This is a genomic window from Cupriavidus mimosae (genome assembly GCF_023952485.1).
Classification (GTDB): Bacteria; Pseudomonadota; Gammaproteobacteria; order Burkholderiales; family Burkholderiaceae; genus Cupriavidus; species Cupriavidus taiwanensis_C.
Window position 1 is genome coordinate 226,723 of the sequence record NZ_JALHRY010000009.1, and the last position, 55,103, is coordinate 281,825.

At 68.8% G+C, this 55,103-nt stretch carries 53 protein-coding genes (2 of these 53 only partly in view); 15 read left to right on the forward strand and 38 right to left on the reverse strand.

Going from position 1 to position 55,103, the window contains the following annotated elements:
• Positions 1–351: the 5' portion of a tyrosine-type recombinase/integrase gene (locus tag MKD50_RS18420; protein WP_252668111.1), read on the reverse strand. The gene continues 684 nt to the left of window position 1, outside the view; the window shows 351 of its 1,035 coding nt (coding positions 1–351); the start codon lies at positions 349–351; the stop codon falls past the left edge of the window.
• A 205-nt stretch (positions 352–556) separates the two neighbouring features.
• Here MKD50_RS18420 and MKD50_RS18425 point away from each other — a divergent pair, with 205 nt between their 5' ends.
• Both MKD50_RS18425 and MKD50_RS18430 read left to right on the forward strand, forming a co-directional pair.
• Positions 557–988 carry a nuclear transport factor 2 family protein gene (locus tag MKD50_RS18425; protein ID WP_240071463.1) on the forward strand — a complete coding sequence of 144 codons (432 nt, stop codon included), beginning with the start codon at positions 557–559 and terminating at the stop codon, positions 986–988.
• Between the two features lie 70 nt (positions 989–1,058).
• Positions 1,059–2,054, forward strand: a complete 996-nt coding sequence (locus MKD50_RS18430; protein WP_252668112.1) for an NAD(P)H-dependent flavin oxidoreductase — start codon at positions 1,059–1,061, stop codon at positions 2,052–2,054.
• 18 nt (positions 2,055–2,072) lie between these two features.
• Here the strand turns inward: MKD50_RS18430 and MKD50_RS18435 are convergent, their stop codons facing one another.
• Entirely contained in the window at positions 2,073–2,618 is a 546-nt protein-coding gene (locus MKD50_RS18435) for a PadR family transcriptional regulator (RefSeq protein WP_111521515.1), read from the reverse strand.
• A 314-nt stretch (positions 2,619–2,932) separates the two neighbouring features.
• On the opposite strand from MKD50_RS18435, the gene MKD50_RS18440 reads away from it, so the two are divergent.
• On the forward strand, positions 2,933–3,154 hold the full coding sequence (locus MKD50_RS18440; protein ID WP_018004733.1) for a hypothetical protein: 222 nt from the start codon (positions 2,933–2,935) through the stop codon (positions 3,152–3,154).
• A gap of 118 nt (positions 3,155–3,272) precedes the next feature.
• Here the strand turns inward: MKD50_RS18440 and MKD50_RS18445 are convergent, their stop codons facing one another.
• Together MKD50_RS18445 and MKD50_RS18450 are read right to left on the reverse strand one after the other, a co-directional pair.
• Complete coding sequence (locus MKD50_RS18445) at positions 3,273–4,412, reverse strand: hypothetical protein (RefSeq protein ID WP_115699488.1); 1,140 nt, start codon at positions 4,410–4,412, stop codon at positions 3,273–3,275.
• 84 nt (positions 4,413–4,496) lie between these two features.
• Positions 4,497–5,042 carry a GNAT family N-acetyltransferase gene (locus tag MKD50_RS18450; RefSeq protein ID WP_252668113.1) on the reverse strand — a complete coding sequence of 182 codons (546 nt, stop codon included), beginning with the start codon at positions 5,040–5,042 and terminating at the stop codon, positions 4,497–4,499.
• 206 nt (positions 5,043–5,248) lie between these two features.
• On the opposite strand from MKD50_RS18450, the gene MKD50_RS18455 reads away from it, so the two are divergent.
• Positions 5,249–5,485, forward strand: coding sequence for a hypothetical protein (locus tag MKD50_RS18455; RefSeq protein WP_018004736.1), 237 nt, complete (start codon positions 5,249–5,251; stop codon positions 5,483–5,485).
• A gap of 9 nt (positions 5,486–5,494) precedes the next feature.
• Here MKD50_RS18455 and MKD50_RS18460 read toward each other — a convergent pair whose 3' ends face one another.
• Together MKD50_RS18460 and MKD50_RS18465 are read right to left on the reverse strand one after the other, a co-directional pair.
• A complete protein-coding gene (locus MKD50_RS18460) occupies positions 5,495–6,859 on the reverse strand; it encodes an MFS transporter (RefSeq protein WP_305882076.1) in 1,365 nt (454 codons plus the stop codon).
• 82 nt (positions 6,860–6,941) lie between these two features.
• Positions 6,942–8,687, reverse strand: a complete 1,746-nt coding sequence (locus MKD50_RS18465; protein WP_252668114.1) for an IlvD/Edd family dehydratase — start codon at positions 8,685–8,687, stop codon at positions 6,942–6,944.
• A 200-nt stretch (positions 8,688–8,887) separates the two neighbouring features.
• On the opposite strand from MKD50_RS18465, the gene MKD50_RS18470 reads away from it, so the two are divergent.
• The gene (locus MKD50_RS18470) at positions 8,888–9,868 is read left to right on the forward strand and encodes a LysR substrate-binding domain-containing protein (protein WP_252668115.1); all 981 of its coding nucleotides are present in this window, start codon (positions 8,888–8,890) and stop codon (positions 9,866–9,868) included.
• Between the two features lie 13 nt (positions 9,869–9,881).
• Here the strand turns inward: MKD50_RS18470 and MKD50_RS18475 are convergent, their stop codons facing one another.
• The 5 genes from MKD50_RS18475 to MKD50_RS18495 all read right to left on the reverse strand — a co-directional run bounded on the left by MKD50_RS18475 (position 9,882) and on the right by MKD50_RS18495 (position 14,892).
• A complete protein-coding gene (locus MKD50_RS18475) occupies positions 9,882–10,418 on the reverse strand; it encodes a DUF3016 domain-containing protein (protein WP_252668116.1) in 537 nt (178 codons plus the stop codon).
• A 138-nt stretch (positions 10,419–10,556) separates the two neighbouring features.
• A complete protein-coding gene (locus tag MKD50_RS18480; RefSeq protein ID WP_115699485.1) occupies positions 10,557–11,732 on the reverse strand; it encodes an L-rhamnonate dehydratase in 1,176 nt (391 codons plus the stop codon).
• Positions 11,733–11,822: 90 nt separating this feature from the next.
• The gene (locus MKD50_RS18485; RefSeq protein ID WP_252668118.1) at positions 11,823–12,845 is read right to left on the reverse strand and encodes a 4-hydroxythreonine-4-phosphate dehydrogenase PdxA; all 1,023 of its coding nucleotides are present in this window, start codon (positions 12,843–12,845) and stop codon (positions 11,823–11,825) included.
• Positions 12,846–12,861: 16 nt separating this feature from the next.
• Positions 12,862–13,827 carry a Bug family tripartite tricarboxylate transporter substrate binding protein gene (locus MKD50_RS18490; RefSeq protein WP_252668120.1) on the reverse strand — a complete coding sequence of 322 codons (966 nt, stop codon included), beginning with the start codon at positions 13,825–13,827 and terminating at the stop codon, positions 12,862–12,864.
• Between the two features lie 108 nt (positions 13,828–13,935).
• A complete protein-coding gene (locus tag MKD50_RS18495) occupies positions 13,936–14,892 on the reverse strand; it encodes a LysR substrate-binding domain-containing protein (RefSeq protein ID WP_252668121.1) in 957 nt (318 codons plus the stop codon).
• Positions 14,893–15,007: 115 nt separating this feature from the next.
• Between MKD50_RS18495 and MKD50_RS18500 the strand changes: the two genes are divergently transcribed.
• Entirely contained in the window at positions 15,008–15,940 is a 933-nt protein-coding gene (locus MKD50_RS18500) for a dihydrodipicolinate synthase family protein (RefSeq protein ID WP_252668122.1), read from the forward strand.
• Between the two features lie 243 nt (positions 15,941–16,183).
• Complete coding sequence (locus tag MKD50_RS18505) at positions 16,184–17,767, forward strand: aldehyde dehydrogenase (NADP(+)) (RefSeq protein WP_252668123.1); 1,584 nt, start codon at positions 16,184–16,186, stop codon at positions 17,765–17,767.
• An 11-nt stretch (positions 17,768–17,778) separates the two neighbouring features.
• Here the strand turns inward: MKD50_RS18505 and MKD50_RS18510 are convergent, their stop codons facing one another.
• Positions 17,779–18,705 (reverse strand): LysR family transcriptional regulator, encoded by a 927-nt coding sequence (locus MKD50_RS18510; protein ID WP_252668124.1) that lies wholly within the window; start codon positions 18,703–18,705, stop codon positions 17,779–17,781.
• A gap of 210 nt (positions 18,706–18,915) precedes the next feature.
• Between MKD50_RS18510 and MKD50_RS18515 the strand changes: the two genes are divergently transcribed.
• The 3 genes from MKD50_RS18515 to MKD50_RS18525 all read left to right on the forward strand — a co-directional run bounded on the left by MKD50_RS18515 (position 18,916) and on the right by MKD50_RS18525 (position 21,793).
• A complete protein-coding gene (locus tag MKD50_RS18515) occupies positions 18,916–19,572 on the forward strand; it encodes a dienelactone hydrolase family protein (RefSeq protein WP_252668125.1) in 657 nt (218 codons plus the stop codon).
• A 155-nt stretch (positions 19,573–19,727) separates the two neighbouring features.
• Positions 19,728–20,573, forward strand: coding sequence for a TauD/TfdA dioxygenase family protein (locus MKD50_RS18520; RefSeq protein WP_252668126.1), 846 nt, complete (start codon positions 19,728–19,730; stop codon positions 20,571–20,573).
• Positions 20,574–20,761: 188 nt separating this feature from the next.
• Positions 20,762–21,793, forward strand: coding sequence for an AraC family transcriptional regulator (locus MKD50_RS18525; RefSeq protein ID WP_115699477.1), 1,032 nt, complete (start codon positions 20,762–20,764; stop codon positions 21,791–21,793).
• 34 nt (positions 21,794–21,827) lie between these two features.
• On the opposite strand, the gene MKD50_RS18530 is transcribed toward MKD50_RS18525, so the two are convergent.
• Both MKD50_RS18530 and MKD50_RS18535 read right to left on the reverse strand, forming a co-directional pair.
• Positions 21,828–22,823 (reverse strand): Bug family tripartite tricarboxylate transporter substrate binding protein, encoded by a 996-nt coding sequence (locus MKD50_RS18530; RefSeq protein WP_252668128.1) that lies wholly within the window; start codon positions 22,821–22,823, stop codon positions 21,828–21,830.
• Between the two features lie 112 nt (positions 22,824–22,935).
• Positions 22,936–23,997 carry a beta-keto acid cleavage family enzyme gene (locus tag MKD50_RS18535; RefSeq protein ID WP_252668130.1) on the reverse strand — a complete coding sequence of 354 codons (1,062 nt, stop codon included), beginning with the start codon at positions 23,995–23,997 and terminating at the stop codon, positions 22,936–22,938.
• A gap of 218 nt (positions 23,998–24,215) precedes the next feature.
• Between MKD50_RS18535 and MKD50_RS18540 the strand changes: the two genes are divergently transcribed.
• On the forward strand, positions 24,216–25,262 hold the full coding sequence (locus MKD50_RS18540) for a phytoene/squalene synthase family protein (protein WP_252668131.1): 1,047 nt from the start codon (positions 24,216–24,218) through the stop codon (positions 25,260–25,262).
• Positions 25,263–25,298: 36 nt separating this feature from the next.
• Here MKD50_RS18540 and MKD50_RS18545 read toward each other — a convergent pair whose 3' ends face one another.
• The 8 genes from MKD50_RS18545 to MKD50_RS18580 form a co-directional block, all read right to left on the reverse strand.
• The gene (locus MKD50_RS18545) at positions 25,299–25,955 is read right to left on the reverse strand and encodes a DUF799 domain-containing protein (protein ID WP_240071446.1); all 657 of its coding nucleotides are present in this window, start codon (positions 25,953–25,955) and stop codon (positions 25,299–25,301) included.
• On the reverse strand, positions 25,952–26,386 hold the full coding sequence (locus MKD50_RS18550; protein WP_252668132.1) for a DUF4810 domain-containing protein: 435 nt from the start codon (positions 26,384–26,386) through the stop codon (positions 25,952–25,954). The genes MKD50_RS18545 and MKD50_RS18550 overlap by 4 nt, the downstream gene beginning before the upstream one ends.
• Positions 26,387–26,428: 42 nt before the next feature.
• Complete coding sequence (locus MKD50_RS18555; RefSeq protein WP_252668169.1) at positions 26,429–27,100, reverse strand: CsgG/HfaB family protein; 672 nt, start codon at positions 27,098–27,100, stop codon at positions 26,429–26,431.
• 286 nt (positions 27,101–27,386) lie between these two features.
• Positions 27,387–28,394: a Bug family tripartite tricarboxylate transporter substrate binding protein gene (locus MKD50_RS18560; protein WP_092316187.1), complete on the reverse strand. Its 1,008-nt coding sequence runs from the start codon at positions 28,392–28,394 to the stop codon at positions 27,387–27,389.
• 198 nt (positions 28,395–28,592) lie between these two features.
• Positions 28,593–29,324 carry an SDR family NAD(P)-dependent oxidoreductase gene (locus tag MKD50_RS18565; protein WP_252668133.1) on the reverse strand — a complete coding sequence of 244 codons (732 nt, stop codon included), beginning with the start codon at positions 29,322–29,324 and terminating at the stop codon, positions 28,593–28,595.
• A gap of 192 nt (positions 29,325–29,516) precedes the next feature.
• Complete coding sequence (gene pcaF, locus MKD50_RS18570; protein ID WP_115711979.1) at positions 29,517–30,719, reverse strand: 3-oxoadipyl-CoA thiolase; 1,203 nt, start codon at positions 30,717–30,719, stop codon at positions 29,517–29,519.
• Positions 30,720–30,761: 42 nt separating this feature from the next.
• Positions 30,762–31,400, reverse strand: coding sequence for a CoA transferase subunit B (locus MKD50_RS18575; protein ID WP_240071444.1), 639 nt, complete (start codon positions 31,398–31,400; stop codon positions 30,762–30,764).
• Between the two features lie 22 nt (positions 31,401–31,422).
• Positions 31,423–32,085 carry a 3-oxoacid CoA-transferase subunit A gene (locus tag MKD50_RS18580; RefSeq protein WP_092316195.1) on the reverse strand — a complete coding sequence of 221 codons (663 nt, stop codon included), beginning with the start codon at positions 32,083–32,085 and terminating at the stop codon, positions 31,423–31,425.
• A 526-nt stretch (positions 32,086–32,611) separates the two neighbouring features.
• Between MKD50_RS18580 and MKD50_RS18585 the strand changes: the two genes are divergently transcribed.
• Entirely contained in the window at positions 32,612–32,860 is a 249-nt protein-coding gene (locus MKD50_RS18585; protein WP_115699468.1) for a hypothetical protein, read from the forward strand.
• 16 nt (positions 32,861–32,876) lie between these two features.
• On the opposite strand, the gene MKD50_RS18590 is transcribed toward MKD50_RS18585, so the two are convergent.
• A complete protein-coding gene (locus tag MKD50_RS18590; RefSeq protein ID WP_115699467.1) occupies positions 32,877–35,939 on the reverse strand; it encodes an AAA family ATPase in 3,063 nt (1,020 codons plus the stop codon).
• Entirely contained in the window at positions 35,936–37,084 is a 1,149-nt protein-coding gene (locus MKD50_RS18595) for an exonuclease SbcCD subunit D (protein WP_252668134.1), read from the reverse strand. Before MKD50_RS18595 ends, MKD50_RS18590 begins: the two co-directional genes overlap by 4 nt.
• Before the next feature lie 135 nt (positions 37,085–37,219).
• Between MKD50_RS18595 and MKD50_RS18600 the strand changes: the two genes are divergently transcribed.
• Entirely contained in the window at positions 37,220–37,576 is a 357-nt protein-coding gene (locus MKD50_RS18600) for a YgiW/YdeI family stress tolerance OB fold protein (protein WP_111521495.1), read from the forward strand.
• A gap of 12 nt (positions 37,577–37,588) precedes the next feature.
• On the opposite strand, the gene MKD50_RS18605 is transcribed toward MKD50_RS18600, so the two are convergent.
• From MKD50_RS18605 to MKD50_RS18670, 14 genes are all read right to left on the reverse strand, one after another.
• Positions 37,589–38,953 (reverse strand): sigma 54-interacting transcriptional regulator, encoded by a 1,365-nt coding sequence (locus MKD50_RS18605; RefSeq protein ID WP_115699465.1) that lies wholly within the window; start codon positions 38,951–38,953, stop codon positions 37,589–37,591.
• Positions 38,954–38,991: 38 nt separating this feature from the next.
• Positions 38,992–40,680, reverse strand: coding sequence for a TadG family pilus assembly protein (locus MKD50_RS18610; protein ID WP_252668135.1), 1,689 nt, complete (start codon positions 40,678–40,680; stop codon positions 38,992–38,994).
• Positions 40,677–41,042, reverse strand: a complete 366-nt coding sequence (locus MKD50_RS18615; RefSeq protein ID WP_115699463.1) for a DUF3613 domain-containing protein — start codon at positions 41,040–41,042, stop codon at positions 40,677–40,679. Before MKD50_RS18615 ends, MKD50_RS18610 begins: the two co-directional genes overlap by 4 nt.
• Positions 41,039–41,884 (reverse strand): tetratricopeptide repeat protein, encoded by an 846-nt coding sequence (locus MKD50_RS18620; RefSeq protein ID WP_240071439.1) that lies wholly within the window; start codon positions 41,882–41,884, stop codon positions 41,039–41,041. Before MKD50_RS18620 ends, MKD50_RS18615 begins: the two co-directional genes overlap by 4 nt.
• The gene (locus tag MKD50_RS18625; RefSeq protein ID WP_240071438.1) at positions 41,881–42,945 is read right to left on the reverse strand and encodes a type II secretion system F family protein; all 1,065 of its coding nucleotides are present in this window, start codon (positions 42,943–42,945) and stop codon (positions 41,881–41,883) included. The genes MKD50_RS18620 and MKD50_RS18625 overlap by 4 nt, the downstream gene beginning before the upstream one ends.
• 22 nt (positions 42,946–42,967) lie before the next feature.
• The gene (locus MKD50_RS18630; protein WP_115699460.1) at positions 42,968–43,894 is read right to left on the reverse strand and encodes a type II secretion system F family protein; all 927 of its coding nucleotides are present in this window, start codon (positions 43,892–43,894) and stop codon (positions 42,968–42,970) included.
• On the reverse strand, positions 43,887–45,203 hold the full coding sequence (locus tag MKD50_RS18635) for a TadA family conjugal transfer-associated ATPase (protein WP_115699459.1): 1,317 nt from the start codon (positions 45,201–45,203) through the stop codon (positions 43,887–43,889). The genes MKD50_RS18630 and MKD50_RS18635 overlap by 8 nt, the downstream gene beginning before the upstream one ends.
• A 1-nt stretch (position 45,204) precedes the next feature.
• Positions 45,205–46,464 carry a pilus assembly protein gene (locus MKD50_RS18640; RefSeq protein ID WP_240071436.1) on the reverse strand — a complete coding sequence of 420 codons (1,260 nt, stop codon included), beginning with the start codon at positions 46,462–46,464 and terminating at the stop codon, positions 45,205–45,207.
• A gap of 47 nt (positions 46,465–46,511) precedes the next feature.
• Entirely contained in the window at positions 46,512–47,924 is a 1,413-nt protein-coding gene (locus MKD50_RS18645) for a type II and III secretion system protein family protein (protein ID WP_252668136.1), read from the reverse strand.
• Between the two features lie 19 nt (positions 47,925–47,943).
• Entirely contained in the window at positions 47,944–48,894 is a 951-nt protein-coding gene (gene cpaB / locus MKD50_RS18650; protein ID WP_252668138.1) for a Flp pilus assembly protein CpaB, read from the reverse strand.
• 43 nt (positions 48,895–48,937) lie between these two features.
• On the reverse strand, positions 48,938–49,414 hold the full coding sequence (locus tag MKD50_RS18655; RefSeq protein ID WP_252668140.1) for a TadE/TadG family type IV pilus assembly protein: 477 nt from the start codon (positions 49,412–49,414) through the stop codon (positions 48,938–48,940).
• A gap of 72 nt (positions 49,415–49,486) precedes the next feature.
• Entirely contained in the window at positions 49,487–49,960 is a 474-nt protein-coding gene (locus MKD50_RS18660) for an A24 family peptidase (protein WP_115699454.1), read from the reverse strand.
• Positions 49,961–49,968: 8 nt separating this feature from the next.
• Positions 49,969–50,157: a Flp family type IVb pilin gene (locus tag MKD50_RS18665; RefSeq protein ID WP_115699453.1), complete on the reverse strand. Its 189-nt coding sequence runs from the start codon at positions 50,155–50,157 to the stop codon at positions 49,969–49,971.
• A 364-nt stretch (positions 50,158–50,521) separates the two neighbouring features.
• A complete protein-coding gene (locus MKD50_RS18670; protein ID WP_252668142.1) occupies positions 50,522–51,646 on the reverse strand; it encodes a collagen-like triple helix repeat-containing protein in 1,125 nt (374 codons plus the stop codon).
• A 689-nt stretch (positions 51,647–52,335) separates the two neighbouring features.
• Between MKD50_RS18670 and MKD50_RS18675 the strand changes: the two genes are divergently transcribed.
• A complete protein-coding gene (locus MKD50_RS18675) occupies positions 52,336–53,742 on the forward strand; it encodes a collagen-like triple helix repeat-containing protein (RefSeq protein WP_252668145.1) in 1,407 nt (468 codons plus the stop codon).
• A gap of 188 nt (positions 53,743–53,930) precedes the next feature.
• A protein-coding gene (locus tag MKD50_RS18680) for a ShlB/FhaC/HecB family hemolysin secretion/activation protein (RefSeq protein ID WP_252668147.1) crosses the window boundary here: on the forward strand, positions 53,931–55,103 show its 5' portion. It continues 495 nt past the right edge of the window; the window shows 1,173 of its 1,668 coding nt (coding positions 1–1,173); its start codon is at positions 53,931–53,933; its stop codon lies off the right edge, out of view.

The following is a 55,103-nucleotide window of genomic DNA, read 5'->3' on the forward strand; positions in this document are numbered from 1 at the left end:
CACCGCCTGGCTGCCGGGGTTGTGCATGCCCTCGCGCAAGCGGGACAGGTGGTGGAACACGCGTTCGATCAGCCGCGCATAACGGTAGCGGTGCGACTTGTGCAACTGCTGCGCGTCCAGGAACTCGCCAATCTGCTCGGCGGACCAGCTCAGCGGCGGCAAGCCGCGCTCGGCCGACCAGCGCAGCAGCTTGCCCCACATGGCGCGGTAGACCACGCTGGTGCCGTGGCGAAAACCGTGCTGCGCCAGCCAACCGTCGAACGCGCGCTCGGGGTGGTCGCGCCAGGCGGCCAGGTCGGCATCGAACAAGGCCGCCTGCTCGAGCTGGGCGGCGCTGGGCTTGGTGGTCACGGACTCTCCTGCTTGCCGCATCAGGCCGGCGGCCGGCGGACGATCCCGACTATTGTAGACAACGCGTCACTGCGCGCCGCCAGACGCGTGCCGAGCTTGCAGCGGCCCACGCGGCGTGCTACCTTTCGATCCACTATGCAACTGGTTGCATAAATCCGCAAAGAGATCGCAGCAAACCTACAGCGCCCCGCCAGGAGACCTCCCCGTGACCACTGCCCTGCTCCCCGCCGCCCAGGCTTCGCTAGACGCCTGGCACCAGATGATCGCCACCCATTCCATGGCCGGGCTCGATGCCATCGTCGCCGACGACGTGGTGTTCCGCTCGCCGGTCGCGCACACGCCGTATCCCGGCCGGGCCGCCATCGCGCTGGTGCTGACCACGGTGAACCAGGTGTTCCGGGACTTCCGCTACCACCGCAGCTTTGTCAGCGACGACGGCCACAGCGTGGTGCTGGAGTTCAGCGCCAGCGTGGACGGCAAGGCGCTCAAGGGCATCGACATGATCCGCTTCGACGACGCCGGCCGCATTGCCGAATTCGAAGTCATGGTGCGCCCGCGCTCCGGCCTCGAGGCGCTCGCCGCCGCCATGGCCGCGCGCCTGGCGAGCCAGAAAAATGTGCTCACCGGTGCCGCCTGACGCGCGCCAGCCGACAGCGCCACCGCATCACTTCACCGCATCCATCGGCATTACCCAGGAGACTTTCCCCATGGCCCTTCCCGCCCAGTTGCAGAACCGGCTTTCGCTGCCGGTGGTCTGCTCGCCGCTGTTCATCATCTCCAACCCGGACCTGGTCATCGCCCAGTGCAAGGCCGGCGTGGTCGGATCCTTTCCCGCGCTGAACGCGCGCCCCGCGCCCACGCTGGAGGAATGGCTGGACCGCATCACCACCGAACTGGCGGAACACGACGCGAAGCACCCCGAACGCCCGGCGGCGCCGTTCGCCGTCAACCAGATCGTGCACAAGTCCAACGACCGGCTCGAGCATGACCTGGAACTATGCGTGCGCTACAAGGTGCCGATCGTGATCACCTCGCTAGGCGCGCGCAAGGAAGTCAACGACGCGGTCCACTCGTACGGCGGCATCGTGCTGCATGACGTGATCAACAACGCCTTCGCGCGCAAGGCGATCGAGAAAGGCGCGGACGGCCTGGTGGCGGTGGCCGCCGGGGCCGGCGGCCATGCCGGCACGCTGTCGCCGTTCGCGCTGCTGCACGAGATCCGCGAATGGTTCGACGGCCCGCTGCTGCTGTCGGGCGCGATCTCCAGCGGCGACGCCATCCTGGCCGCGCAGGCCGCCGGCGCCGACCTGGCCTATATCGGCTCGGCCTTCATCGCCACGCAGGAGGCCAACGCGCAGGACGGCTACAAGCAGATGATCGTCGACAGCAGCGCCAACGACATCGTCTATTCCAACCTGTTCACCGGCGTGCACGGCAACTACCTGCGCGGCAGCATCGAGCGCGCCGGGCTGGACCCGAACGCGCTGCCGCAATCGGACCCGTCGAAGATGAATTTCGGCTCGACCAGCGTGAAGGCGTGGAAGGACATCTGGGGCGCCGGCCAGGGCGTCGGCGCGATCAAGCGCGTGGTGCCGGCCGCCGAACTGGTGCGCCGTTTCGCCGAAGAGTACGCGCTGGCGCGCCGCCGACTGGGACTGGGCGAAACCAGCCCGGCCGGCGCGCGCGCCGTCGACCTGGCCTGAGCACGCGAGCCTGCTGCGCTACAGCAGTGGCAGCAGGGCCTCGCCCCAGGCCACCCAGTCGGTCTCGAAGCGGATCCCGCGCTGCAGCAGCGCATAGCGCAGTTGCTGCGCGCGGTCCATGTCCGGCGCCGAGAAATCGCGCCGCTCGATTGCCAGGTAAGTCTCGAGGCGGGCGCGGTGCAGCGCGATCAGCCGCCGCATCTCGTCGCCCAGGCCGAGCGGGCCGATCACCGCATCGGCGCGCAGCTTGACCAGGATCTCCTCGCGCTGGTCCAGCCCCGCCCCGGGCGCCAGCACCCAGCGCGCCAGTTCTTCGCGGCCCGCGGGCAACACCCGGTAGACCTTCTTGCGGTTGCGCCGATCGGCGTTGCCCTCGCCTTCCGCCGCGTCGCTTTCATCGGCGGCAATCCAGCCGCTGTCCGCCATCCGGCCCAGTTCGCGATAGATCTGCTGGTGCGTGGCATGCCAGAAATAACCGATGGAGCGGTCGAAGCGCCGCGCCAGGTCGTAGCCGGACGAGGGTTTTTCGATCAGGGAGATCAACAAGGCGTGCTGGGTCGACATGCGTCTGCTGGGCGCGGGGATGATCGGAGTGGATTCAGGCAGCACAGCGTGCCGGCAGGCGCGCCGGTCACCGCACTTTCAAAAACTGGCGCTATGGTAGCGCAATGCCGGGCCAGTGCCCGAAGGGCGCCCGGAAATATGGCGGGACCCGATATATTCGTCGATTTTGTCAGTTAAGAAATTTCCTACCAGACAGAATTAAAAAATGCTGAATGGCATTTCCGGCCGCTGTGCCATACATTCCATACATTGAAGCTGTGCGAGCAAAAACTATCCACCCCCGGCCGCACCATGCAGAACTTTGGAGTGTGTCCATGACCGGAAGAATCCTGCTTGCCGAAGACCGCGACGTGCCCTGGGAGGCCGACGCGCGCCCGCTCGGCCTGCTGGCGCCAGTGCACGACAAGGCGCCAGTTTATTACCGGCTGCCCGATACGCCTGACGGGCACCATATCAAGGAATATCCCAGCGGCCTGCGCCAGCTGGTGCGTTTTGTCGGCGTCGAGGAACAGGTCGTCAAATACAACCTGAGCTGAACCCGCGCCACCGTTTTCCCTGTGGTTGTCTCCTCCAGCCCGATCCTGCGGGCAGGGACTTGAACCCGCGAGCTTCGCGGGTTTTTTCTTGCCTTGACGGTAGCTGCGCGTGCCTGCCTCAGAGCTGCGGCGCACGGCAAACGGCGCCGCCGGCATTGTCCGCCTCGGGCATGCCGAACACGGCCCGCGCCCCGCACTGCGACCCGAACATGCGCGCCTGGTCGTGCCCCACGCCCACCACTTCATACGCCTGGTGGCGCATGGCCAGGCCCGGGCCGGCGAGGTAGCGCTCATAGCGCAGGTAGCCGCGCGCACGCTGCAGCCGCGTGGGGCCCTCGGCCTCGGCGCCGCACGATTTGTCGAGCACGCGATGGTTGGGATCGTTGTCCTCGGTGCCAGCCAGATACGTCACCTGGCGTCCGGCATAGCGCCGGTACAGCGCCATGCCATCGGCGCCTTTGGCATATGGGACCATGTCCTGCATGCCATAGCGGTATTTGTCGTAGTCCGGACAACGGGCCTGGTCATACGGCGCGAACGACTTGCCATCGGCGCCAGCCGGCCGCACCGGCGTGAAATACAGATACGACGAGGGATTGGCCACGACGTAGCGCAGGTCGATGCCGCCCGCGCGGATGCGTTCGTCGACACGGTTCAGCACCGCGTAGCGGTGCACGATCTGCCCGCCGCCGGAATGGCCGGCCACCGTCACCTTGCGCACCAGCGGCAGCCGCGCCTTGTCGGTGAAGAGCGCGAGCAGGTCGTCCAGCACCTGCAAGGAACTGACGCGGGCCGGGCCCTCGAGCGCGTCCTCGCCGCTGAGCCAGCCCTGCACCGACCAGTGCGGCATGCGGGTAAAGCCCTTGTCCCGGTCAGGCGTGCCGGGGAAATTCGGCGCGACCAGCAACACCTCGTCCGGATTGCGCCCGCTGGCCTTCAGCAGTGCCGCGCCGGCGGCAAAGTAGTCGTCGCCGTTGCGCTGCAGGCCATGCTGGACCAGCACCACTTCGCGAATGCGCGACAGGTCGCCGTCGAGCCGGTGATTGGCATAGACCGGGAAGTCATAGCCGGCGCCCGCGCCGAGATGCACGCGCTGCCAGTGCGGCGCGGCAGCCGTGGGGCCGGCGGGGTTGCCGGCGGCAGGCGGCACGGCCGGCGTGCCGGCGCAACCCGCCAATACCGCGAGGCTGGCGGCAGCAAGGGCGCGTGCCAGATGCCAACGGGCGGACTGCGGCAGGCGAGCGATCGATGGCGTCATGGCGGGTGGTCTCCGGTTGGCATGCCGGCGATGGTAGGGCAGTGGCGCGGGGCATGGCAACGCCTGCCGCGCCGCCATGCAGTGCTACGCCAGCCGCCTGGCCAGCGCCGCCACGTCTGGCCACGTCACGCGTCGCACCATCACGCGCAGGTCGGGCCCATGGAAATCGTCCTCGAACGGCTCAGAGGCCTCGCCGCCCAGCCGCTGGTAGAACTCGCACGCCTGCGTATTGGCCTCGAGCACATAGAGGAACAGCGGCTGCCCTGGCCAGCCCTGCATGACACGTTGCGCGCAATGGGCCAGCAGCCGCTTGCCCAGCCCCTGGCCATGGAAAGCGGGCAGGACATGCAGGTTGTCAAGGTAGATGCCGAAGCGCGGGTCGGCCTGCGGCAACAGGCAGGCAAAGCCGGCGGCCTCGCCGTCGACCAGCGCCAGCGTGACCTCGGCCGGGCCATCGGCGCCGTCGTGCATGCGCGCGCGCCAGGCCGCCAGGCGTTCGGGGTAGGCCTGCTCGCGCAGGTACCCGTCCGGCAGCATGCCGGGATAGGTGTGCTGCCAGCTGGCGGCATGCATGGCGCCAAGCCGGTCGGCATCGGCGGCGGTGGCAGGTATCAGCGCAAGTTCGGGCATGGGACGAGACGAAAAAGGCACAGAGGTGCAGGCGCATGCGGCAAGCGCCCATTGTGCCCGCGTCGTGCCAAAGCTTGCAAAAGGCGGAGGAAGGGTTTGCAATCGTGGGCCCCGGCACATCCGGCCTTCCCTTGCGCGCCGCCACGGCAGCGGGAACGAAGGTTGCAGCAACCCGGTCACCACCCGCGCAAGCAAAAGGAAGCCTTATGTACATGGTCTACTGGTCCGAAGCCCTCGGCACGGGACTGACGCCGCATGCGCAGTCGTTCCCCAGCGACGCGATGCGCGAGGCGCTGCGCTTTACCGAAGCACTGCGCCAGCGCCAGCACGCGGGCGAGGCGGTCAGCTTTGTCACGCTGTGCTCGGAAAATCCCGACTCGGTCGGTCGCGCCGGCGCGGCCGATCCGCCGCCCGACTACGAGTGGAAGAAGCGGCGGCCATGACGCCCGCGGTCAGGTAGCGGCCTGTTGCGCCGCACCGGCCCGCGCCGCCGGCCGCAGCGCGGCGCGCACCACGAACGCCATCACCACCGCGAACACCAGCATCGCCGACAGGAAGTACAGCCCCGCCGCCAGGCTGCCGGTGGCGTCCTTGATCACGCCGATGCCATACGGCCCGAAGTAGCCGCCGAGGTTCGCCAGCGAGTTGATGGTGGCAATCCCCACCGCGGCGCTGGCGCCGGTCAGGAATTCGCCCGGCAGCGCCCATACCACCGCCTGGATCGAATAGATCGAGAACGCGGTCAGGCAGATAAACAGGAACTGCAGCACCGGCGACTGCACCCAGGCGCTCAGCGCCATGGTGACCGCTGCCATCCCCGACACCACCACGATATGGCCGTAGCGCTCGCCCTTGCGGTCCGAGTGGCGCGGCACCAGGTACAGGCCGACCACGGCGAACAGGTAGGGCACCGCCGACAGCAGGCCGGTCATCGCATCGGTCACGCCGAACTGCTTGATGATGGTCGGCAGCCACAGCGACAGCCCGTAGATGCTCAGCGGAAACGGCAGGAACAGCAGCGACAGCAGCAGCACGCGCTTGTCCCTGAGCGCCTGCAGCGGGTTGCCGTGCGGCTTGAGCGCATAGGCGGCCTGGTCGGCGGCGAGCTCGCGCTCGATCCAGGCGCGCTCGGCCGGTGCCAGCCATGCTGCACTGGCGGGCGATTCCGGCAGGATGCGCAGCGTCGGCAGGCACAGCACCACCGCCGGCAGGCCGCTCAGCACGAACAGTGTCTGCCAGTTGGACATGCCGAACAGCCCTTGCGTCGACAGCACCAGGCCGGCAATCGGTCCGGTGATGATCAGCGCGATCGGCTGCGCCAGCACCAGCAGTCCGATGATGCGCGCGCGATGCCGCATCGGGAACCACTTCGTCAGGAAGTACAGGATGCCCGGATACAGGCCGGCCTCGGCCGCGCCCAGCAGGAAGCGCAGCACGTAGAAGCTGTGCGCGCCCTGCGTGAACGCCATCGCCATGGTGATCAGGCCCCAGGTCAGCAGGATGCGCGCGAACCAGCGGCGCGCGCCGAAGCGTTCCAGCGCCAGGTTGCTCGGCACCTCGCACAGGAAATACCCGATGAAGAACAAGCCCGCGCCCAGGCCATAGGCCGCGTCGCTGATGCCGATCGCCGCGTTCATGTGCAGCTTGGCAAAGCCGACCACCGAGCGGTCGATATACGCCACCACGTAGATCAGCGCCAGGAACGGGATCAGCCGGCGCACCAGCATGCCGACGATGCGGGTCTCTTCCTGCGCTTGTGCGCCGGTTTCCGGTCCTGGGACGGCGCGCTCCAGCGGCGCGGTCTGTGTGCCTTGCATGGCTAGTCTCCTCTGTTCTTGTAAGGGGTCGTGCGCGCCGCCGGGGCCGCGCGCATTCGATGTAACGGGATGGATCAGTGCATCAGTGCGAGTGGCGCGGCACCTCGCGTCCGCGGCAACCGACCAGGAAGTCGAGGTCGCAGCCCTCGTCCGCCTGCAGCACGTGGTTGACGTAGAGCTTGCGATAGCCGCCATCGGCGGGCGCCTGCAGCGGCTGCACATCGGCCATGCGGCGTTCGAACTCGGCGGGATCGATATCCAGGTGCAGGCGCCCGGCCTCGCAGTCCAGCTCGATCCAGTCGCCGTCGCGCACGATCGCCAGCGGCCCGCCGGCCGCGGCCTCGGGCGCGACGTGCAGCACCACGGTGCCGTAGGCGGTGCCGCTCATGCGCGCATCGGAAATGCGCACCATGTCCTTGATGCCCTGGCGCAGCAGCTTGGGCGGCAGGCCCATGTTGCCGACCTCGGCCATGCCGGGATAGCCGCGCGGGCCGCAGCACTTGAGTACGAGCACCGAATTCTCGTCGACGTCGAGCGACTCGTCGACGATGCGCGCCTTGTAGTGCTCCAGGTTCTCGAACACCACCGCGCGGCCGCGGTGGCGCAGCAGCTTCGGCGTCGCCGCCGAGGGCTTGAGCACCGCGCCGCGCGGCGACAGGTTGCCGCGCAGGATGCGGATGCTGCCGTCGCGGATCAGTGGCTGGTCGAGCGGGCGGATGACTTCGTCGTCGGTGATCGGCGCGTCTTTGACGTTGTCCCAGATCGCCTTGCCGTTGACGGTCAGCGCGCCCGGATGCGGCAGCAGGCCGGCCTCGCCCATGCGGCGCAGCACCGCGGGCAGGCCGCCGGCGTAGTAGAACTCCTCCATCAGGAAGCGGCCCGACGGCATCAGGTCGACGATGGTCGGCGTGTCGCGCCCCACGTTGCTCCAGTCCTCCAGCTCCAGCGGCACGCCGATGCGGCCGGCGATCGCCTTCAGGTGGATCACGGCGTTGGTAGAGCCGCCGATCGCGGCATTGACGCGGATCGCGTTCTCGAACGCCTCGCGCGTCAGGATCTTCGACAGCGTCAGGTCCTCGCGCGCCATCTCGACGATGCGGATGCCGGACATGTGGGCCAGCACGTAGCGGCGCGAATCGACCGCCGGGATCGCCGCGTTGTGCGGCAGCGAAGTGCCCAGCGCCTCGGCCATGCAGGCCATGGTCGAGGCGGTCCCCATGGTGTTGCAGGTGCCGGCCGAGCGCGACATGCCGGCTTCGGCCGACAGGAACTGGTGCAGGTTGATCTCGCCCGCCTTCAGCGATTCATGCAGCTGCCACACCGCGGTGCCCGAACCGATGTCCTTGCCGTCGAGCTTGCCGTTGAGCATCGGCCCGCCGGTGACGACGATAGCCGGCACGTCACAGCTGGCCGCGCCCATCAGCAGCGCCGGCGTGGTCTTGTCGCAGCCGGTCAGCAGCACCACCGCATCGATGGGATTGCCGCGGATCGCTTCCTCGACATCCATCGCGGCCAGGTTGCGGGTCAGCATGGCGGTCGGACGCAGGTTCGATTCGCCGCTGGAAAACACCGGGAATTCCACCGGGAAGCCGCCGGCCTCGTACACGCCGCGCTTGACGTGCTCGGCCAGCTTGCGGAAATGCGCGTTGCAGGGGGTGAGTTCCGACCACGTATTGCAGATGCCGATCACCGGGCGGCCGTCGAACGCGTGCTCGGGTATGCCCTGGTTCTTCATCCAGCTGCGATACATGAAGCCGTTCTTGTCGGCGGTGCCGAACCACGCCGTCGAGCGCAGCGGCTTGCGTTGCTTGTCCTTGGAATCCGACATGTTGTTCCTGGTGCGAGGGCTGCCCGGAAGGGCAACGGGGATGGCAGGGACGACGGATCCAGCGGCATCGCGACATGGCGGGCGCCACGCAGTCTCCGGTCGTTGTTGTTTTGTCGGAGGGAGTGTATGCAGCTTGCCGATATGCTACTAATGAAGAGTTCGGCATTTGCGATATCGATATCCGCATTGGTATTTACCCTATGGACGCCCCCTTCCTTTCCGCCGCGGCTGACGCGGCGCCTGTGACTCCCGCCTGGCATAGCCACACCCGCCTGAAGACGCGCCAGCTGCTGCTATTGCTGGCCGTGGCCGACGAAGGCAGCATCCACCGCGCCGCGGAAAGGCTGGCGATGACCCAGCCGGCCGCTTCCAAGCTGCTGCGCGAGCTGGAGGAGATGCTGTCGGTGCCCCTGTTCGAGCGCCTGCCGCGCGGCATGGCGCCGACGGACTATGGCCGCGCGATGATCCGGCACGCGCGCGCGGTGATCGGCAGCCTGAACCAGGCGCGCGAGGAAGTGCTGGCGCTGAAGGCGGGCCGGCTCGGCCACGTGGCGATCGGCGCGATCACCTCGCCCGGGGTGCGGCTGCTGCCGGCGGCGATCGCGCGGGTGAAGGCAAGCTACCCCGGGCTGCGCGTGTCCGTGGAAATCGACAACAGCAATGTGCTGCTCGACCGCCTGGGACAGGAAAAGCTCGACATGGTGGTGGCGCGCCTGTTTCCCGAGCACGACAAGGGCCGGCTGCGCTACGAGCCGATGGCGCAGGAGCCGGTCTGCGCGGTGGTGCGGCCAGGCCATCCGATGCTGGCGGCGCGCGGCCTGTCGCTGGCCGACGCCGCCGATGCCGCCTGGCTGATTCCGCCCGCCGGCACCGTGCTGCGCCACCGCTTCGAGCTGATGTTCCAGCGCGCCAGCCTGGCGCCGCCGACCAACGTGGTGGAAACCGCCGCGCTGCTGTTCCTGACGCGCATGGTGACGCAGTCAGACATGATCGCGGTGCTGACCGCGGATGTGGCGCAGTACTATGCGACGTTCGGCATGGTGGAGGTGCTGCCGATGGCCATGCCCTGCCATATGGACGACTTTGGCCTGATCACGCCGACCGACCGGCTGATGTCGCCCGGCGCGCTGCTGGTCGCGGATGCGCTGCGCGAGACGGCGCTGGACATCTACGGCCAGTAGCGCGAGGGGCAGATCATCCGTGGGCCGACTGGCGCGCCGCGATCCGGCGGGTCACGGCCTGGTCGAACCAGCGGTCCATCATTGCCTTTTCGTAGCGCAGCCGGTCGGAGGGATCGTAGATGTTGATGCCGAAATTGAACGTCTGGTCGGCGATGCGCTGCTCGCCGCTGCCGATCACTGCACCGTCGCTGCCGCGCAGTTCGTAGCGCAGCGTCATGTGCGGCCAGGTGACATCGCGCACAATGCGCACATTGTAGGCTTGCCTGTGCCACGGCTCGAAATGCCCGGCCAGGTCGACATCGAGCACTTCGATGCTCAGCGCATAGCCCTCCGGCAGGTAACGCGCCGCCAGCTTGTCGAAGTGGCGGCGGATATCGTTCATCACCTGCGCCCGCTCCTTCTCGCTGCCGTAGTCGCTGCGGTAAGCGGCGTCGGTGTAGGTCTCCGGATGAACGAAGGTAAGTGAGAGGGTACCGGCGGGCGGCGCGGCAAGGGCGCCCACGGCGAGCGGCGCCGCGCAGGCGGCCAGCAGACGCAGGGATCTGGCCATGGCGAACTCCAGGACAAGCGTTTTTCGCCTCTTGATTCTAGGCCGGCAAAGGCCGGTGGGCGCGGGTTGCCAAGGCGGGAAGGTGCCGCATCCGGTACAAACGCGCGCCGGCGCGAGCCGGCGCCCGTTGCCGCCCAATCAGCCGATGATGTTGAACTGGCTGAAATACTCCTCGTTCAGTTCCAGCCCCAACCCCGGCAGGTTGTCGTCAAGCTGCAGGTAGCCGTTGTCCGGCGCCGGATCGCCCTTGAAGATGTAGTAGAACAGTTCGTTGCCAACCTCGACGTCGTGCACCGGGAAGTACTCCGACATCGGCGAAGCGGTCGACGCCATGGTCAGGTGGTAGTTGTGCATCTGGCCGGCGTGCGGGATCACCGGCACCGACCAGGCCTCGGCCATGGCGTTGATCTTCTGCGCCGCGGTGATGCCGCCGACGCGGTTGGTGTCGTACTGGATCACGTCGACGGCGCGCCGCTCCAGCAGGTCCTTGAAGCCGTACGAGGTGAACTCGTGCTCGCCGCCGGAGATCGGGAACGGGCTTGCCTTCTTCAGTTCGACATAGCCTTCGATGTCGTCGGCGATCACCGGCTCTTCCAGCCAGCGCGGGTTGAACTCGGCCAGGCGCGGCAGCATGCGGCGCGCGTATTCCAGCGTCCAGCCCATGTAGCACTCCAGCATGATGTCGACGCCGTCGCCGACCAGCTCGCGCAGCAGCCGCACCTGCTCGATGTTCTTCTGCATGCCGGCGGGGCCGTCCTTGGGGCCGTAGCCGAAGCGCATCTTCAGCGCGGTAAAGCCCTGGTCGAGGTAGCCTTGCGCTTCGGCCAGGAAGGCATCGCGGTCGTCGTTGTTGTAGAGCTTGGAGGCATAGCACCAGATCTTTTCCTTGGTGCGCCCGCCCAGCAGCTTGAACACCGGCTTGCCCACGGCCTTGCCCATCAGGTCCCACAGCGCGATATCGACCGCGGAGATCGCCGCCATGCCGATGCCCTTGCGGCCCCAGGCATGGGTGCGGCGGTACATCTTCTGCCACAGGTATTCGTTGTCGAACGGATCCTGGCCGATCACCACCGGCGCCAGGTATTCGTCGACGATCTGCTTGGCCACGCGCGGGGCCAGTGCGCAGTTGCCGATGCCGACCAGGCCGGTATCGGTCTCGATCTCGACCACCATCCAGCCGTGGAAGCGGAACGAGCCCATGGCGTCGCCGCGCTCGAACAGGATGTCGGTGGCGTTGGTGCAGAAATGCGCCTGCGGCGGCACGGTCTTGCCCTTCCATTCGAAGACGCGGGCGCGGACGTTGGTGATCTTCATGTTCAGCTCCTGATGGCAATGCGTTGGCGCGAACGCTCCCCGGCCGCGCCGGGGGCGGTCATGCTGGATCCGGTATGGATTGACGAGTGGCTAGGCGTTTGCGGCGGCGCGCCGTTGCGCCCCCATGCGGCAGGCGATCTGGAACGCCTGCTGCGTGGCGCCGGGATCGGCGCGGCCCTGCTGCGTGATATCGAACGCGGTGCCGTGCGCGGGCGTGGTGATCGGCACCGGCAGGCCGCCCTGCACCGTCACGCCGCGCGAGAAGCCCATCAGCTTGATGCCGATCTGCCCCTGGTCGTGGTACATGGTGACGATGGCGTCGAACTGCCGCTGCGACGGACCGCCCTGCACCTTCAGGAAGATGGTGTCGGCCGGGAACGGGCCCTGCGCATTGACGCCGCGGTCGCGCGCCGCCACCACGGCGGGTGCGATCACGTCGATCTCTTCGCGGCCGAAGGCGCCGTTGTCGCCGTTGTGCGGGTTCAGGCCGCACACGGCGATGCGCGGACTGGCCATGCCGGCGCGGCGCAGCGCCTGGTCGATCAGGTCGATGGCGCCGCCGACGCGCGCCGGCGTGATCAGCGCCGGCACGTCCTTGAGCGCGACGTGCGAGGTCACGCGCGAGGTCCACAGCCCGTCCAGCACGTTGAACTCGCAGAAATCGCCGTGGTAGCCGAGCTGCTCGGCGAACCAGTGCAGCTCGTCGCTGTGGCTCATGCCTGCGGCGTGCAGCGAACTCTTGTTCAGCGGCCCGAACAGGATCGCATCGGCCTGTCCGGCCTGCGCCAGTTCCAGTGCCAGCGTCAGCGTGCCCAGGCTGTAGCGTCCGCCCTCGGCGCTGGCCACGCCGCGCGCATAGGCCGGGCTTTCGGGCAGCTGCCAGTGGTACAGGCGCGGCTGGCCATCGGCGGCGAAGGCGGGCGCATCGGTCTCGGCCAGCGCCAGCTCGACCCCGGCGAGCTGCGTGCCGTGGCGCCATTCGGCGCGGTCGGCGATCAGCAGGATCTCGGCCTGCGCGGCGGTGCCGGCATCGGCCAGCAGCCGGGCGATCAGTTCGGGACCGATGCCGGCGGGGTCGCCCAGCACCATGGCGATTCTTGGACGGGAATGCATGAGGCTTCCGTAGATGTTATTGGTCGAGCTTGACGCCCAGTTCGGCGATCAGCTTGCCGTAGCGCACGTATTCGGCGCGCGAGAACGCATCGAACTGCGCCGTGGTCAGCGCACCCGGCACCGCACCCACGTCGGCCAGCCGGCGTACCGTGTCGGGGTCCTTGATCACCGTGGCGAGCGCGCCGCCCAGCTTCTGCAGCGTCGCGGGCGGCGTGCCGGCCGGGGCATAGACACCGTACCACGCGCTCATCTGGATGCCGGGCACGCCGGCTTCGGCCAGCGTGGGCACGTTGGGCAGAAGCGCCGAGCGCTGGTCGGCGGTCACCGCCAGCGCGCGCAGCTTGCCGGCCTTGATATGGCCGATGACCGAGGGCATGGTCTCGAAGCTCATGTCAACCTGCCCGCCCATCAGGTCTACCAGCGCGCTGCTGCTGCTCTTGTACGGCACATGCAGCAGCTTGCCCCTGATCTGGCGCGCAAAGGCCGCGCCGGCCAGGTGCTGGGTGCTGCCGACCCCCGACGAGCTGTAGCGGAACTTGTCCGGATTGGCCTGGATCTGCGCCACCAGCGCCTTGACGTCGCGCGCCGTCACCTGGCTGTTGACCACCAGCACATTGGGCACGGTCGACACCAGCGCCACCGGCGCCAGGTCCTTGAGCGGATCGAACTGCAGCTTGAGCAGGTGCGGCGCGATCGCCTGCGAGGTGACCACGCCCATCAGCAGCGTATTGCCGTCCGCCGGCGCCTTGGCGGTGATGTCAGCGGCAATGGTGTTGGATGCGCCGGGGCGGTTGTCCACCACCACCGGCTGCTTCAGCTGCGCGGCGAGCTTGTCGGAGACGATACGCGCCATCACGTCGGTGCCGCCGCCCGGCGCGGCGCCCACCATCAGCCGCACCGGGCGCGTGTCCTGGGCCCATGCCGCGCCCGTTGCTGCGGCCATCGAGAGGCCGGCGAGCGCGCCGGCGATCCATGTCTTCATTGCTGTCTCCGTCGTTTGCTGTCCGGCTCTGCGGCGCGGATGGCCAGACTATAGGAGCATCAGCGATTCGCTACTACTGATGTTTTTTGAACTGGCGATCACCTCAGGTTATACCTTGGCCTCCGCCGCACCGGGTCCGCGCGGGCCTGCTCTCAGGATAGCCACCAGCTGCCGCGCCGCCGCCGACAGGCCGCCGCCGCGCCGCGTGACGATGCCGAAGGTCTGCTGGCGCGACTGCAGCCGCACCGGCAGGATGCGCAGCATCTTCTGGCGCGCGAACATGGCGGCGACGCCCGCGGGCAGCAGCGATACCAGCCGGGGATCGTCCTGCAGCATCGCCACCGTGACGAACGCCGACGAGGTCGACACCGCATTGGCCGGGAAGCTCATGCCGGCCAGGTCCAGTTCGCGCTGCAGCAGCGCATGCATCGGCATATGGCCGGCATACGTGATCCAGCGATATCCCGCGAGGTCGGCAAACCCCATCGGGGCCGCGCGCGGCGTGGGATGCGAACGCCCCACCACCACCGCCACCTGCTCGTCGCCAAGCGCGTGGTAGTGGTAGCGCGCCGGCTCGTCGCTGACCAGCGAGCGGCCGATCACCAGGTCCAGGTGGCCGTCGTCGAGCAGTTCCAGCAGGCGGCGGCTGGTGTCCTCGATGACTTCCAGCGCCAGCTCCGGGTGCGCCTGGCGCAACTGCGCCAGCGCCGGCACCAGCACCTCGGGCACCGCGCCCATGATGGTGCCGACGGCGACACGGCCGCCGCTGCCGGCGCGGATGCCGGCGACTTCGTCGCACATCGCGCCCAGGTCCGCCACCAGCTGGCGCGCGTGCCGGATCACGCAATGGCCGAAGGCGTTGGGCCGCATGCCACGCCTTGAGCGCTCGAACAACGGTGCCTCCAGCATGCTTTCCAGCTCCTGCAGCGACTTGCTGGCCGCGGACTGGGTCATCGCCATGGCCGCGGCCGCCTGGTGCAGCGAGGCATGCTCGTCCAGTGCGATCAGCAGTTGCAGCTGCTTCACGCGCAGGCGGCCCATGACGGTCTCGAGGGTGGATTTCATGACAGGTCGGTGAGTCGCAAAAGCGATCACCAGATGGAAAGGTTTCAATATACAGCCCGCCGGGCGGCTCGTATATTGGCCCCGACCGTTTGACTGACAGCCCGGAGACAGACCAATGACCCGCAGCCCAACCCCCGCCGTCTACCGTGGCGTATTCCCGGTGGCGCCCACCATCTTCGATGCGCACGGCGGGCTTGACCTGGACGGCCAGCGCCGCTGCATCGACTTCATGATCGATGCCGGCTCGCACGGCCTGTGCATCCTGGCCAATTTCTCCGAGCAGTTCGTGCTCAGCGACGACGAGCGCAACGTGCTGATGAAGACCGTGCTGGAGCACGTGGACGGGCGCGTGCCGGTGATCGTCACCACCACGCATTTCAGCTCGCGCCTGTGCGCCGAGCGCAGCCGCGCGGCGCAGGACGCGGGCGCTGCCATGGTGATGGTGATGCCGCCGTACCACGGCGCCACCATCCGCATGCCCGAGCGCAGCATCTATGAGTTCTTCGCCGCGGTCTCGGACGCCATCGACATCCCCATCATGATCCAGGACGCGCCCGTCAGCGGCACCACCCTGAGCGCGCCGTTCCTGGCGCGCATGGCGCGCGAGATCGGCAATGTGTCGTACTTCAAGATCGAGGTGCCGCAGGCCGCGGCCAAGCTGCGCGAGCTGATCGAACTGGGCGGCGACGCCATCGTCGGCCCATGGGACGGTGAAGAGGCCATCACGCTGATGGCCGACCTGGAAGCCGGCGCCACCGGCGCCATGACCGGCGCGGGCTTTCCCGACGGCATCCGCCAGATCCTCGATGCCTGGCAGGGCGGCGACGCCGAACTGGCCGCGCAGCGCTACCAGCAATGGCTGCCGCTGATCAACTATGAAAACCGCCAGGGCTGGCTGGCCACCAGCAAGGTGCTGATGCGGGAAGGCGGCGTGATCGCGTCGGACGCGGTGCGCCACCCGCTGCAGCCGATGCACCCGGCCACGCGCGAAGGGCTGATGCGGATCGCGCGGCGGCTGGATCCGCTGGTGTTGCGGTGGGGGCGGTGAGACTCTTGGCCTTGATGTGCTGGCGCCTCGCATCGAGCAGCGCTGACCCTCACCCCAGCCCTCTCCCGCGAGCGGGAGAGGGAGCACCCAGAACGCATTTGCCACGCCCGCGGTTTGCTCCCCTCTCCCGCCTTGCGGGAGAGGGGCGGGGGTGAGGGCCGGCGCATCCACGAAGCGCTATCCCTGACGATGCCTCCGACTGTCGCAGATACGAAGTCCGCTCCATCTTTCACAAATCCCACCATGACCCTCACCGGCAACCTCTTGATCGGCCGCGAATCCCCCCGCGGCACCCACGGCACCCTCCACGCCATCGACGCCGCCACCGGCACCCGACTGGAGCCCGCCTTCGGCGGGGCCACGCCCGAGCAACTCGACCACGCCTGCGCCCTCGCCTGGCAGGCGTTCGACACCTACCGCGAAACCGCCCCCGAGCGCCGCGCCGATTTCCTCGACGCCATCGCCACCAACATCCTGGCGCTGGGCGATGCGCTGGTCGACCGCTGCGTGGCCGAATCCGGCCTGCCGCGCGCCCGCATCGAAGGCGAGCGCGGCCGCACCGTGGGCCAGCTGCGGCTGTTCGCGAACATGCTGCGCCAGGGCAATTTCCTTGAACTGCGCGTAGATCCGGCCCAGCCCGAACGCAAGCCGCTGCCGCGCCCGGACCTGCGCCTGCGCCATATCCCGCTGGGCCCGGTGGCGGTATTCGGCGCCAGCAATTTCCCGCTGGCATTCTCGGTCGCCGGTGGCGATACCGCATCGGCGCTCGCCGCCGGCTGCCCCGTCATCGTCAAGGCGCATCCGGCGCATCCCGGCACCTCCGAGCTGGTCGGCCGCGCCATCCAGCAGGCCGTGGCCGGCATGGACCTGCCCGAAGGCACGTTCTCGTTGCTGTTCGACGCCGGCCTGGAAATCGGCCAGGGACTGGTGCGCGATCCGCGCATCAAGGCGGTGGGCTTCACCGGCTCGCGCGCGGGCGGCATGGCGCTGATGGCGCTGGCTGCAGCGCGGCCGGAGCCCATCCCGGTGTTTGCCGAGATGAGCAGCGTCAACCCGGTGCTGCTGTTCCCGCATGCGCTGGCCAGCCGCGCCGAAGCCATCGGCACCGCCTTCGCCGATTCGCTGACGTTGGGCGCCGGGCAGTTCTGCACCAATCCCGGCCTGGTGCTGGCGGTTGCGGGGGACGACCTCGACCGCTTCCTGCAGGCCGCTTCGGCACGGCTGGCCACGCTGCCCGCGGGGACGATGCTGACCCCCGGCATCCATCGCGCCTATTGCGCCGGCGTGGCGTCGCTCGCCGGCCACGCCCAGGTACAGACCGTCGCGCGCGGCCCGGCAGGATCGGCCACGCAGGGGCAGGCCGCGCTGTTCACCACGGACGCCGCCGCCTTCCTCGCCGACCCGGCGCTGCGCCACGAAGTCTTCGGTGCCGCCGCGCTGGTGGTACGCTGCCGCGACCTCGCCGAGGTGCGCGGCATCATCGATACGCTGGAAGGCCAGCTGACCGCCGCGCTGCATCTGGACGAGGCCGACCATGACGCCGCCCGCGCGTTCCTGCCCGCGCTGGAACGGCTGGCCGGGCGCATCCTGGTCAACGGTTTCGGCACCGGCGTGGAAGTTGGCCATGCGATGGTGCATGGCGGTCCGTGGCCGGCGACCTCCGACGGCCGCAGCACCTCGGTGGGCAGCCTGGCGATCGCGCGCTTCGTGCGCCCGGTCAGCTACCAGGACATGCCGGCCGGGCTGCTGCCCGCGTCGCTGCGCCCGGACAGCCCGCAGCGGCACCACTGGCGCGTCGACGGCAAGCTGCCCGGCAGCGCCGACTGAACAGCAGCGCGCTAGCGCGACCGCGCCCGCAACGCATCGATCAGCAGGCTCATCGATGCGGTCAGCGGGCGGCCGCGCCGCGTGACGATGCCATAGGGCCCCAGCTTGCGCGGCAGCGGCAAGGGCAACACCGCCAGCGCCCCAAGCCGGCCATAGTAGGCCGCCACCGACTCCGGCAACACCGCGATCAGTTCGCTGTCGGCCAGCAACGAGGTGGTCATCAGCACCGCCGCGGTCTCTATGGTCGACGGCGGCGCCGGCACGCCGGCATCCTCGAACGAGCGGTCGATCAGCGCGCGCATCGGGCTGGGGCGCGGCTGCATGATCCACGGGTAGTGCGTCAGCTCCGCGAACGTCAGCTTGCGGCGCCGCGCCAGCGGATGCTGTGGCCCGACCACGATCGCCAGCCCCTCGTCGCCCAGCTGCTCGAACTCCAGCCCGCTGCTGTCCCAGCCATCCGGCACCCGGCCCAGCACAACGTCGAGCTGGTCGCGCTCGAGCTGCGGCATCAGCACGTCGCTGGTTTCCACATGCACCGCCACCTCCAGCCGCGGATGATCGCGGTTCAGTTGCCGGATCACGTCGGCAAGCAGCCCCGGCGTCGGCGCCATCACCGCGCCGACGCGCACGCGGCCGATCTTGCCGGATTCCAGCGCCACCAGCTCGTCGCGCAAGCCGCCCATATCCGCGAACACCAGCCGCGCATAACGCGTCGCCGCCAGTCCGAAGCGCGTCGGCCGCAGCCCGCGCGCATGGCGCTCGAACAGCGGCACGCCGAGCAGGTCTTCCATGTCCTGCAGCATCTTGCTGACCGCGGGCTGCGTCAGCCTCAGCGCTTCCGCGGCCTGCCGCAGCGAGCCGCGCTCTTCCACGGCAAGCAGCAGGCGCAGGTGCTGCATCTTGAGGCGGCCGTGCAGGGTGCTGACGGGTGGGATCATGGGAGCGGTGAAGGCGCGGAGGCAAGGACAGGCTCGCGCCCGTGAGCGCAAATTCTTATCGCTTTGCCCGGGATGGTCAACCTGCGGAGATTGCGCCACCGGTGGCTGGCCCCGCTGCCATGCCCGCCCTATAGTGGAATGCGAGGCGGCCGCTTGTCACCCACGGTGCTTCGGGGCCGCATCCGATACATCCCAGGGGAGGCCAGCGTTATGCATGGCGATGCCAACACCACCGAGGTGACGATCCCGGCCGCCGGCGTGATCTTGCAAGGCGTGCTCGCGGTGCCCCCGGGCGCCACGGCACTGGTGCTGTTCGCGCACGGCACCGGCAGTTCGCGCCATAGCCCGCGCAATCGCTACGTGGCCGCCGAACTCAATCGCGGCGGCATGGCAACCTTGCTGATGGATCTGCTGCTGCCCGACGAAGACCAGGTGCAGGCGATCCGCTTCGACGTCGCGTTGCTGGCCGAGCGGCTTGCCCATGCCACCAGCTGGGTCACGCAGCAGGCCGGCATGCCAGCTCAGCTGGGCTACTTCGGCGCCAGCATCGGTGCCGCCGCATCGATTCGCGCCGCGAGCATGTCGCCAACCCCGATCGGCGCCATCGTCTCGCGCGGCGGCAGGGTCGACCTGGCAGGCGCCGACGCCCTCGCCACCCTGCCGACACCGACCATGCTGATCGTCGGCGGGCTCGATGTCAGCGTGCTGGAACGGAACGAGTCCGCCTTCGCCCAGCTGTCATGCCCGAAGAAGCTGGTGATCGTGCCCGGCGCTTCCCATCTGTTCGAAGAGCCCGGCGCGCTGCAGTCGGTGGCTCGCCTGGCGGCGCAATGGTTCGAGCGCTATCTGGGCAAGGCATCGACCTGAGCAACGTGTGGGGACGCCTGCGCCCCGCGTGTCGCCAACTGGCAAGTCAATGTCCCTGCAAAGTAAGCAGGTAGCCGGGGGCGCGCCCGATACTGGCCTGCATAGGCCGGACGCCGAAGCGTCCGACGATCGACCGACCTGCAGGAGACACCACAATGAAGATCAGGCAAATCACCCCCGCCATCGGCGCCGAGATTTCTGGCGTCAACCTCGGCCAGGCGGCACGCGATCCGGCGCTTTTCGCCGAGATCCGTTCGGCGCTGCTCAAGTTCAAGGTGCTTTTCTTTCGCCGGCAAGAGATCTCGCGCGCCGATCACGTGGCCTTCGCGAGCGGCTTCGGCAAGCTGGAAGACCATCCGGTGGCCGGCAGTGTGCCCGAGCATCCCGGCCTGGTGAAGGTCTACCGGAGCGACAACCCGCACAGCTACGAGAACAGCTATCACTGCGACGGCCTGTGGCGGCCCAATCCGGCCATGGGGGCGGTACTGCGCTGCATCGAATGCCCGGAGATCGGCGGCGACACCATCTGGGTCAACATGGCGAAGGCCTACGAAGAGCTGCCCGAGGAGATCAAGCGCAAGATCGACGGCTTGCGCGCCCGGGCAAGCATCGAGCACAGCTTTGGCGCGGTCATGACGCCCGAAGACCGGGCCAGGCTGGCCAGCGAACATCCGCCGGTAGAGCACCCGGTGGTGCGTACCCATCCCGAGACCGGGGAGAAGATCCTGTTTGTCGGTGCCTCGTTCACGACCCACTTCACCAACTACAGCACGCCGGAAAACGTGCGCCACGGCATCGACAAGTCCCCCGGCGCTTCGCTGCTGCTCAACTACCTGACCAGCCGCGCCACCATTCCCGAGTACCAGGTGCGCTGGGCCTGGCAGCAGGGCGATGTTGCCGTCTGGGACAACCGCAGCACCCAGCACTACGCGGTGAACGACTACTACCCGGCACCGCGCAAGCTGGAGCGCGCCGGCATCGTCGGCGATATCCCCTACTGATGCGTACGCGCGCAGGCAAGCGCATGCGGGCTGCAAGCGGTGCGGAAGCCGTCGAAGTGCGTCGGCTGTCATGCGTCGCGTTGCGCCGTGCGGCGGCTTCGACACGAGCAACGTCGCGGGTTATCCTCGCTTGACAAGGCATGGTGGCTATTTATCATGGGCTGTCAATTTTTCTGCGTCGGTTCCAGATGTCGTTACTTGTGCGCGCAGCAGCCCTCACCAACTACAGCGAGGTTGCCCGTGCCGCCGGGCTGGACCCGGTGCGGATGCTGTTTGACGCGGGGCTGAGTCCAGGCGTGCTGCGCGAGCCTGACCTCAAGATTCCGGTCGAGCGTTTTGGTCGCCTGCTCCAGGCCTCCGCCGACATGTCGGGCAATGAGAGTTTCGGCTTGTGCATGGCAGAGTCACGCCTGCTGTCGAATCTTGGCGCGGTAGGCATGCTGATCCGCGACCAGGCGACGCTGCGTGATTCGCTCGACATGCTGATGCGCTACCAGCCGCTGCTCAATGGTGCGCAGTCGCTGGCGGTCGAAGAGTGTGGCGAACTGGTCATCATCCGCGAGACGCTGATTGCCGGCAGTGCACACCAGCCGACTCGCCAGAGGATGGAGCTGGCGCTCGGCGTCATGGTGCGATTGATACGCCAGCTGCTCCGGCCCGATTGGCAGCCGCAGCGCGTATGCTTCGAACACGCCGCGCCGCGCGACCTCAGTGCCCACCATCGCTTCCTGGGCCTTCGCATCGAATTCAATTGCGACTTCAACGGCATCGTCTGCGCGAAGGCCGATCTCGATGCGCGCAACCCCTGGGCCGATCCCGCCATGGCGCGCTACGCGCAGCGGCTGGTCGACAGCTCCGCCATGTCGCAGCGGACCACGATGCGCGAGGACGTGCGCCGCGCGGTCCTGTTGCTGTTGCCCAGCGGCCGCTGCAGCATCGAACAGGTGGCCGAAAGCCTGGGCGTGGTGTGCCGCACGGTTCAGCGCCGCCTGGCGGAAGAGGGGCAGAGCTTCTCGACCATCGTCAATGAAGTGCGCACGGAACTCGCGACGCGTCATGTCATCGAGAGCGATCGTCCCCTGACTGAAGTGGCGACGATGCTCGGCTTTTCTGCGCTGAGCGGTTTCTCGCGCTGGTATCACGCGCAATTCGGTTGCAGCCCCAGGGAGAGCCGCACCGCGCGCCGACCCGCGGCACCTGCGACGGCTAGCCGGGCATAACGCTCCGAGAACAGGATTTGCGGGCCGGCCTGGTTCATTCATCCAGCCGGATCTTTGCATCGGCCGCGATCTTCGCCCAGGCCTGCAGATCATGGCTGACGGTCTCGCCGAACTGCACCGGGGTCTTCACCGGTGGCGGCCCGAAGTTCATGGTCTTCATCATCGTGGCGAGCTGCGGGGACGCCTGGACCTTGCTGACCTCATCGGCCAGCCGCTTGACGATGGCCGGGCTGGTTCCCGCGGGAGCGAACATGCCGAACCAGCCCGTCATGTCGAACGGATAGCCCTGTTCCCCCATGGTCTTGACATCCGGCAGCTTCGGCGCGCGCACGGTGCCGGTGACGGCAATGGCGCGGACCTTGCCGGCGCGCAGGAAAGGCACGGGCGCGGCCGGGTCGGTCCAACCGATCTTTACGACACCCGAGGCAAGGTCGGTCAACAGCTGATTCGAGGTCCGGTAGGCGACGTGCTCCGCCTTGATGCCGGTCTGCTTCTTGAGCCATTCCATGGTCAGCTGCCCTGAAGAACCCGTGGCCCAGCTCGCGTAGCTGTACTTGTCCGGGTTCGCCTTCAGCAGCTGGACCAGCTCCTGCAGGTTGTGCGCCGGCAGGTCGTTGCTGACCAGCAGCAGCACGCCACCCTCCGCCGTCTCGGCAATGGGGACCAGGCTCTTCTTCGGGTCATACGGAAGACTCTTGAGCACCGCCGGCGCGACGACCTGATTCGATGCCGTGGTGTACAGGATCGTGTATCCGTCGGCAGGCGCCTTGACGACGGCGCTTGTCCCGATGACGCCACTGCCGCCCGGGCGGTTTTCAATGACGACCGGTTGCTTCAGCGCGACCGACAGGCGTTGCGCCATCACGCGTGCCAGGGCATCGGTTCCTGATCCTGCCGACGACGCAACCACCATCTGGATCGGGCGTGTGGGCCAGGCTTCTTCCGCCTGCACCGAGCCGGCCGCGGACCACGCCACAAGCGCCCCCGTGCCCAGCGTGACAGCAACCAGCCGTTGAATTCGCCATGCCATTGCCTACCTCCATGTGCTTGTCTTGTTGACGCTCGCTGCTGCTTCCATGTGCGTTGCCCTGGCGGCAGGGCGACGCACATGGCGGAGCCGAGTGAGCCGTTCGAAGATTTCCTTACATGCACTCGGCCTTGCGCAGGAAGCCCTGGTGGCCGCCGTTGCGATTGGGGGCAAAGCCATTCTTCTGCAGCGTTTCTTCCACGGTGTCGTAGAAGACGCCAAGCTGCAGGATCTCCCGGGCCTGCTGCGCGGTGGCGATGGGGCGGCCGAATTCTCCGGCGATGCGCACCAGTTGCCTGATCTGCTCGACCGTGCTCATCTTGCCCGTGCGGGTCTGATTCCACAGCACGTCCTCGATGCCACACCGCACATGCAGGCCCAACGCCATGCCGATCATGTTGATGGGCAGCACATTGAGCACCGAGCTCTCCACCGTGACCACGGCGCCATCCGGCACGGCACGCAGAATGTTGGCCAGGTTGTAGATGTTGGCCTGGTCCATGCCACCGCTGATCGCCACCCAGTTCATCACCAGCGGGCCCTTGTAAACGCCGCGGCGAATCATCCGCTCGATGGTCTCGAAGCTGTTGATGTTGTAGCACTGGAATTCGCTCTGGATGCCGGCGGCGGTCAGGCGTCGGACATGCTCCTCGAACCAGCTGGGATTCGACGGCACGACCATGTCCTTGTAGGTACCGTAGAGGTGCGCGAATCCCCGCGAAACCCCCTTGAAATCATCCACGCCGGCATGCTCCGTCACGTTCATCTGCGAGGTGTTGACGGTCACGGTCACCTGGTCGGGCTTCGGATCGAGTTCGGCCAGCATATGCCGCGTGTCATCGTCGAGCCATTTGGCTTCCTGGCCCTCTTCCGGCGCGAAGCTGATCGAGCCTCCTACCTGGATGACAATCTCGGGGCACGCGGCGCGCACGCCGGCGATCAGTTCGTTGAACTGGGACAGGCGCTTGCTGCCCTTGCCGTCGGCTTCGCGCACATGCAGATGCAGCACGCGTGCACCGGCTTCATAGCAGTCCACCGCCTTCTGGATCTGATCCTCCATGGTGACCGGGATATCTTCCGGAAAGTCCGACGGGATCCATCCCGGCGCATAGGGCGCGGCGGTGATGATCAGAGGCTGCTGGTTTTCGGGATACAGGTGGCCGTCAAGGAAGTTCATGCTGGTTGGTCTCCAAGGGTGGATGCGAATCCGGTTATTCAAGGACCTGCGCGACGATGGAATCATCCGGCCCGGTGCAGCTTTCTGCTTTCCCTTGCATGCCCCGGACTTTCCCCTTTGTGACAAGGCGCGAGCGACGCCGCAGGTACAATGTCCCGGCCCGCGGCCTTGCCGAGCGGGCGCATCCACGCCAATTTCTCAAGGACAGGTCACCACCCATGCGCGACACCAGCCGGGAATTCCTCCTCGGTCCGCTGCTAAAAGGCGTGTCGCGTTCGTTCTACCTGACGCTGCGCGTGCTGCCCGCGCGCATGCGGGATCCGGTCGGGCTGGCCTATCTGCTCGCACGCGCCGCGGACACCATTGCGGATACCGCGCTGATCGCACCGGAAAGGCGGCTGGCATTGCTGCTGTCGCTGCGCGAGCAGGTCAACGGCGTGAATGCGGGGGTGGCGTCGATGCCCGACTTCGCGGCGGAAGTGGCAAGCCGGCAGGAGCAGTCCGACGAACGCGTCCTGCTCGAGTCGCTTGAACACGCGCTGGCGGTGCTGGCGCAACTGGAGCCGGCAGACCGCAGCGCAGTGCGGCAGATCGTGTCGACGCTGACCGAAGGGATGGAATTCGACCTGCGCACGTTCCCTGATGAGCGCGCGGGGCGCATCGTCGCGCTGCGTGAAGCGGATGCGCTGGACCGCTATACCTACCTGGTCGCCGGCTGCGTGGGCGAGTTCTGGACCTGCATGGCGGCCGCGCATATGGCCGGTGCGATCGGCGACACCGAGACCATGCTGCGCCGTGGGATTCGCTTTGGCAAAGCCCTGCAGATGACCAATGTGCTGCGCGACTGCGGCAAGGATCTGCGCATCGGCCGCTGCTACCTGCCCGAGACGATGCTGGAGCGGCACGGTCTGCAACCGCAGGACCTGCTGCGCCCGGACGCCTCCACGCTCGCGCGCCCGCTGATGTTAGAGCTGGTCCGCATCACGCTGGCACACTTCGAACAAGCGCTGGCCTATACGCTGGCCATCCCCGCGCGTTTCGTCAGGCTGCGGCTGGCCTGCCTGTGGCCGGTGCTGATCGGCATGGAGACGCTGAAGCGCCTGGTGCGCAATGAAGACTGGCTCGATCCCGCCAGGGCGTCGCGGCTGCCCCGTAGCGGGGTTTACCGGATCCTGGCGGGCTCGCTGCCGGCGGTGCTGTCGAACCGGCTGTTGCGCTTCTGGTTTGCACGCCAGAAGCGCGATATCTCCGCCATCATCCGCTGAGGCCGGCACCGCCGGTGCCGCCCCGGCGGGACAACCTTAGTCGGACTGATATTTCGGCGAGCGCGGCCCATACAGCAGGCCGCCAGGCTGTCCCGCCGCCAGCAGCCGGTAGCTGGTGCTGCCCGCAACGGTATAGCTGGCGTCCATGGTGTGGTTCATCGCCTGCGTGATGGCCGCACTGATCAGCATGCCGATCAGCCCGCCGCCGCTGCTGGAGCTGTCGGTGGCAGCCACCGCGGTGCCGGACCACAGGACGTCGCCGTTCCTCAGGTCGACCAGCTTGGCGTTGGCCGCCACTCGGGTCACGCTGCTGAGGATCTGGTAGCGCGAGCCATACTCGGTCACGGTGACGTACAGTGCCGCGTCCGCGCCGAAGATCTCGTGCAGCTTGGCCAACGGCACGGCATGGATGTCGTCCGGCACCGTCAGGCCGTTCTGCCGGAAGGTTTCGTCGACCACGGCCACGGGCAGCACGTAGTAGCCGGATTCCGCCAGCGGGAAGGTGGCTTGCGACAGCATGGCATAGGTGGCCTTGACGTCAGGCGACGTGTTCTGCGGCGGCAAGACCACGATCGAGCGCGGCCGGCTGGCCTTGAAGGCGGCGTAATCCACCTGCTTGGTCGGCACGGCACAGCCGGCGAACAGCATGGCCATGGCCACGCCAGCGACATAGGTAAGGAGTCGGCGCATCATTGGGAGCTCCTTGCGGTGGTGGCCGTGCCAACTTCCTTGCCGGCGGCCGCGCCGGTCTTGATCTCGGTGCGGGTGTCGCCCTTGACGTTCCTGAGCAGGAAATCCATATAAGGCGCCGATTCCGGAAACAGCGTCTTTTCGGTCTGGAATTCCTTGATCATCTGGTCGCCCTTGCCGATGTTCAGGTACAGCAAGCCAAGCTGGGCGTGATAGCCCGGCGGCACCGAGCCGCTCTGCGCCTGGATCTTCTGCAGCCCGCTTTCCAGGGCCGTGATCTGCGCTTCCCTGGATTCGCCCTTGAAATATTCGTAGACCTGCGTCTGGTAGCCCTCCCACTGGTACATGGGCTTGGGCGCCGCGCAGCCGGCAAGCAGGAGGCTGCCGGCGGCCGACAATAATGCTGCGCGATGCAGCATGACCGTGTTCATCATTGTTGTTCTCGTTGCGTTGGATTCAGCGCCGCGACCGGGCGCTTACTGCTGGGCCGGCTTCCAGGCGCCGGTCTCGATGGCGCTGACCAGGTTGTTCACGGCCTCGCGCATGGCCAGGTCCATGACCTTGCCGTTGAGCGTCGAGTCATAGCTGGCCGTGCCGCCAAACCCGATCACCTCGCGGTTCGACAGCTTGTATTCGCCCGCGCCTTGCGTGGCATACACGACTTCCGAGGTACTGATGTTGACGATATTAAGGTTGACCTTGGCATAGGCCACCTGTTCGCGGCCGCGGCCGAGGATGCCGAACAGCTGCACGTCGCCGACTTCCTTGCGCCCGAACTCGGTGATATCGCCGGTCACCACATAGTCGGCGCCCTTGAGGCGTTGCGCCTGGTTCTTGATCGCTGCCTCGCGCTTGATCTCCGCCAGGTTCTCGCGCTCCAGCACATTGAAGCGGTTGGTCTGCTGCAGATGGGTCACCAGGCTGGTCTTGGCCTGGCCGCTCAGGCGGTCGATGCCGTCCGAGAAGACGCCGCGCATGTAGTTGGAGCGGTTGTCGAACTTGCCGACGGCAATCGGCGTGCGCACGCCGTTATAGGGCCGGCTGGCGCTTTCCACCTTCTGCACCGGCAAGGCGGTCGAGGTCTCGGTGGCGCAGCCCGCCAGCAGCAGCGCGGCGGCGGCCGCGCCGAGCAGGCCGCACGATGTCATGGTCTTCACTTGGTCTTTCTCCCTGTTGTGATTGAGCGGATGCCATGGCGCACGCCACGGCGGCACCGCCCGCACCGCGGTGTGGCCCGCGACGCGCGCCATGGTACACCTGCCCGGCAAGGGAAGATCGACCTGGATCAACACAGCTGGCGGCGGGTCGCATGGCCCCCAGTCCTGTCTTACGGCAGGCTTTGGCAAATCCTTAGCCACGCGCGGCGACGAAGCAAAAAAAAACCGGCCCAACGGGCCGGTTCGATGCTGCAGGCAGCAAGAGCCTGGCGGATGCTCAATCCACCGTCGCCCCCGAAGCCTTCACCACCTTCGCCCACTTGGCCGTTTCCGACTTCATGAACGCGGCCAGCTGGGCCGGCTTTTCCGGGTTGGGCTCGGCGCCCTGGTCGGCCATCTGCTTCTTCACGTCCGGCATGGCCAGGATCTTCACCACTTCGGCGTTGAGGCGGTCGACGATGGCCTGCGGCGTGCCGCCGGTGGCGTACAGCGCGAACCACGAGGTGGCTTCATAGCCGGGCACGCCCGATTCGGCCACGGTCGGCACGTTGGGCAACGCCGGCGAGCGCTTGGCCGAGGTCACCGCCAGTGCGCGCAGCTTGCCCGCCTTCACGTGCGGGTATGACGACGGCATGTTGTCGAACATCAGGCCGATCTGGTTGCCCAGCAGATCGTTCACGGCGGGGGCGCTGCCCTTGTACGGGATGTGCTGGATATGCAGGCCGGTCATCGAGTTGAACAGCTCGCCCGACAGGTGCATCGACGAGCCGCTGCCCGACGAGCCGTACGACAGCTTGTCCGGGTTGGCCTTGACGTAGGCAATCAGTTCCTTGATGTTGTTGACCGGCACCTTGGGGTTGGCCACCACCAGGTTCGGCACCATCGCCACGCGGCTGATCGGCGCGAAGTCCTTGACCGGGTCGTACGGCAGCTTGGAGTACAGCGACTGGTTGATGGCGTGCGTGCCGATGGTGCCCATGAACAGCGTGTAGCCGTCGCCCGGGGCCTTGGCGGCCAGCGACGCGCCGATGTTGCCGCCCGCGCCCGGACGGTTGTCGATCACCACCGGCTGGCCGAGCGCCTTGCCCAGCTGCAGGCCGACGATGCGGGCCAGGATGTCGGTGGTGCCGCCGGCCGAGAACGGCACGATCAGCGTGATCGGCTTGGTCGGATAGCCGCCCTGCGCATGGGCCGCGCCGGCAAAGCCGGCGATGGTGGTGGCCAGTGCCACGCCGGCGGCAAGCAGGCGGCGGCGCGTGGTGGAGGTCTGGGAATCTTGTCTCATCGGTAAAGCTCCGGTGCTATATCGTTCCGGCGGTGATCGGGTACCGCGGGAGGTTGTGCTGAATGGCGTGATTGCCGTTCCCGAACGGAGCGCGCACACGCGCGCTTCCGGTGGGCGGCCGCTTATGGGCCGCCATGCGTGACGCTTGGTTAACGTCTCTTCTTGTTGAATGCTTGAGTCGCGCAGGCCCGCCGGTCCTTACACCGGCGCAACGCCCAGCGTGGTGCCGCCGCAAACGTACAGCACCTGGCCGGTGACGAAGCCGTTGTCGGGCGACAGGAAAAACAGCGCGGCGCGCGCTACGTCTTCCGGGGTGCCCATGCGCTTGACGGTGATGCTGGCAAGGATGCGCTTGGTTTGCTCCGCGCCTTCGGGATTGCTTTTGCGGAACAGCTCGGTGGCGATCGGGCCCGGTGCCACGGCGTTGACGGTAATGCCGTCGCCGCCCAGCTCCATCGCCAGCGTGCGGGTCATGCCAACCAGGCCGGCCTTGGTGGCCGAGTACACCACGCGCTCCGGCTTGCCCAGCGCGGCGCGCGAGGCCATGTTGACGATGCGGCCGAACCCCGCGGCGCGCATTGCGGGCAGGCAGGCTTGCAGCAGCAGCAGCGGGGCTTGCAGGTGCAGGCCGGTGACGTAGTCCAGGTCGGCAACAGTGGCGCTGTCGGCGGTGCCGGGGCGGGTGGCGCCGGCATTGTTCACCAGGCGCGTGACCGCAAAGCGCGACGTGACCTGCTCCGCCGCGGCGCGGGTCGCCTCGGCATCGGTCAGGTCGGCCTGGAAGAAGCTCAGGTTGGGATGCGACCACGCCGGCGCGGCGTAATCGACATTGACCACCTGGGTCACGCCATCGGCCAGCAGCATTTCACAGATGGCGCGGCCGATGCCGGAACTGCCGCCGGTGACGAGGGTGGCTACGGGGAGGGACATCTTTGACTCACTTTCAAAACGACTGCGGACTGCGGTCTTGCTCCCCTCTCCCGCATGCGGGAGAGGGGCCGGGGGTGAGGGCAGGACTTTGCATACCAGCACGACTGACTTCGTCGATGCGCCCGCCCTCACCCCAACCCTCTCCCGCCAGCGGGAGAGGGAGCCAACAAGCGGTAGAACTGACCGCCGCGCTTAAACGCGCTCGATCACCATCGCGATACCCTGGCCCACGCCGATGCACATGGTGCACAGCGCGAAGCGGCCGCCGGTGCGGTGCAGCTGGTACATCGCGGTGGTGACCAGGCGCGCGCCGCTCATGCCCAGCGGGTGGCCCAGCGCGATCGCGCCGCCGTTGGGGTTGACGCGCTTGTCGTCGTCGGCGATACCCAGTTCACGCAGCACGGCCAGGCCTTGCGCGGCAAACGCTTCGTTCAGTTCGATCACGTCGATCTGGTCCAGCGTCATGCCCAGTTGCTTCATCAGCTTCTGCGTGGCCGGTGCCGGGCCGATGCCCATCACGCGCGGCGCCACGCCGGCGGTGGCCATGCCGACGATGCGCGCGCGCGGGGTCAGGCCGTGTTGCTTGATGCCGGCTTCGCTCGCCAGCAGGATCGCGCAGGCGCCGTCGTTCACGCCCGAGGCATTGCCGGCGGTCACGGTGCCGTCAGGACGGACCACGCCGCGCAGCTTGGCCAGCGCTTCCATGCTGGTGGCGCGCGGGTGTTCGTCGCGTTCGACCACGATGGCATCGCCCTTCTTCTGCGGGATCGTGACCGCGGTGATTTCCTGGGCCAGCGTGCCGTCGGCCTGCGCGCGCGAGGCCTTTTCCTGGCTGCGCAGCGCCATCAGGTCCTGGTCTTCGCGGCTGATCTTGTAGTCGGTGGCGACGTTCTCGGCGGTCTCGGGCATCGAGTCCACGCCGTAGGCGGCACGCATGGCCGGGTTGATGAAGCGCCAGCCGATGGTGGTGTCGAAGATCTGCGCATCGCGCGAGAACGCGCTGGTGGCCTTGCCCATCACGAACGGGGCGCGGCTCATGCTTTCCACGCCGCCGGCGATCATCAGGTTGGCCTCGCCGGCCTTGATCGCGCGCGCGGCGGTGCCGGTGGCGTCCATGCCCGAGCCGCACAGGCGGTTGATGGTGGCACCCGGCACGTCTTGCGGCAGGCCCGCCAGCAGCGACGACATGCGCGCCACGTTGCGGTTGTCTTCGCCGGCCTGGTTGGCGTTGCCGTAGATCACGTCGTCGATGGCCTTCCAGTCGACGTTGGCGTTGCGGGCCATCAGCGCCTTCAGCGGCACCGCGCCGAGGTCGTCCGCGCGCACCGCGGACAGGCTGCCGCCGTAGCGGCCGATGGGGGTGCGGATGGCGTCGCAGATAAAGGCTTCGGTCATGGTGCGTCTCTCTCTCTTTGTGATGGATATCGATGCGGGCGCTCAGGCCTGCTTCAGGGGCACGCCGGTCAGGCGCTGCAGTTCGTCAAAGCTCAGGCCTTCCACCAGGTCGCGCGCGACCAGCCCGTCGGGGGTCACGTCGATGGTGGCAAGGTCAGTGTAGATGCGCGTCACGCAGCCGATGCCGGTCAGCGGATAGGTGCATTGCGGCACGATCTTGCTTTCGCCCTGCTTGGTCAGGTGCTCCATCATCACGAACACCTGCTTGGCGCCGATTGCCAGGTCCATCGCGCCGCCCACGGCGGGGATGGCGCCCGGTGCGCCGGTGTGCCAGTTGGCCAGGTCGCCCTGCTGCGACACCTGGAACGCGCCCAGCACGCAGAAGTCGAGATGGCCGCCGCGCATCATCGCGAACGAATCGGCATGGTGGAAGTACGAGCCGCCCGGCTTGATCGTCACCGGCTGCTTGCCGGCATTGATCAGGTCGCCGTCCTCTTCACCTGCGGCGGGCGCCGGGCCCATGCCGAGCAGGCCGTTCTCGCTGTGCAGCAGGATTTCCTTGTCGGCCGGCAGGTGGTTGCCCACCAGGGTGGGCAGCCCGATGCCGAGGTTGACCACGGCACCGTCGGGAATGTCTTTGGCCACGCGGGCGGCCATCTGATCGCGGGTCAGGCGTTGCATGCTGTTTCTCCTGTATTCGCGCTCAGGCGACCTTGACGACACGCTTGACGAACAGGCCCGGCGTGACGATGTGCTCGGGGTCCATCTCGCCCAGTTCGACCACGCGGCTGACCTGCACGATCGCGCATTTGGCGGCCATCGCCATGATCGGGCCGAAGTTGCGCGCGGTCTTGCGGTAGGTCAGGTTGCCCCAGCGGTCGGCGGTGTCGGCCTTGATCAGTGCGAAGTCGGCGTGGATCGGGGTTTCGAACACATAGCCCTGGCCGTCGATGATGCGCGTTTCCTTGCCTTCGGCCAGCGGCGTGCCGTAGGCGGTGCGGGTGAAGAAGCCGCCGATGCCGGCCCCCGCAGCGCGGATGCGCTCGGCCAGGTTGCCCTGCGGCACCAGCTCCAGCTCGATCTCGCCGGCGTGATAGAGCGAATCGAACACGTAGGAATCCGCCTGGCGCGGGAACGAGCAGATGATCTTGCGCACGCGCTTGGTCTTGAGCAGCGCGGCGAGCCCGGTGTCGCCGTTGCCGGCGTTGTTGTTGACGATGGTGAGGTCGCGCGCGCCTTGCGCGATCAGCGCGTCGATCAGTTCCGCGGGCATGCCTGCCAGGCCGAAGCCGCCGGTCAGGATGGTGGCGCCGTCGTGGATGCCGGCAACCGCCGCTTCCACCGAGTCGTATAGCTTGTTGATCACTTGCGTTCCAGGTCGGAAGATCCGCCAGGCTACCGGAGCGGGCCGCAAGCCGCGGCGCATGAAAGACGGTCTCCGGTAATCCTGCCGGAAGGATGTTCGTTGCGGCGGGCGGCTTGGCCGCCCGGTGAACGAGTCCAGCAGTCTGCGCGTGCTCTGCATCGGTCGAAGTGGACCAGGCACTCGTCGATCAAACCTTCCGATAAACCGGCGATAAATCCGGGGCAAACCGAAATGTTCGATATACGAACTCGAATTCGCAGAATGAACAGGTTACACCTGGCCGTCGGCGACGGTCAAGCCGACCGGGCGGTCGGCCAACCAGTTTGTGCGATCAGCGCGCAAGGTGATGCAGACACCCTCTGTGTAGGACTGAGCCGACATCACAATCGGCTCGCACGGGATAGGGCGCAAGGCCAGCCGGGCCTATCGTTGAATCAGAACAAGGCAGCGCCGCACAGCAGCTTCCGGACCACCCGGCTGAGCCGGCCCCGCCTGGCACCACACAAGAACGAGGAGCCCCCTCATCATGGCCACCGCCAACGTCCCGTTTTCTTCCACGCCCCATGCAGCAGCGCTCGCGCGCATCCTGCATGTCACCCGCAGTGCCTGGGCATTGGATCGTCACTCGATACAAGCCACGACGGCGCCTGCCGGCGCCGCCACACCGACTCCCACACTGCCGCTGTCGCGCCGCGCGCGCCTGGCCCGTGCGGCCGCCCGCGCCTTTGAAGCACAGGTAATGGCGATCCGCTGCCGCCAGGCCGTCGTCGCCTGACCGAGTCTGTTCCTGTCTAGGCCGCCACTGGCACACCGGTCAGCAGCACGCGGCTGCCGCCCGTGCCGGGCCGCACCTCCAGCCTCACGTCGATGCGCTCGCGCAACTCCGTCACGTGCGAAATGATCCCGACCAGGCGCCCCGCCTGCTGCAGGTCCAGCAGCGTGCGCAGTGCAAAGTCGAGACTTTCGGGATCGAGCGTGCCGAAGCCTTCGTCGACGAACAGCGTGTCGAGCTGGATGCCACCCGCGCGCGACTGCACCACGTCGGCCAGGCCCAGCGCCAGCGACAACGACGCGAGGAAACCTTCGCCGCCTGACAGCGTATTGGCCGGGCGCGCCGCGCCGGTATCGTGGTCGAACACCTCGATATCGAGCCCGCCCGCGCTGCGCTGGTCGGCCTGCTCGCGCACGCGCTGCAGCACATAGCGGCCGCGGCTCATCGCCAGCAACCGCATGGACGCGGCTTCCAGCACCTCGTCGAGCAGCGTGGCCAGCACGAAGCGCTGGAACGTCATGCGGCGGGGGTTGTTGCCGTTGGCCACTTCGGCCAGCCGGCCCAGCACGGCAAAGCGGGCTTCGATGTCGCGGCCTGCCTGGTCCAGCTGCTGTAGCCGCTGCTGGCATTGCAGCAGCGCGTCGCGGGAACGGCCGCGTTCAGCCTGCTGCCGCACAAGCTCTTCCACCATCGCCGCCGAAGCCGCCAGCGCCGCGCGCAGCCCGTCCAGGTCGGGCGCATCGAGCGCTTGCGCGGCAGCTTCCGCGCGCTCGCGCCGGTCGGCGGCGGCGGCCAGCTGGCTATCGAACGTGCGCAGCGTGGCGTCCAGCGCTTGCATCGCGTCGTCGTCCAGGCAGGCGTCGTCGTGCGCCCGCGCATCGGCAAAGCCCTGCTGCGCGAGCGCCTGCGCCAATGCCGCTTCGGCGTTGGCCAGGCGTTCAGTGATCTGCGCGTGCGCCTGCCGTGCCGACACCAGCGCGGCCTGCGCACCGGCATCTTCCGCGGCAGCCTGGCGCTCTGCCGCCTGCGCCGCGGCCAGCGCCTGCTCCAGTCCAGCAAGCGCCGCCTGCGCCTGGCGCAGTGCCTGGCCCAGGGCCACCGGATCGCGCGAATCTTCAGGAATCTGCGCGCTCTCCGCCTGCCACTCGCCGCGGCAATGCGCCAATGCCTGCGCGGCGGCATCGGCCGCAACCACGGCATCGCGGTGCACGGCTTCGGCGCTGTCGCGCGCCGCGCGCGACCTCGCGATCGCGGCTTCGCGTTGCGCCAGGCTTGCCGAAGCCTGGCGCTGCTGCGCCAGCGCCGCTTGCCGCGATTCGATGTCAGCGTTGACGCCGGCGGCCGCTGCCGCGCTGGCATCGCCCAGTGCCGCGGCCAGTTCTTCCAGCCGCTCGCGTGCCTGTGCGATCGCCAGTTGCGCGGCCTGGTGCTGGCCGGCGCAGCGCACCGCTTCGGATTCCGCTTCCAGCAGTGCCTGGCGCGCGGCCTCCAGCGCCAGGTCGGACAGCGGCTGCGCTACCTGCCGTGCCGGCTCGGGATGCGCGGTGCTGCCGCACACCGGGCAGGCATCACCTGACGCCAGCGTCTGCGCCAGGCGCGCGGCCTGGCCGGCGCGCCACGTGGCTTCAGCTTCGGCCAGCGCGGTGCGGCAGCGGTCGCGCTGATGCAGCGCCTGCTGTTCGGCCTGCGCCTGGCTCGCGGCCTGCGTGTTCGCGGCATCCAGCGAACTCGCCGCCTGCCGGTACCGTTCGAACTGCCGCGCGCGCTCCTGCAGCGCGGCCAGTTGCAAGGCGGTCGCCTGTGCCTGCGCCGCGGCAAGCTGCGCCTGTCCCAGTGCCGATTCGGCGGTCACGGCGGCGGCGCGGCATGTCTCGACCTGCGCCAAGGCGCGATCGCGTGCGGTGGTAGCAGTGACCTGCCTGGCTTCGGCCTCGAGCAAGGCGCGCTGCAACGCGCCCAGCCGCTGCGCGCGCGGCAGCATCGCTTCCAGCAGCGTAACGCGGCGCTGCGCGGCCTGGCGGACTTCGGCCTGCTGCACCTGCGCCTGCAAGGCCGCGGCGGCCTGTGTGGCCCGTTGCAAGGCGCGAGCCGCATGCTCGGTCGCCTGCGCCAATGCCGCGGCGCCGGCAGCGTGATCGCGCTGCGCGGCCTGTGCGGCCTGCACCGCCGGCATCACACGCGCGGCGCGCTGCGCCGCCTGCAGGCGGCCACGCTGGTCATCGATGGCGGGCTGCCGCGCCAACAGCGCGGCATGGGCGGCCTGCGCCTGCTGGCGCTCCTGCAAGCGCGCCGACACCTGCTCGCCGGCCGCGAGCGCGGCCTGCGCGCCGGCTTGCGCGGCGCGTGCGCCCTGCTCCTGGCCTTGCAGCGCCTGCAGCTCGGCCTGCATGGCCGCGATGCTGTCCGCCAACGCCTGTGCCGATTCCACACCGGCCTGCCGCAAGGCTTCGTCGCGCTGGATCGTGATGCGCTCGGCGTCGCGCCGAATGCCGGCGGCCTCGATCTTCAGCAGCTCTTCCACGCGGCGGTACAGCTCGGTGCGGAACAGCCGTTCCAGGATGGCCTGCCGCGCCTGCGAACTGGCGGTCAGCAGTTCGCGAAAGCGTCCCTGCGGCAGCACGATGACCTGGCGGAACTGCGCGCTGTCAAAGCCCAGCAGCTCGCGCACGGCATCGCTGACCTTGCCGGGCTGGCTGGCCTTGCTGACCCAGCCGTTGCCATCGTGCAGATCCAGCTGCGCCCTGGCCGGCTCGGTGACCCAACCCTCGCCGCGCTGCTTGGGCCGCTCCTGCACGGGCGAGCGCACCACGCGCCAGCGCTGCGCGCCAAGGCTGAAGGTCAGCGTCACCTCGGTGCGCAAGCCCGCTGCCGCATTGGCGCTGCGCATCGCTTGCGCGCTGCGCTCGCCGCCGGAGGTGTCGCCATACAGCGCAAAGCAGATGGCATCGAGCAGCGTGGTCTTGCCCGCGCCGGTGGGGCCATGGATCAGCACGAAGGCCTGCTCGCCCAGACGCGTGAAATCGATCTCCTCGGTCGCGGCAAAGGGGCCGAACGCCTGCAGCGTCAGATGCAGCGGTCTCATGCCGACTCCCGTTCCGCCGCGGCGATGCCGGCCAGCACCTGGTCGAGCGCGGCACGCTGGTCCAGGTCCAGTTCGGCATCGGCCACTTCGCGGAAGAAGCTGGCAAACAGCTCGCCGGTGCCCAGTTGCCGCAGCTTGCGCCCCGCCTCCGACGCCATGCCGCTGCGAGCCAGCACGGTGCGCTCGATCGCCAGCGCGTTGGGATAGACCTGGCGCAACCGGGCCATCGGGTCCAGCAGCGCGCCGGTGTCGGTCAGGCGCGCGTGGATGTAGTCGCCGCGCTGCGGGTCGTCGGTGCCCATGGCCAGCAACTGTGCCAGCTCGCCCTCCAGCACGCGCACGTCGCGCAGCGGCTGCAGCGTCAGCGGCGTGATGGCGACGGCCCCGTCCGCATCCAGTTCGATGCGCGATACCGACTTCTCGTGCGCGCATTCCGACAGCGAGTATTTCAGCAGCGAGCCCGCATAGTGGATGCGTCCGCCGCCCAGCGTCTGCGGCCGGTGCAGGTGGCCCAGCGCGACCAGATCGAAGCCGGCGAACAGCTCCGCGGCGACGGCGCCGCTGCCGCCCACCGACAGCGGCCGCTCCGATTCGCTGGCGGCGGCGCCCACCACGAAGGCATGGCCCACCACTACCGCGCGCACGCCCGGCGGATGCACCGCGCGGATGGCATCGAGCTGCGCGCGCAACGCGGCTTCGTGCGACGGCATCTCGGTGCCGAGCGCATCGCGCACCACGGCGGGTTCGGCATACGGCAACGCATAGACGCGGACTTCGCCGTGCGCATCGTGCAAGCACACGCAACTGGCCTCGGCCAGCGTGCGGCCGGCCACGTGCAGGCCCTGCGCGCGCATCAGGCGCGCGCCGAATTCCAGCCGCTGCGCGCTGTCGTGGTTGCCCGCGATCATCACTACCGGCACGCCGGCATCGACCACGATGCGGCCGAGCACGTCGTCGAGCAAGGCCACCGCCTCGGGCGGCGGCACGGCGCGGTCATAGACGTCGCCGGCGATCAGCACCGCATCCGGGCGCTCGTTGCGGACCAGTTCGACAAACTGGTCGAGAAGATGGGCCTGGTCTTCCAGCAGGCTGCGCGCATGGAAGAGGCGGCCGAGATGCCAGTCGGCGGTGTGAAGGAAACGCAATCCGGAGTCCGTTGAAGAATCGGCGAAACCCGCATCATAATGCGTCGCAGCCCGCCACCTGTTCAGCACAGGTTCAGGCGCACGCGCGCATCATGGCCGCAGTTGCCCCTCGATCCCTCTCAACGGAGAACGCACATGAAACGCATCCTGACCACCACCACCCTCGCACTGGCGCTGGGCCTGGGCGCAGCCGGCGCCAGCGCCCAGTACACCGGTCCCTCCACGGTGCCCGTGATGACCGTCAAGGCGCTGCAGGCCGACGGCAAGGACGACCAGCAGGCCGTGCTGCGCGGCAAGATCGTCAGCAGCGTCGGCGACGAGCGCTATCTGTTCTCGGACGGAACCGGCCAGATCAAGGTGAAGATCAAGGCCAGGACCTGGCCCGCGCAAAAGCCGGTGGATGCGCAGACCACGGTCGAACTGGTCGGCGAATACGACAAGGAACTGATCGGCGAATCGCACTTCGACGTGAAGGAGATCCGCCTGCCTTGAGGCGCGCTGCGCTCAGGCCGGCTCGGCCTCGCTGTCGGCGATCTGGTACTTGCGCATCTTCTCCCACAGCACCTTCCGGCTGATGCCCAGGCTGGCCGCCGTGTCCTGCCGCCGCCAGCCATTGGCGTCGAGCGCGGCCAGGATGCGGCGGCGTTCTTCCATGTCGCCGCGCAGGTCGGCGCGCTCGCCGCCATCGAACGCACCCGGATGCAGCGCGCGGAACAGTGGCCGGATGCGCTCTTCGTCCCAATGGCCGGTCTGCTGCACGGTGATGCCGACGCGCTCGGCCAGGTTGCGCAGCTCGCGCACGTTGCCGGTGAAGTAGGCGGTGCCGACCGCGCCCTTGAGCCAGTCCGGCATCGGCGGCAACGCGTCATAGCCGGAGGCGCCCAGCATATGGCGCAGGAACGACTGCAGCAGCGCCACCTTGTCGGCCGGGCCGCGCTCTTCCAGGCTGGGGATGCGCATTTCGATCACCGCCAGGCGGAAGAACAGGTCGGCGCGGAAGCGTCCCTGCCGCACGGCGTCGCGCAGGTCCTTGTTGGTCGCGGCCACCAGCCGGAAATCGAGCTTGACCGCCAGCGTCGAGCCCAGCCGGGTGATCACGTTCTCTTCCAGCACGCGCAGCAGCTTGACCTGCTGGAACAGCGGCAGGTCGCCGATCTCGTCGAGAAACAGCGTGCCGCCGTTGGCCTGCTCGAAGTAGCCGCGATGCGCGAACGATGCCCCGGTAAACGCGCCCTTGGCATGGCCGAAGAACTGCGACTCGAACAGCCCGTCGGGAATCGCGCCGCAGTTGACCGCAACGAACGGGCCCTTGCCGTAGGTGCTGTTGCGCTCATGGAACAGGCGCGCGATGCGCTCCTTGCCGGCGCCGGTTTCGCCGTACAGCATCACGTTGCTGCCGAAGTCGGCAAAGGTTTCCACATGCTGCAGCAGCTGGCGCATCGCCGGCGAGCCGGCCACCAGGTCGGCCTCGCGCTCGCCGGTGGCCTCGGTGGCAAGCAGCTGCGGCAGCAGCTTGCCGATCTGGCCGCGCAGGTCGGCGCCGGTAAAGTCATCGGCCAGGATATGCGCGTACTCCGGCGGGAAGCGACCGGGATCGGTCTCGCGCCCCGGCCCGGCCACCCAGATCACCGGCATGCCGTGCGCGGCCTCCCAGTCCAGCGAGAAACGCGCGGCGCCGATCACCGACACGCTGATCACCGCGATGCACGGCTTCAGGCGCGGCTCGGCCGGCAAGGCCTCGAGCGCGCCGGCGCGAATCACGTCGACACCCAGCGGCGCCAGGAAACGCGTGACGCGGTCGGCAATCTCGTACTTGCCTTCCCACACGTAGACTTCAAGGTTTTCGTAAGCCCAGCGATCTGTCTTCATTCTGTTTCTGCCATCAGGCGGTTTGGCGCGATCATGGCTCAGTACACCAGTTCAGCGTTGTTGCAATCGATGCTGTGGACCCAGACGTCGCTGTTGCCAAGCTGGATGCCCAGGCTGTTGAGCAGCGGCGGGAGCAGCGCGTCGAGCGTAGCCCCCAGCGGCGCCAGCAACGGGCCCAGATCCAGGGGCACACCTATGAATCCCAGCAATTTGGTCCGCACCTTCAGCGACAGCACCTGCGAGAACAATCCGCCGAAGGGATCTGCCATACCCACTTGCGCATGCCCGCCGGGCGCCAGGGTAATTTCCTGGCCAACCGTGTTGCCGTAGCGCGGTACGTCGGCGGCGACCACGTCTGCGAGGCCGACCCCAAGTACTTCGGCCTTCCCGAGCACCACCTCGCCGCCCGTGCAGCCCTCGGTCAGGCACGCCGTGGCCAGGCCGCTCTTCACTTGCATCGTGGCCCGACGGTCCGCGGGATTGGCCGCGCATTGCAGCCGGGTGAGGTCGGCCGTGGCAGCGGCGACATCGAGGTAGAGCGGCACGTTCAGGCTGGCGTCCAGAATCGGCTTCAGGATGTCGGCCTTGATCTGGAGCGCCAGCGTCAGCCTGAGCTGCGAGGAGCTGGCGCTGGTCTGCCAGGTGTCGGGCTTGCCGGTCAGCTGCCGCGCCGGACCGGCCGCCGTGACCGGCGGCTCGATCACGCGCAGGTTGGCGCTGATGCCGCCCAGGCCGAACGGCAGCTTGGGTATGTCCAGCGGCAACGCGACCGCGGTGTCGCCGCGCGCGACCTGCGCGCCCGCGAGCAGCAACTGCGCGACATTCAGGCCCACCTCCACCGCCGACGATGCCGCGGGTGCCATCAGGCCCAGGTCGAGCAGCCTTGCCAGCGACACCGACGCGGCCGCTCCGCTCGCGCCCAGCGTGGTCGGCGGGCTGCCCAGCATGGTGGTAAGCAGCGTGTCGCGCCCGGCCGCGCCGAGCACCAGCGCATAGAAATCGCGCAGGTTCAGCGACGCATTCAGCAGTTGTTCCACGGTGCCGACGTCCGCCTCTAGCCGCAGCTGGTCCAGCGTCACCGTGGTATTGACCAGCCCCTGCCAGTCCGCCACCGACAGGTTCACCGCATTGCCCAGCAGCACGCTCAGCATGCTGTTGGCGCTCGAGACGTCCAGCAAACCCGTGCCCAGTGAAAACGCCGCCACCGGCGGGCTGCCGCTCGCAATCGATTCCGCGAACAGCTGCCTGCCGCTGCCCCCGTTGAACACGAACAGGATCGGCACCGTCTGCGTGGCCTGCACGCGCACGGCATTGGGCGAGACCGTGGCGGCGTTGTACACGGCGCTGAAATGCCGCGCGCCGGCGCTCGCGGGATCCCATACTCCGACACAGGCTGTCATCGCATCCGCGCCGCCGCCGGCGGCCTCCGCGCAGCCCATGGCGATGCCTGACGGATAGCCGTTCTTCGCGCCGATATTGCTGACCGTTCCCAGCACCGCGGCATTGAGATTGGCTGGACTGTCCGCCCGCTTGAGCTGCTGCGCCGCCGACATCGCCGCCAGGTCCACCATGCTCTGCAGCTGCCGCTGGCGCATGAACACATGACCGACGTCGATCGAGACCAGCGCGGCGATCGCCACGGTGGCGATCAGCAGCGCCGCCATCACGCTGACGGCGCCGCGTGCGGCGCGACGGGTGCGGGGCACCGGCGGCTGGCGCAGGCTCATTTTCCGCCCAGCATCTGCCCGGCCGAGCCGGCGCGCGTGGTGCTGGCGTTGGCCTGGCCGGTGTAGAACTCGGGCAGCGCGAAGCGGAAGCTGTTCAGGTAGCGCTCATAGCCCAGCGCGGCCTGTTCGCCGTGCATCGGCAGCATCGGCCCGGCCTGCGTGCCCTCGCGCTGGATCGCCAGGATCGTGCGGGTGTCGGCGCCGATCTCGCGCTGCGCGGGCCGCGCCGGCGGCATGCCGGCGGCGGCCGCTTCGGTCATCGCGGCCTCGCCCTGCGCGTGCGCCAGCGGGACCAGCACCCCCAGGCAGAGCGCCACGCATGCGGCGCGCTTTTGGATGGCAACGAGAAGATTGGCTGTCATGGTGTAGCGCCGGCTTGCGCGGCGATAGCGATTGGCCTGGCCACGACCGCCACGGCGGCGGGCGCGGAGATCGGCTTGGGCTGACCCTGGCGCGCCGTGGTGCGGTCGCGCGTGGCGGCGGCGCGGGCGATGCGGTCCGCTTCCTTGCGGATCGCGCCGCGGGTGGGCTCGGGCAATGCGGCCTTCTGCATCATGGCGTTGGCCTGGGCGCGCTTGCCATCGGCCATCAGCCAGACCACCGCATTGCTGATCACGCGCGGATTGCGCGCGTCCAGTTCGAGCGCCTGCATCACCGGCACGCGCGCGTCCTGCAGCGCGCCGGCGCGCATCAGCGCATAGCCCAGGTCGCTGGCGATGCGCGCGTTGACCGGATCCAGCGCGGCGGCGGCGCGCAACTCCGTGACTGCGCGCGCAAAGTCGTCCTGCCGCCCCGCCAAGAGTCCGAGCCCGTGATGCGCGTGCGCGGCCTCCGCCCCCATGGCGGTGGCGGCCAGCTGCTGGTACGCCTCGATGGCGGCCTGGTCCTGTCCGGTTTCGCGCAGCGCATCGGCGCGCATCACCTGGATCTCCGCGCCCGCGCCGAAGCGCTGCACATAGACCTCGATATGCGCGAGCGAGGCAAAGTAGAGCCCGTCCTGCTGCATCTTGCGGATCAGGCCCAGGTAGACCGCCTGCTCGCTGTATTCCGCGCGCGCGGTCTTGTCGCGCAGCCTGGCCAGTTCCACCTGGGCCTCGGCCTGCTCGTGCATGGCCGTGGCACCGTTGTTGCCGGCGGCGCAGCCGGACAGCGCGGCCACCAGCACGCACCCCGCCGCGGCCGGGCGCGCCATGAAAGCCATCATCGCGTTCCTCCCATGTTTGCCAGCATGCGGATCACCCCGAGAAAGCCGGGGCCCGCGGTCAGGATCAGCAGCACCGGCAACAGGCTGACCACCATCACCGCGGTCATCTTGACCGTGAGGCGGCCGATCTCGTCCTTCATGCGCGACTTGCGCGCCTCCTGCATGCGCAGGCCGAACTGGCGCAGCGGCTCCTGCACCGCGCCGCCATGCTTGTCGACCTGCGTCAGCAGCGTGATCAGGCTCTTCAGGTCTTCGCTGTCGAACAGCCGGCCGATGCGCAGCAGGGTCTGCTCGCGCGAGCGGCCCGACGCGAACTGCTGGTTGGCCCGTGCCAGCTCCGGCCCCAGCACGCGCAGCATGCTGCCGAACTCGGCCACGATCACCTGCAGGCTCTGGTCGATCGACAAGCCCACGCCCTGCAGCAGTCGCAGCATGTCGATCAGCACCGGCAGCTCGTCGTCGACCATGCGCAGGCGCGCGGCGGCGCGGCGGCGCAGGTACCACTTGGGCGCCAGGTAGGCCACGGCGAAGGTGCCGAAGCCCCAGGCCATCACCATGAAGGCACTGGCGCCGAGATGCCACAGCATCGCCAGCACCGACAAGGCCAGCGGCAGGCCCAGGCGCAATACGCCGAACAGCACGCGCGCCTGCAGGCCATACCAGCCGCATTGCTCGAGCAGTTGCTGGTCTTCGGGCGTCACCACCGCGCGACCGAGGCGCGATTCCAGCCAGTGGGCATCGAAGCGCTCGCCCACGCGCGCGCCCAGCTGGGCGCCGAGCGCCGTGGCGACGCCGGACGCCGCAGCAGGGATCGCCGGGCGCGCGCTGGCGGGAGCCGACACGCCGGGCACGCCCGGTGCACGCGGCACGCCGGCGGGCGCGGCCTGGGCGGCCTGTGCGTTCTGTGCAGCTTCCATTGTGCGCTGGCGCGCCAGCGCGGCGTCGATGGTGCGGGTCGACAGCCGGCGCTGGCGCCAGTCGCGCAGCAGCGGCAAGGCCAGCACGCCGACGCCGCATGCGGCGGCGAGCAGGCTCAGCGAAATCAACGTCAGGCGGTCCATGGGGGCGATGTCATCGTTGCCTTCAGATCGACTTGGCCAGCCGGTACAGCATCAGCGCGCCGGCGACTTCGAGCGCCGCGGCCGACAGCAGCATGGTCTTGCCGGTGGGGTCTTTCCACATCATCAGGATGTAGCCCGCGTTCAGCGTGAACAGGCCGCCAGCCACCACCAGCGGCAGCAGGCCCAGCACCCAGGCCGACAGCCGGGTCTCGGCCGACAGCGCCATCAGCTCGCGCTGCGCCTGCTCGCGGTCGCGCATGAAGGTGGCGGTGCGCTCCATCACCACGTCGGCGCGGCCGCCGTAGCGCACCGACAGCCGCAGCACCGAAGCCACCAGTACCAGTTCCTCGACCTTGTAGGCGCGCCCCACCTGCAGCACCGCCTGGTCCAGCTCCTTGCCGGCGCGCTGCAGGTGCACCGCCTGCACCAGGCACTGGCGCAGCGGCGCCTCGGTATTGGCGATGGAGTTCTGGAACGCGGCCGGCACGCTGCTGCCGATGGTCATCAGCCGCACCACGCCATCCAGGAAACCGGGCAGCTGCGACAGCAGCTTCTTGTGCAGCCGGCGCACGCGGTGCCACGCCGCGCATGCCGTCACCGCGAGCGCGACGACCAGCGCCGACACCGCGCCCAGCCATTGCCCCGCAACCGCGCCGGCCAGCGTGCACAGCACCAGCGGAGACAGCCACAGCAGCGCGGTGCGGCGCGTCGGCGCCAGGTCGGCACGCCGCAGGAAATCGTCCCAGCGCCGGCGCAGATCGCGCGCCGGCAGCTGCAGCGAGGAGTCGGGCGCCTGCGTGTAGCGCATCCGCACCTGCTCGGTCTGCGCCTGCAGGAAGGCCTGCTGCTGTTCGCGGCGCGCGCGCGCCTGCGCGCTGGCGAGCAGCAGCAGCCCCAGGCCGGTGATGACCAGCGCGAGCGCGGCGAGCAGCAGCGTGGCGCTAGACATCGAAGCGGTCGTCCAGCATGAAGCCCGGCGCGCGCATGCGCGCGAGCTTGGGCGAGTGCGGCAACAGGCCCAGCGAGAGCCAGCGGTCGGTCTCGGTGCCGTCGGGGCTCACGAACGGCTCGTGCCGGTACAGCTCCTGGGTCGAGATGATGTTGTCGCCCAGGCCGGTGACCTCGGTGATCGACACGATGCGGCGCTTGCCATTGGACAGCCGCGCGATCTGCACGATGAAGTCGATGGCATTGGCGATCTGGCGCCGCAGGCTCATCTCGCTGCCCTGGAAGCCGGCGAAGCCGGCCAGCATCTCCAGCCGATACAGGCATTCGCGCGGGCTGCTGGCGTGGATGGTGCCCATCGAGCCGTCGTGGCCGGTGCTCATGGCCTGCAGCATTTCCAGCACCTCGCCGCCGCGCACTTCGCCCACGATGATGCGGTCCGGGCGCATGCGCAGGCTGTTGCGCAGCAGGTCGCGGATCGACACCACCCCGGTGCCCTCGAAGCCGCCCGGCCGGCTCTCCAGCCGCACCACGTGCGGATGGTTCAGCGCCAGCTCGGCGGTATCCTCGATGGTGATGACGCGTTCGGTGGGCGGCACGAAGGTGGCCAGCGCATTGAGCAGCGAGGTCTTGCCAGAACTGGTGCCGCCGCTCACCAGGATATTGCAGCGCGCCTGCACCGCGGCCTGCAGCAGGTCGCAGATCTCGGGGCTCATGGTGCCCAGCGCCTGCAGGTCGGCGGGCGTCATCGGGTCCTTGCGGAATTTGCGGATCGACACCACCGGCCCTTCCAGCGCCAGCGGCGGGATCACCACGTTGATGCGGCCGCCGTCGGGCAGGCGCGCGTCGACCATGGGGTTGGATTCGTCCAGGCGCCGGCCGATCGGCGCCAGGATGCGGCGCACGATGCGCAGCAGGTGGCCGCTGTCGGCAAAGCGCACCGGGATGCGCTCGAGTACGCCATGGCGCGACACGTACACGTCCAGGTGGCCATTGACCAGGATGTCTTCGACCGCGGGATCGTTGAGCAGGTCCTCGATCGGGCCAAAGCCGGCCAGCTCCTTGGTCAGCGCCTCGGCGATCTGGCGCAGCTCGGCCTCGTTGATGGGGATGCGCCGCAGCCGCGTAAAGCTCTCCAGTTCCAGGTCGACGAAGCGCTGGATCGCGGTGCGCGACCATCGGCCGAACTCGGCGCCCAGCTCTTCGATGCGCGTCAGCAAGTGCTCGTGCGCGGCTTCCTTGATGTTGTGGAACTCCTGCGACACCGGGAACGGTGCGGGGGCGTTGTCCGAGAATTCAATCGCTTGGGTCATGTCAGCTTCCAGTGCGTGCCGTGCGCGCGCCGCGCGCTACCAGCGCTGCGCGCAGCGCCCCGGGCAGTTTGTCCTTGATCCGCGCCAGCAGCGTGGTGTCCCGGGCGGCGGCAGTGCGGTAGCCCAGCCGTACCAGCAGCTCGGCCAGCGCGCGCACATAGGGACAGTGGGGATCGTCATCGGCCAGCACCGCGCCGCGGTTCGTCGCCAGCACCAGCGCCTCGCGGCTGTCCGGCAGCGTCGCCACCGACTCCACGCCCACGCGCCGCGCGATCTGCGCGGCATCAACGCCCAGGCGCGCATCGAAGCGCGACACCAGCAGGTGCAGGTCGTCGCGCTCGACTTCACGCGCGCGCAGTTCATGCACCAGCTCCGCCGCCGACACGATCGCGCCCACGCTCTGGTCCGCCACCAGCACCACGCTGTCGGCGGCCTTGACGATCTGCGCGGTGAACTCGGCATTGCCGAAGCCACCCAGGTCGACGATCTGCAGGTCGAAGAACGCGCGCAGGCGCTCGAGCAGGCCGATCGCATCGGCATAAGATATGTCGCGCAGCTCGCTCAGCGCGGCCGGCAGCGGCAGCACGCACACGCCGTTGGCGTGGCGCGTCAGCGCGGTCTGCACGAAGACCTGGTCGAAGCGGCGCAGGTTGCGCACCGCCTCGACAAAATGGAAACCCGGACTCAGGTTCAGGTAGAGCGCGCCGTCGCGCGCCGGCAGGCCCAGGTCGGTCAGCAGCACTTCGGCGCGGGCATCGGTCTTGGCATGGCGCGGCAGGTGGCGGCGCGCCGCAGCGGCCAGGTTGACCGCCAGGCTGGTCACGCCCACGCCGGCGCGCGCGCCCAGCAGCGCCACGATCTTTCCCTGGCGCGCGGCCTCGGCCGGGCGCACCTGCTCGCTCGGCACGGCCAGGCGCTTGATCACGGCCTCGGCCTCGGCCGGGGCGTCGCGCAGGTCGATAAAGTCCTTCACCCCCGCCCGCAGCGCGGCCAGCATCACGCCGGGCTCGCCGGCCTGGCCCACCGCCACCAGCGGCAAGCCGGGGAAGAGCCGCTGCAGCTGCTCGGCCAGGCGCGCCGACGACGCCGCGGCCTCCGCCGAGAAATGCAGGAACACCAGGCCCGGGCGCAGTTCGGAGACGCGCTCGATAAAGCCTTCGTGGGCCCCGCCATCGGCCACCAGCGTGCCCAGCGCGCCGATGGCGCGGCCCAGCCAGTCCCTGACTTCGCCCTGCGTTGCGTGCAACAGAAAATAGTCCATCTCTCCGCCTCAAAGCTGTTGGCCATGCCAGCCGGCATGGCCGGCGGCTATTTCGAGAAACCCGGCAAAGTCGGGTCCGCGTATTCGCCCAGCACATACCAGCCCCACACATTGGGACTGGCGCTGGTGCGGCCATCGGCACCGACGGCCTGCGCCGCCGGCGAATTCTTCGCCATCGGCTTCACCAGGCGCGGCGTGACGACGATCATCAGCTCGCGGTCTTCCTGGTGGAAGTTCAGGTTCTTGAAGAACACGCCGATCACCGGCAGGTCGCCCAGCACCGGCACCTTGTTGACGTTGCTGACGGTGTTGCGGCTGACCAGCCCGCCGATCACGAAGCTCTCGCCATCGCCCAGCTCGACCGTGGTGTCGGCGCGGCGCGTGACGATGGCCGGCACCACCGCGCCGTTGATCGAAATGCCGCGCGACGGGTCCAGATCGCTGGCCTCGGGCGCCACCTTCAGTGCGATGCGGTCGGCCGACAGCACCGTGGGCGACACCGTCAGCCCGATGCCGAACGGCTTGAACTGGATCGTGGTGGTGCCCAGCGCCTGCGGCACCGGGATCGGGATCTCGCCGCCGGCGAGGAAGCTGGCGCTCTGCCCCGACAGCGCCACCAGGCTGGGCTCGGCCAGCACGCGTGCCAGGCCGTTGGCCTCGAGCAGACTGATGTTGGCGAAGATGCCGTGCGTGAGCGACGCGGCCACCAGGTTGAAGGCATTGCTCATGGGCGAGGCGAGGTCGGCGGTGAAGCTGCCGGGCGCGCCGCCGCTGCCCGGCGTAAAGGTGAACTTGTTCAGCGTCGACGGCGAGAACGTGCCGAAGGCAAAGCCCGAGTTGTTGCGGAAGAAGTTGATGCCGACTTCCTTGAGCACGGTCTTGCTGATCTCCACCACCTTGACGTCGACCTGCACGGTGCCGCTCAGCGGCACGGTGGAGCGGTCCACCACCAGGCCCGGCTTGCCGTCGGTCTTGCTTGCGGTGGCCGCGCGCGCCGCCGCTTGCGCGCGCGCGGCGCCATAGGCGTCTGGCGACTGCCCGGTGATGGTGGCGCCGGCGGCCGAGTAGCCCAGCTGCGCGCCGTTGGCATCGGGCGCGATGGCATCGACCTGCACGCTGTAGCTCTGCGGCTCGGCGCTGCCGCGCGTCCACACCATCACCTCGGTCACGCCAGGCTGTTTGGCCACCAGCAGCACGCTCGGCGCGCCGCGGGTGCGCAGGATCAGCGCATCGGCCACCGCGGGGTTGCCGACGGCGACGCGCTCCACCGGCTGCGCGCTGCGCAGTTCCTTCTGCGCGCCGGCCATCAGGCGCAATGGCCGCGCGGTGGCGGCGTCCTGCGCCTGCGCGCGCGGGGCCAGCGCGCACCATGCCGTGGTGGCGATGATGGCGGCAAGCGTGAGCTGCATCAGCCGGCGGCGCAGCGTCACGGCATGGGCGGGTGGGTTCTGGATTGGCATGCGATGGGCGCCCACGTTCTTATTCGATGTCGCGCTTGCCGGCGCGGATCACTTCCACGCCAGCGCGTTCCCTGGCTTGTGCCAGCGCCGGCGGCGCGGCCACCTGCAGCGGCCGCGGCGCCGGCGCTGCCGCTGGTGCGCGCGCAGCCGGTGCGCCGTTGGTGGCGGCCAGCCCGGACAGCAGCACGCCCGCGCTGGCCTTGTCGGTGGCGGCGCGCGGTGCGTCGGCGGGAATGCCGGCGCGCGCGGCCAATGCGGGCGGGAGTTCGGCAAACATGCCGTCGCTCGGCATGGCCGGGTCTTGCGGATTGCGCAGCGCCAGCATCAGGCGCCCCGAGTGCTGCGCCATCGCCAGCCGGCTGACCTGTTCCAGCGGCACCGACAGCACCGCGGTCTTGGCGCCTTCCTGGCGCGCCATCATCTGTTCCGGCTTGGCCGCCTGCGGCCGGTTGACCGAGGCCACGCCGTAGGCCAGCACGCGCAGGCGCGACAGCAGCATGCGGGCCTGGCTGTCGGGGATTTCCTGCTGGTCGCGCCGCAGCACCAGGAATACATCGACATAGTCGCCCGGCTGCACCTGGTTGCCGACGCCGATGACCTCATCGACCGACACCGCCACCGCGCGCTCGCCTTCCGGCACCTGCGCGGCCAGGCCGGACAGCAGTTGGCTTTCCAGCACCGGCACGTTGGCCCCCAGCGCCACCAGCGGCACCTGGCCAGTAACGCGCGCGACGTCGCGGTAGGCGCCGGCGGGATCGATCGGCAGCATCTCCACCTTGAGCGCCTCGGCGTCGAGCGGCTTGCCGGCTTCGGCCGGGCGCGTGGTGACCACCACCGGGTGCAGCGGCCTGGCGTCCGCCGATGCGGCAGGCTGGGCCGGCTGGCGTCCCACCTGCCACGCCAGCATTGCCAGCAGCATGGCCAGGCCAAGCAGCACGACGGCCAGTAATCGGATCTGCTTGCTGGTCATGCGGAAGTCCTTGGTACGGGCATGCGGCGGTTCGTCATGCGCATCAGATATCGGGAGAGAGCTGGACCATGGCCGAGCCCGACAGCGAAGCCGGCAGCGGCACCATCGGTACCGCGGGCATGATGCTCGTGGTGGACAGGGTCAGCGTGACCTGTACGCAGACGTCGGCCGAGCCGGCCTCGCATGGCACGGCCGCGGCGACGCCGGCAGGTGGAATCAGGTCGCGCAGGGATGCGGGAAGGGTGCCGCGCGCCATCGCGGCCGCGGCATTGACACGTGCCTGCTGCGTGGCCGCGAGGCCGGTGCCGGCGACGCCTGCGGGATAGCGCAGCGCGGCGCGTGCGCCTTCCTCGGCGGCCAGCGTCAGCACCTGCTGCAGCGCCAGCATCACGCCGTAATACACGATGCCGATCACGATGGTGACCAGCACCGGCGCCACGATGGCAAATTCGATCGCGGCGCTGCCGGCGCTCTGGCAGCGCCGGCTGAACTTCCTGTTGACCCTTGCGTGCAACCACATCTGAAACCCCGGTCTCTTGGTGTTCCGCCGCGCCGACCGGCGGCGCAGCCTGCTGGTCTCAAGCCATTGAGGCTATTGGCCCGCAGCCATCCAGGCCAGCACCCCCACGGCCAGGTACGCCGCATACGGGATGCCGCGCGCCAGCGAAAACTGCGTCGTTGGAAGGGGTGGGTCCTGGGAATGCAGAGCGTGATCCGCGGCCGGCGTGCGGCGCGCCAGTGCCAGCGCCAGCAGCGCATGCACCAGCCCGAGCAGGCTGCCGACGACCCACGCCACCACCAGCCCTTGCGGACCGGTGAACAACCCCGCCACCGTCAGGAACTTGACATCGCCCGCGGCCATGCGCCCGAGGGCGTAGACCGGCAAGGTGACAGCAAGACCCAGCCCCGCGCCGATCAGGCGCGCGGCCAGCGGCGGTTCCGCGGCCTGTCCGGCGAGCAGTGCCAGCCCGAGAGCCAGCACGGCGATCGCCAGCAGGAGGTTCGGAACCCGCCGGTAAGCGAAGTCTGTGTAGAGGGTCGCCGCGCAGAGGAGCGCGGCAATCACGGGGCGCCTTACGCGGCCGGCTTGCCAAGCATGGTGACTACCTTTTCACCAAGGCTCTTAAAGCCATCGCTGAGGTTAGTGCCAAGTTGGGTGGCGCCTGCGGCGACTGCGAGGGCAACGAGCCCTGCAATCAGCCCATATTCAATAGCGGTTGCCCCGCGCTCATCCCTGACAAAGCGTGCAATGAGTCGTTTCATGATTTGTTGACACTCCCGAGTGATCTGATGCCGCGATCACGCTTCCCCCGTTCGATTTTCACGGTGCTCTGTGGCCCGCTCTTTATCGACTATTCACGCTTGCTGCGCTTTTTTTATAAGTCATGCTATGTCTCAACCATACCCCTCCCTCGGGTGATAGTAATGACCCGAAGGGGTTAAAGCACGCGTTTGAAACGCGCCGGATCGCAGCTTGTTAAAGCTGCCGGCGGGCCGGCATAAACCGGCCCGCCGCCTGGCCATGCGGGCATTTTCGGCCGCGCGGCCAGAGGGAATAAAAAGATGCGCTGCGACGGGGTGATGAGCGACAGCGCACCGTGAAAACACCTATGCGGGTTGAGACATTTCAGTGCAGCAGTCCGCCCAGGATCGGCAGTTGCGGCTTGCTGTCGCCACCGCCCGAACCGCCGCCGGCACTGCCGCCGACACCGCTCTTGATGCCGCCGACCAGGCCGGTGACCGGCGCCAGCAGCGCACCGACCGGGCCCGGCGCACCGCCGGCACCGCCGCCACCCGCACCGCCGTCTCCGCTGCCGGGCTTGACCAGCGGCAGGTTGCCGAGCAGCCCGCCGAGCGCATTGCCGCCGGTCTGGCCATTGCCGTTGACCAGCACGCCGACCGCGGCAACGGTCTTGCCGGTCTCGGTCACCACGCCGCCGAGCGGCGCGACTACCGGGGCCTGCGTGTTGCCGAGCATGCTGCCGCCGGTGGCCACGGTATTGCCGACTTTGTAGAGCAGACCGTCCGCCGGCCCACCCAGGCGCGTGGCCGCGCCCAGTGTCTGCGTGCCGTCGGTGACCTTGCTGGTCAGCGGCACGATGACCTGGCTGAGCGAGTTGGTGACCTGCGCGACGGCGCCGTCGGACAGCACCGTCTGCAGCTTGTCGCCGCCGCCCTGCACCGCCGTGCCCACCTTCGTGACCAGGCCGCCCACCGGCGTGGTCAGCGGTGCCAGCGGCGCCAGCTTCTCGGTGCCCAGGCCCTGCACCAGCGCGCCGCCGCTGACCACGGTGTCGCCCACTTCGCGCACCACGTTGCCGGTGCTGGACACGGTCACGCCGAGCGGGTTGTCGACCGAGCCCATCTGCCCCAACCCGTCGCGCACGCCGGCGCCGAGGGCACCGACCGCTTCGCCCGCATTGACTACCACCCCGCCCGCGCCCTTGCGCGCGTCGGTGGGCAGCAGCGGCAGCGGTGCGTCCTGGATCGACTTGCCGATCTCGCTGACGGCATTGCCCGCCGACACCACGGTGTTGCCCGCGCCTTCGGTGACCTTGGCGGTCGGCGTGGTCTGCGCGGCGGCCGGCGGCGGCGGCGTGACCGGCGTATCGGCGCCGCCGCCGCTAGGCTGCGGATTGGCGCCGCTGCCGCCGCCGCTCGAAGAGCAGCCCGCCATCAGCAAGGCAAGGGCGGCGACGCCGGCTGCGGCCAGCGAGGTCATGGAAAGCGGTGCGGGATGCTTGGTTTTCATTGTGCTTCTCCTGTCTGGTTGGCCACGGCGCTGCCGGGCCGTCTTTTCTTGTGAACCGCCGCATGGAATGCCGACGAGCGCCCGGTTGTCCCGCTTTGTTCGACCTGCCTGCCATCCCCATCAGCCATGGCAACACGGTGGAACGCGAAATCGTCGGCGCGTCGGGATAGCGAATGGCAAGGCGCGTGCCAGCGCGGCAAGGTGGACTGGCGCACAGACGGGGGAACTGCCCGCATGCCTTGCGCGGCGCGGCTTGCAGGGCGGACCGGGGTGGCGGCGAAGCGCGCGCGGACGGTGCCGCGGCAGGGCGAAACGCGTTACGTGCTACGTAACGTGTTCCGTACACGCGGGAACACGCAGCGGCGGCGTGGCAGGCCCGCGTCGGCTGGGCGCGCACCGCTTCGCCGATGCTGGTTTGTTCCCCGCGCACGACACACGTTACGTAACGCGTAACGCGCCACGCCCTCCATGCCAACGCGCCGGCGCACCTCGCGGCGCTTCCCGCGGACACCGCGCAGGCCGCATGCCGCAAGGCTTCGCGGGTACCACCCCCGACTTCGGCGGGGTCTGTGCGGTAGCGCGCCAAACGGCTGGCATACCGATTGCGCCATCACCGTCACCGCCGCACGCAGCAGACAAACGCGTTGCGCGGCCGAGCGATTGAAACGACGGGAATGAAGGAACAGACCATGCGCAAACAACAACTCGCCGTAACGGCACTCCTGGCAACCCTGCTGGCCCTGGGTGGCTGCGCCAGCGGCAGCGGCTCGACCTCGATGGGCACCAGCGATACCGCAGGAACCAATGGAGGCACCAATGGCGGCACGAATGCAGGCACCGGCGGAACCGGTGGCGGCACCGACCTGGCCGGTGGCGGTACCGGAGGCACGGGCGGCACCGGTGGCGGCAGCGGCGGCACGGGCGGCGGCAATGGCGGCAACACCGGCGGCAATACCGGCGGTGGCGAGACGCCCACCGCGCTGACCCCGACCGCCACGGTGATCGACAACGCCGGCACGGTGCTGGGCAATACGGGCAGCACCGTCAGCGACCTCGGCAACCAGCTTGGCAACGCCAACCTGCCGCTGCTGCCGGGCCAGACCCAAAGCGGGCTGGGCGGCGTGGTGGCCGCGACCGGCGATGCCGTCGGCGCGCTGGCCACGGGCCTGCAAGCCGGGCTGGGCAGCATGCCCAATTCGACCAACCCGGTCGGCACCACCGTCGCCAGCACCGGCAACGTGGTGACCGAACTGGGCAAGGCGGTGACCAGCGCCGGCACCGCGGTGAGCGGCCTGGGCACCGGCCAGCTGGCACCGCTGGCGCCGCTGACGTCGCCGCTGGGCGCGGTGGTCGGCACGCTGGGCAATACCGTCGGCAACACCGGCGGGACGCTGACCTCGGTGTTGTCGAGCGGCGCGGTCGAGCAGGTGACCATCACCACCAGCAAGCTGATCGTGCCGATCACCTCGCAACTGACCAGCACCACGCAGGCACTGGGCGCGGCCACCGGCCTGGGCGCCCCGACCAGCAGCCTGCTCGCGACCGTGGGCGGCGCGCTGGCCACCGCCGGCACCAGGCTGCAACAGACCAACACGCCGGTGGTCGCGGGCGTCGGCGGCGTGGTCAACGCCACCGGCACCACGGTGGCCTCGCTCGGCGGCGCGGTCAACGGCCCCGCCAGCGGCGGCGGGCTGGGCGCGCTGGGTCCGGTACTGGCACCGGTTACCACGCTGGCCGGGGGGCTGGCAGGCGGGGCAGGCGCCGGCGGCACGGGTTCGCCGCTGGCGCCTGTCACCGGCCTGGTCGGCAACGTCACCGGAGGGCTGACCTCCGCCACGGCCAGCACGCCGCTGGCCCCGGTCACCGGCGCGGTGAGCGGCGTTGTGAATGGTGTGGTCGGCAGCGTTGGCGGCGCAAGCGCTGGCACCGGCACCGCCAGTCCGCTGGCGCCCGTCACCAATGTCGTCTCCGCCGTGACCGGCGGCGCCACCACCACCGCGGGCAACACCACCACCAAGGGCTCTACCACCGGCCCCGTCGGTGGCCTGGTCGGCGGCCTGCTCGGCGGCCTGACCGGCGCGCTCGGCCAGAAGTAGTCCTCCCTTGGCCGCTGCCCCGGCGATCGCGTGATTGCGATCGCGGGCAGCGGTGCTCACCTGATTCAACGTAGCGGCCACGCGCTGGACCGGCAGGATCGGCCAGCAGGCGTCCGGGGGTAGCGGCAATCCCCACGCGGGTGGCACGCGACGTCAATAGCCGCAGTGTTTCTTACAGGGGTTTTGCCATGCGTGCACGTCATCGCGTTGCCGCGCTGCTGGTCGGCGTCGGCGCGTTCCATCACGGCCTGGTCCAGGCCGATCCGCGCAGCCCGGTCCAGGGCGATCCAACCCAGACGCTTCCCAAGATTGCGCCGGCCCGGCCCGACAGCCGCGTGACCGTGCAGGTCGAGCGGCCGCAGCCCGCCATGCAGGACCTGCTCAACGCGCGCCTGACGCCGCGGCGCTTTCGCATCGAGGGTGCGAAGACGCTGCCGTTCGAGGAAGTGGCCGCGCAGTTCAAGCCGCTGGCCAACCGCGAGATCACGGTGGCGCAGCTGCTGGAAGCCGCCAATGCGGTGACGCAGATGTACAAGGAGCGCGGCTATCCGCTGTCGTTCGCGTTCGTGCCGGCGCAGGACTTTGCCAACGGCGATGTGCTGGTCACGGTGGTGGAAGGCTACGTCGCCAAGGTGACCGTGACCGGCAAGGCGGGCCCGGCCGAGCGCCGCCTGCGCGCCATCGCGGAGAAGCTGCAGCAGGACCGCCCGCTGCGCCAGGACCGCTTCGAGCACTACGTCAACGCGCTGGCGCTGCAGCCCGGGCTGCATGTGGCGGCCACGGTGCAGCCGCCCACCACCACCGACGGCGCCTGCGAGATGGTGCTCGAGGTCAAGCGCAAGCCCTTTACCTTCGGTACCGGCATCGAATACATGTCGCCGGGCCTGCGCGCCATCGCCACGGCCACCACCAACAGCCTGACGCCGCTGGGCGAGCAGATTTCGGTGTCGGCACTGTTCCCCAAGGGCCGCGACAGCGAGGAATTCTACGCCGCCAGCTATGCGCAGCCGATCGGCACCGAAGGCATGGTCGCGCGGCTCAATGCCTCGCACTACCGCGGCGTGCCGCAGAACGCGACGCTGGCGCCGATCGGCTTCAACCCGCGCTATGTCAACGATACCAAGCGCATCGGCGGCACCCTGAGCTATCCGCTGCTGCTATCCAACGCGCATACGCTCACGCTGACCGGCGGCGTCTACGGCGCCGACCAGTTCGAGCGCTATACCCATACCGCCACCGGCACGCGCGTGACGCTCGGCACCAACGTGCGCGTGGCCACCGCGGAGCTGACCTACGTCCAACGCGGCGAAGGCGTCAGCCGCAACGCCACGCTGGGCCTGTACAAGGGCTTCGATGCAATG

Bases quoted from the DNA above. Each gene is read 5' to 3' on its own strand.
- MKD50_RS18430 (WP_252668112.1), top strand. From the start codon at position 1,059: ATGGCCCTTCCCGCCCAGTTGCAGAACCGGCTTTCGCTGCCGGTGGTC.
- MKD50_RS18435 (WP_111521515.1), bottom strand. From the start codon at position 2,618: ATGTCGACCCAGCACGCCTTGTTGATCTCCCTGATCGAAAAACCCTCG.
- MKD50_RS18440 (WP_018004733.1), top strand. From the start codon at position 2,933: ATGACCGGAAGAATCCTGCTTGCCGAAGACCGCGACGTGCCCTGGGAG.
- MKD50_RS18445 (WP_115699488.1), bottom strand. From the start codon at position 4,412: ATGACGCCATCGATCGCTCGCCTGCCGCAGTCCGCCCGTTGGCATCTG.
- MKD50_RS18450 (WP_252668113.1), bottom strand. From the start codon at position 5,042: ATGCCCGAACTTGCGCTGATACCTGCCACCGCCGCCGATGCCGACCGG.
- MKD50_RS18455 (WP_018004736.1), top strand. From the start codon at position 5,249: ATGTACATGGTCTACTGGTCCGAAGCCCTCGGCACGGGACTGACGCCG.
- MKD50_RS18460 (WP_305882076.1), bottom strand. From the start codon at position 6,859: ATGCAAGGCACACAGACCGCGCCGCTGGAGCGCGCCGTCCCAGGACCG.
- MKD50_RS18465 (WP_252668114.1), bottom strand. From the start codon at position 8,687: ATGTCGGATTCCAAGGACAAGCAACGCAAGCCGCTGCGCTCGACGGCG.
- MKD50_RS18470 (WP_252668115.1), top strand. From the start codon at position 8,888: ATGGACGCCCCCTTCCTTTCCGCCGCGGCTGACGCGGCGCCTGTGACT.
- MKD50_RS18475 (WP_252668116.1), bottom strand. From the start codon at position 10,418: ATGGCCAGATCCCTGCGTCTGCTGGCCGCCTGCGCGGCGCCGCTCGCC.
- MKD50_RS18480 (WP_115699485.1), bottom strand. From the start codon at position 11,732: ATGAAGATCACCAACGTCCGCGCCCGCGTCTTCGAATGGAAGGGCAAG.
- MKD50_RS18485 (WP_252668118.1), bottom strand. From the start codon at position 12,845: ATGCATTCCCGTCCAAGAATCGCCATGGTGCTGGGCGACCCCGCCGGC.
- MKD50_RS18490 (WP_252668120.1), bottom strand. From the start codon at position 13,827: ATGAAGACATGGATCGCCGGCGCGCTCGCCGGCCTCTCGATGGCCGCA.
- MKD50_RS18495 (WP_252668121.1), bottom strand. From the start codon at position 14,892: ATGAAATCCACCCTCGAGACCGTCATGGGCCGCCTGCGCGTGAAGCAG.
- MKD50_RS18500 (WP_252668122.1), top strand. From the start codon at position 15,008: ATGACCCGCAGCCCAACCCCCGCCGTCTACCGTGGCGTATTCCCGGTG.
- MKD50_RS18505 (WP_252668123.1), top strand. From the start codon at position 16,184: ATGACCCTCACCGGCAACCTCTTGATCGGCCGCGAATCCCCCCGCGGC.
- MKD50_RS18510 (WP_252668124.1), bottom strand. From the start codon at position 18,705: ATGATCCCACCCGTCAGCACCCTGCACGGCCGCCTCAAGATGCAGCAC.
- MKD50_RS18515 (WP_252668125.1), top strand. From the start codon at position 18,916: ATGCATGGCGATGCCAACACCACCGAGGTGACGATCCCGGCCGCCGGC.
- MKD50_RS18520 (WP_252668126.1), top strand. From the start codon at position 19,728: ATGAAGATCAGGCAAATCACCCCCGCCATCGGCGCCGAGATTTCTGGC.
- MKD50_RS18525 (WP_115699477.1), top strand. From the start codon at position 20,762: ATGTCGTTACTTGTGCGCGCAGCAGCCCTCACCAACTACAGCGAGGTT.
- MKD50_RS18530 (WP_252668128.1), bottom strand. From the start codon at position 22,823: ATGGCATGGCGAATTCAACGGCTGGTTGCTGTCACGCTGGGCACGGGG.
- MKD50_RS18535 (WP_252668130.1), bottom strand. From the start codon at position 23,997: ATGAACTTCCTTGACGGCCACCTGTATCCCGAAAACCAGCAGCCTCTG.
- MKD50_RS18540 (WP_252668131.1), top strand. From the start codon at position 24,216: ATGCGCGACACCAGCCGGGAATTCCTCCTCGGTCCGCTGCTAAAAGGC.
- MKD50_RS18545 (WP_240071446.1), bottom strand. From the start codon at position 25,955: ATGATGCGCCGACTCCTTACCTATGTCGCTGGCGTGGCCATGGCCATG.
- MKD50_RS18550 (WP_252668132.1), bottom strand. From the start codon at position 26,386: ATGATGAACACGGTCATGCTGCATCGCGCAGCATTATTGTCGGCCGCC.
- MKD50_RS18555 (WP_252668169.1), bottom strand. From the start codon at position 27,100: ATGACATCGTGCGGCCTGCTCGGCGCGGCCGCCGCCGCGCTGCTGCTG.
- MKD50_RS18560 (WP_092316187.1), bottom strand. From the start codon at position 28,394: ATGAGACAAGATTCCCAGACCTCCACCACGCGCCGCCGCCTGCTTGCC.
- MKD50_RS18565 (WP_252668133.1), bottom strand. From the start codon at position 29,324: ATGTCCCTCCCCGTAGCCACCCTCGTCACCGGCGGCAGTTCCGGCATC.
- pcaF (WP_115711979.1), bottom strand. From the start codon at position 30,719: ATGACCGAAGCCTTTATCTGCGACGCCATCCGCACCCCCATCGGCCGC.
- MKD50_RS18575 (WP_240071444.1), bottom strand. From the start codon at position 31,400: ATGCAACGCCTGACCCGCGATCAGATGGCCGCCCGCGTGGCCAAAGAC.
- MKD50_RS18585 (WP_115699468.1), top strand. From the start codon at position 32,612: ATGGCCACCGCCAACGTCCCGTTTTCTTCCACGCCCCATGCAGCAGCG.
- MKD50_RS18590 (WP_115699467.1), bottom strand. From the start codon at position 35,939: ATGAGACCGCTGCATCTGACGCTGCAGGCGTTCGGCCCCTTTGCCGCG.
- MKD50_RS18600 (WP_111521495.1), top strand. From the start codon at position 37,220: ATGAAACGCATCCTGACCACCACCACCCTCGCACTGGCGCTGGGCCTG.
- MKD50_RS18605 (WP_115699465.1), bottom strand. From the start codon at position 38,953: ATGAAGACAGATCGCTGGGCTTACGAAAACCTTGAAGTCTACGTGTGG.
- MKD50_RS18610 (WP_252668135.1), bottom strand. From the start codon at position 40,680: ATGAGCCTGCGCCAGCCGCCGGTGCCCCGCACCCGTCGCGCCGCACGC.
- MKD50_RS18615 (WP_115699463.1), bottom strand. From the start codon at position 41,042: ATGACAGCCAATCTTCTCGTTGCCATCCAAAAGCGCGCCGCATGCGTG.
- MKD50_RS18620 (WP_240071439.1), bottom strand. From the start codon at position 41,884: ATGATGGCTTTCATGGCGCGCCCGGCCGCGGCGGGGTGCGTGCTGGTG.
- MKD50_RS18625 (WP_240071438.1), bottom strand. From the start codon at position 42,945: ATGGACCGCCTGACGTTGATTTCGCTGAGCCTGCTCGCCGCCGCATGC.
- MKD50_RS18630 (WP_115699460.1), bottom strand. From the start codon at position 43,894: ATGTCTAGCGCCACGCTGCTGCTCGCCGCGCTCGCGCTGGTCATCACC.
- MKD50_RS18635 (WP_115699459.1), bottom strand. From the start codon at position 45,203: ATGACCCAAGCGATTGAATTCTCGGACAACGCCCCCGCACCGTTCCCG.
- MKD50_RS18640 (WP_240071436.1), bottom strand. From the start codon at position 46,464: ATGGACTATTTTCTGTTGCACGCAACGCAGGGCGAAGTCAGGGACTGG.
- MKD50_RS18645 (WP_252668136.1), bottom strand. From the start codon at position 47,924: ATGCCAATCCAGAACCCACCCGCCCATGCCGTGACGCTGCGCCGCCGG.
- cpaB (WP_252668138.1), bottom strand. From the start codon at position 48,894: ATGACCAGCAAGCAGATCCGATTACTGGCCGTCGTGCTGCTTGGCCTG.
- MKD50_RS18655 (WP_252668140.1), bottom strand. From the start codon at position 49,414: ATGTGGTTGCACGCAAGGGTCAACAGGAAGTTCAGCCGGCGCTGCCAG.
- MKD50_RS18665 (WP_115699453.1), bottom strand. From the start codon at position 50,157: ATGAAACGACTCATTGCACGCTTTGTCAGGGATGAGCGCGGGGCAACC.
- MKD50_RS18670 (WP_252668142.1), bottom strand. From the start codon at position 51,646: ATGAAAACCAAGCATCCCGCACCGCTTTCCATGACCTCGCTGGCCGCA.
- MKD50_RS18675 (WP_252668145.1), top strand. From the start codon at position 52,336: ATGCGCAAACAACAACTCGCCGTAACGGCACTCCTGGCAACCCTGCTG.